This window comes from Amycolatopsis mediterranei (assembly GCF_026017845.1).
GTDB lineage: Bacteria > Actinomycetota > Actinomycetes > Mycobacteriales > Pseudonocardiaceae > Amycolatopsis > Amycolatopsis mediterranei.
Genome location: NZ_CP100416.1, coordinates 1,776,398 through 1,832,953, shown reverse-complemented (window position 1 = coordinate 1,832,953; position 56,556 = coordinate 1,776,398). Strand labels below are relative to the sequence as shown.

57 protein-coding genes (2 of these 57 only partly in view) are annotated in these 56,556 nt (G+C 71.5%); 31 read left to right on the top strand and 26 right to left on the bottom strand.

The genetic code is table 11. The annotated features are described in order from the left end of the window. Positions 1-374, bottom strand: partial view of an MBL fold metallo-hydrolase gene (locus ISP_RS08755; RefSeq protein WP_013223525.1) — the 5' portion only. The gene continues 448 nt to the left of window position 1, outside the view; the window shows 374 of its 822 coding nt (coding positions 1-374); it begins with the start codon at positions 372-374; the stop codon falls past the left edge of the window. 322 nt (positions 375-696) lie between these two features. Between ISP_RS08755 and ISP_RS08750 the strand changes: the two genes are divergently transcribed. The 4 genes from ISP_RS08750 to ISP_RS08735 are packed head-to-tail and all read left to right on the top strand — an operon-like array spanning position 697 to position 4,019. After that, on the top strand, positions 697-1,467 hold the full coding sequence (locus ISP_RS08750; RefSeq protein WP_013223524.1) for a maleylpyruvate isomerase family mycothiol-dependent enzyme: 771 nt from the start codon (positions 697-699) through the stop codon (positions 1,465-1,467). A gap of 52 nt (positions 1,468-1,519) precedes the next feature. After that, a complete protein-coding gene (locus ISP_RS08745; protein WP_013223523.1) occupies positions 1,520-1,948 on the top strand; it encodes a MarR family winged helix-turn-helix transcriptional regulator in 429 nt (142 codons plus the stop codon). A 41-nt stretch (positions 1,949-1,989) separates the two neighbouring features. Further along, complete coding sequence (locus ISP_RS08740; RefSeq protein WP_013223522.1) at positions 1,990-2,565, top strand: PadR family transcriptional regulator; 576 nt, start codon at positions 1,990-1,992, stop codon at positions 2,563-2,565. Between the two features lie 8 nt (positions 2,566-2,573). Beyond that, positions 2,574-4,019: an FAD-dependent monooxygenase gene (locus ISP_RS08735; RefSeq protein WP_013223521.1), complete on the top strand. Its 1,446-nt coding sequence runs from the start codon at positions 2,574-2,576 to the stop codon at positions 4,017-4,019. Positions 4,020-4,178: 159 nt separating this feature from the next. Here ISP_RS08735 and ISP_RS08730 read toward each other — a convergent pair whose 3' ends face one another. Both ISP_RS08730 and ISP_RS08725 read right to left on the bottom strand, forming a co-directional pair. Then, positions 4,179-4,700 (bottom strand): GNAT family N-acetyltransferase, encoded by a 522-nt coding sequence (locus ISP_RS08730; protein ID WP_013223520.1) that lies wholly within the window; start codon positions 4,698-4,700, stop codon positions 4,179-4,181. A gap of 10 nt (positions 4,701-4,710) precedes the next feature. Further along, positions 4,711-5,598, bottom strand: coding sequence for a TetR/AcrR family transcriptional regulator C-terminal domain-containing protein (locus ISP_RS08725; RefSeq protein WP_013223519.1), 888 nt, complete (start codon positions 5,596-5,598; stop codon positions 4,711-4,713). 137 nt (positions 5,599-5,735) lie between these two features. On the opposite strand from ISP_RS08725, the gene ISP_RS08720 reads away from it, so the two are divergent. After that, positions 5,736-6,431, top strand: a complete 696-nt coding sequence (locus ISP_RS08720) for a DUF2306 domain-containing protein (protein ID WP_013223518.1) — start codon at positions 5,736-5,738, stop codon at positions 6,429-6,431. 111 nt (positions 6,432-6,542) lie between these two features. Further along, entirely contained in the window at positions 6,543-7,499 is a 957-nt protein-coding gene (locus ISP_RS08715) for a chitinase (RefSeq protein WP_013223517.1), read from the top strand. Between the two features lies 1 nt (position 7,500). Here the strand turns inward: ISP_RS08715 and ISP_RS08710 are convergent, their stop codons facing one another. The 6 genes from ISP_RS08710 to ISP_RS08685 form a co-directional block, all read right to left on the bottom strand. Further along, positions 7,501-8,331 carry a LysR family transcriptional regulator gene (locus ISP_RS08710; RefSeq protein WP_080582918.1) on the bottom strand — a complete coding sequence of 277 codons (831 nt, stop codon included), beginning with the start codon at positions 8,329-8,331 and terminating at the stop codon, positions 7,501-7,503. A 16-nt stretch (positions 8,332-8,347) separates the two neighbouring features. Further along, positions 8,348-8,725: a DUF427 domain-containing protein gene (locus tag ISP_RS08705; RefSeq protein ID WP_013223515.1), complete on the bottom strand. Its 378-nt coding sequence runs from the start codon at positions 8,723-8,725 to the stop codon at positions 8,348-8,350. Positions 8,726-8,811: 86 nt separating this feature from the next. Beyond that, positions 8,812-9,972: a class I SAM-dependent methyltransferase gene (locus ISP_RS08700; protein WP_013223514.1), complete on the bottom strand. Its 1,161-nt coding sequence runs from the start codon at positions 9,970-9,972 to the stop codon at positions 8,812-8,814. A 1-nt stretch (position 9,973) separates the two neighbouring features. Then, positions 9,974-10,939 carry a class I SAM-dependent methyltransferase gene (locus tag ISP_RS08695; protein ID WP_013223513.1) on the bottom strand — a complete coding sequence of 322 codons (966 nt, stop codon included), beginning with the start codon at positions 10,937-10,939 and terminating at the stop codon, positions 9,974-9,976. 4 nt (positions 10,940-10,943) lie between these two features. Further along, positions 10,944-11,723: an enoyl-CoA hydratase/isomerase family protein gene (locus ISP_RS08690; protein WP_013223512.1), complete on the bottom strand. Its 780-nt coding sequence runs from the start codon at positions 11,721-11,723 to the stop codon at positions 10,944-10,946. 95 nt (positions 11,724-11,818) lie between these two features. Next, positions 11,819-12,640 (bottom strand): ABC transporter ATP-binding protein, encoded by an 822-nt coding sequence (locus ISP_RS08685; RefSeq protein ID WP_034284427.1) that lies wholly within the window; start codon positions 12,638-12,640, stop codon positions 11,819-11,821. 327 nt (positions 12,641-12,967) lie between these two features. On the opposite strand from ISP_RS08685, the gene ISP_RS08680 reads away from it, so the two are divergent. Together ISP_RS08680 and ISP_RS08675 are read left to right on the top strand one after the other, a co-directional pair. After that, complete coding sequence (locus ISP_RS08680) at positions 12,968-13,513, top strand: cysteine dioxygenase (protein WP_013223510.1); 546 nt, start codon at positions 12,968-12,970, stop codon at positions 13,511-13,513. Then, positions 13,510-13,905 carry a rhodanese-like domain-containing protein gene (locus tag ISP_RS08675; RefSeq protein WP_013223509.1) on the top strand — a complete coding sequence of 132 codons (396 nt, stop codon included), beginning with the start codon at positions 13,510-13,512 and terminating at the stop codon, positions 13,903-13,905. The genes ISP_RS08680 and ISP_RS08675 overlap by 4 nt, the downstream gene beginning before the upstream one ends. 56 nt (positions 13,906-13,961) lie before the next feature. Here ISP_RS08675 and ISP_RS08670 read toward each other — a convergent pair whose 3' ends face one another. The 4 genes from ISP_RS08670 to ISP_RS08655 all read right to left on the bottom strand — a co-directional run bounded on the left by ISP_RS08670 (position 13,962) and on the right by ISP_RS08655 (position 16,755). Next, the gene (locus tag ISP_RS08670) at positions 13,962-14,951 is read right to left on the bottom strand and encodes an LLM class F420-dependent oxidoreductase (protein ID WP_013223508.1); all 990 of its coding nucleotides are present in this window, start codon (positions 14,949-14,951) and stop codon (positions 13,962-13,964) included. A 64-nt stretch (positions 14,952-15,015) separates the two neighbouring features. Continuing rightward, entirely contained in the window at positions 15,016-15,612 is a 597-nt protein-coding gene (locus tag ISP_RS08665) for a putative T7SS-secreted protein (protein WP_013223507.1), read from the bottom strand. A gap of 13 nt (positions 15,613-15,625) precedes the next feature. Then, entirely contained in the window at positions 15,626-15,949 is a 324-nt protein-coding gene (locus tag ISP_RS08660) for a hypothetical protein (protein WP_013223506.1), read from the bottom strand. A gap of 20 nt (positions 15,950-15,969) precedes the next feature. After that, a complete protein-coding gene (locus tag ISP_RS08655; RefSeq protein WP_013223505.1) occupies positions 15,970-16,755 on the bottom strand; it encodes a hypothetical protein in 786 nt (261 codons plus the stop codon). Between the two features lie 371 nt (positions 16,756-17,126). On the opposite strand from ISP_RS08655, the gene ISP_RS08650 reads away from it, so the two are divergent. Then, complete coding sequence (locus ISP_RS08650; protein ID WP_013223504.1) at positions 17,127-17,321, top strand: hypothetical protein; 195 nt, start codon at positions 17,127-17,129, stop codon at positions 17,319-17,321. Between the two features lie 2 nt (positions 17,322-17,323). Here the strand turns inward: ISP_RS08650 and glgP are convergent, their stop codons facing one another. Next, positions 17,324-19,852, bottom strand: coding sequence for an alpha-glucan family phosphorylase (glgP, locus tag ISP_RS08645; RefSeq protein ID WP_013223503.1), 2,529 nt, complete (start codon positions 19,850-19,852; stop codon positions 17,324-17,326). Between the two features lie 131 nt (positions 19,853-19,983). On the opposite strand from glgP, the gene ISP_RS08640 reads away from it, so the two are divergent. Next, on the top strand, positions 19,984-21,411 hold the full coding sequence (locus tag ISP_RS08640) for a neutral zinc metallopeptidase (RefSeq protein ID WP_034284439.1): 1,428 nt from the start codon (positions 19,984-19,986) through the stop codon (positions 21,409-21,411). A 53-nt stretch (positions 21,412-21,464) separates the two neighbouring features. Here ISP_RS08640 and ISP_RS08635 read toward each other — a convergent pair whose 3' ends face one another. Further along, complete coding sequence (locus ISP_RS08635) at positions 21,465-22,436, bottom strand: tetratricopeptide repeat protein (RefSeq protein WP_013223501.1); 972 nt, start codon at positions 22,434-22,436, stop codon at positions 21,465-21,467. 92 nt (positions 22,437-22,528) lie between these two features. On the opposite strand from ISP_RS08635, the gene ISP_RS08630 reads away from it, so the two are divergent. Continuing rightward, positions 22,529-22,936 carry a hypothetical protein gene (locus tag ISP_RS08630; protein ID WP_013223500.1) on the top strand — a complete coding sequence of 136 codons (408 nt, stop codon included), beginning with the start codon at positions 22,529-22,531 and terminating at the stop codon, positions 22,934-22,936. A gap of 96 nt (positions 22,937-23,032) precedes the next feature. On the opposite strand, the gene ISP_RS08625 is transcribed toward ISP_RS08630, so the two are convergent. Beyond that, on the bottom strand, positions 23,033-23,335 hold the full coding sequence (locus ISP_RS08625) for a thiamine-binding protein (RefSeq protein ID WP_013223499.1): 303 nt from the start codon (positions 23,333-23,335) through the stop codon (positions 23,033-23,035). Between the two features lie 79 nt (positions 23,336-23,414). On the opposite strand from ISP_RS08625, the gene ISP_RS08620 reads away from it, so the two are divergent. After that, positions 23,415-23,915 carry a MarR family winged helix-turn-helix transcriptional regulator gene (locus ISP_RS08620; RefSeq protein WP_013223498.1) on the top strand — a complete coding sequence of 167 codons (501 nt, stop codon included), beginning with the start codon at positions 23,415-23,417 and terminating at the stop codon, positions 23,913-23,915. 83 nt (positions 23,916-23,998) lie between these two features. Here the strand turns inward: ISP_RS08620 and ISP_RS08615 are convergent, their stop codons facing one another. The 3 genes from ISP_RS08615 to ISP_RS08605 all read right to left on the bottom strand — a co-directional run bounded on the left by ISP_RS08615 (position 23,999) and on the right by ISP_RS08605 (position 30,276). After that, the gene (locus ISP_RS08615) at positions 23,999-24,364 is read right to left on the bottom strand and encodes a DUF3817 domain-containing protein (protein WP_013223497.1); all 366 of its coding nucleotides are present in this window, start codon (positions 24,362-24,364) and stop codon (positions 23,999-24,001) included. A 231-nt stretch (positions 24,365-24,595) separates the two neighbouring features. Continuing rightward, positions 24,596-26,983, bottom strand: a complete 2,388-nt coding sequence (locus ISP_RS08610; protein WP_013223496.1) for a GH92 family glycosyl hydrolase — start codon at positions 26,981-26,983, stop codon at positions 24,596-24,598. Positions 26,984-27,042: 59 nt separating this feature from the next. Continuing rightward, positions 27,043-30,276, bottom strand: a complete 3,234-nt coding sequence (locus tag ISP_RS08605) for a GH92 family glycosyl hydrolase (protein WP_080582917.1) — start codon at positions 30,274-30,276, stop codon at positions 27,043-27,045. Between the two features lie 315 nt (positions 30,277-30,591). On the opposite strand from ISP_RS08605, the gene ISP_RS08600 reads away from it, so the two are divergent. From ISP_RS08600 to ISP_RS08545, 12 genes are all read left to right on the top strand, one after another. After that, entirely contained in the window at positions 30,592-31,575 is a 984-nt protein-coding gene (locus ISP_RS08600) for a LacI family DNA-binding transcriptional regulator (RefSeq protein WP_013223494.1), read from the top strand. Next, positions 31,572-32,609 carry a class I mannose-6-phosphate isomerase gene (locus ISP_RS08595; protein WP_013223493.1) on the top strand — a complete coding sequence of 346 codons (1,038 nt, stop codon included), beginning with the start codon at positions 31,572-31,574 and terminating at the stop codon, positions 32,607-32,609. Before ISP_RS08600 ends, ISP_RS08595 begins: the two co-directional genes overlap by 4 nt. Beyond that, on the top strand, positions 32,606-33,370 hold the full coding sequence (locus ISP_RS08590) for an ATP-binding cassette domain-containing protein (protein WP_013223492.1): 765 nt from the start codon (positions 32,606-32,608) through the stop codon (positions 33,368-33,370). The genes ISP_RS08595 and ISP_RS08590 overlap by 4 nt, the downstream gene beginning before the upstream one ends. Beyond that, a complete protein-coding gene (locus ISP_RS08585; protein WP_013223491.1) occupies positions 33,367-34,416 on the top strand; it encodes an ABC transporter permease in 1,050 nt (349 codons plus the stop codon). Before ISP_RS08590 ends, ISP_RS08585 begins: the two co-directional genes overlap by 4 nt. A 41-nt stretch (positions 34,417-34,457) precedes the next feature. Then, on the top strand, positions 34,458-35,453 hold the full coding sequence (locus tag ISP_RS08580) for an ABC transporter substrate-binding protein (RefSeq protein WP_013223490.1): 996 nt from the start codon (positions 34,458-34,460) through the stop codon (positions 35,451-35,453). Between the two features lie 204 nt (positions 35,454-35,657). Beyond that, a complete protein-coding gene (locus ISP_RS08575) occupies positions 35,658-36,353 on the top strand; it encodes a hypothetical protein (protein WP_013223489.1) in 696 nt (231 codons plus the stop codon). 48 nt (positions 36,354-36,401) lie between these two features. Continuing rightward, a complete protein-coding gene (locus tag ISP_RS08570; protein ID WP_013223488.1) occupies positions 36,402-37,448 on the top strand; it encodes a sensor histidine kinase in 1,047 nt (348 codons plus the stop codon). Then, the gene (locus ISP_RS08565) at positions 37,445-38,200 is read left to right on the top strand and encodes a LytR/AlgR family response regulator transcription factor (RefSeq protein ID WP_013223487.1); all 756 of its coding nucleotides are present in this window, start codon (positions 37,445-37,447) and stop codon (positions 38,198-38,200) included. Before ISP_RS08570 ends, ISP_RS08565 begins: the two co-directional genes overlap by 4 nt. A gap of 25 nt (positions 38,201-38,225) precedes the next feature. Next, positions 38,226-38,573 (top strand): hypothetical protein, encoded by a 348-nt coding sequence (locus ISP_RS08560; protein ID WP_013223486.1) that lies wholly within the window; start codon positions 38,226-38,228, stop codon positions 38,571-38,573. After that, positions 38,573-40,297, top strand: a complete 1,725-nt coding sequence (locus ISP_RS08555) for a sodium/solute symporter (RefSeq protein WP_013223485.1) — start codon at positions 38,573-38,575, stop codon at positions 40,295-40,297. The genes ISP_RS08560 and ISP_RS08555 overlap by 1 nt, the downstream gene beginning before the upstream one ends. A gap of 70 nt (positions 40,298-40,367) precedes the next feature. Beyond that, the gene (locus ISP_RS08550) at positions 40,368-40,730 is read left to right on the top strand and encodes a DUF485 domain-containing protein (protein WP_013223484.1); all 363 of its coding nucleotides are present in this window, start codon (positions 40,368-40,370) and stop codon (positions 40,728-40,730) included. Further along, on the top strand, positions 40,727-42,334 hold the full coding sequence (locus ISP_RS08545) for a solute symporter family protein (protein WP_013223483.1): 1,608 nt from the start codon (positions 40,727-40,729) through the stop codon (positions 42,332-42,334). The genes ISP_RS08550 and ISP_RS08545 overlap by 4 nt, the downstream gene beginning before the upstream one ends. 66 nt (positions 42,335-42,400) lie before the next feature. On the opposite strand, the gene ISP_RS08540 is transcribed toward ISP_RS08545, so the two are convergent. Further along, positions 42,401-43,138, bottom strand: a complete 738-nt coding sequence (locus ISP_RS08540; protein WP_013223482.1) for an isocitrate lyase/PEP mutase family protein — start codon at positions 43,136-43,138, stop codon at positions 42,401-42,403. After that, entirely contained in the window at positions 43,135-43,596 is a 462-nt protein-coding gene (locus tag ISP_RS08535) for a carboxymuconolactone decarboxylase family protein (RefSeq protein WP_014466685.1), read from the bottom strand. Before ISP_RS08535 ends, ISP_RS08540 begins: the two co-directional genes overlap by 4 nt. Before the next feature lie 46 nt (positions 43,597-43,642). Between ISP_RS08535 and pdxR the strand changes: the two genes are divergently transcribed. Then, complete coding sequence (gene pdxR, locus ISP_RS08530; protein ID WP_013223480.1) at positions 43,643-45,025, top strand: MocR-like pyridoxine biosynthesis transcription factor PdxR; 1,383 nt, start codon at positions 43,643-43,645, stop codon at positions 45,023-45,025. A gap of 272 nt (positions 45,026-45,297) precedes the next feature. On the opposite strand, the gene ISP_RS08525 is transcribed toward pdxR, so the two are convergent. From ISP_RS08525 to ISP_RS08515, 3 genes are all read right to left on the bottom strand, one after another. Beyond that, a complete protein-coding gene (locus tag ISP_RS08525) occupies positions 45,298-46,023 on the bottom strand; it encodes a peptidylprolyl isomerase (protein ID WP_013223479.1) in 726 nt (241 codons plus the stop codon). A gap of 273 nt (positions 46,024-46,296) precedes the next feature. Continuing rightward, positions 46,297-47,262: a methylmalonyl Co-A mutase-associated GTPase MeaB gene (gene meaB, locus ISP_RS08520; RefSeq protein WP_013223478.1), complete on the bottom strand. Its 966-nt coding sequence runs from the start codon at positions 47,260-47,262 to the stop codon at positions 46,297-46,299. Then, positions 47,263-48,450 carry an acetyl-CoA C-acetyltransferase gene (locus ISP_RS08515; RefSeq protein ID WP_013223477.1) on the bottom strand — a complete coding sequence of 396 codons (1,188 nt, stop codon included), beginning with the start codon at positions 48,448-48,450 and terminating at the stop codon, positions 47,263-47,265. A gap of 137 nt (positions 48,451-48,587) precedes the next feature. On the opposite strand from ISP_RS08515, the gene mce reads away from it, so the two are divergent. Continuing rightward, positions 48,588-49,043: a methylmalonyl-CoA epimerase gene (gene mce, locus ISP_RS08510; protein ID WP_013223476.1), complete on the top strand. Its 456-nt coding sequence runs from the start codon at positions 48,588-48,590 to the stop codon at positions 49,041-49,043. A 258-nt stretch (positions 49,044-49,301) separates the two neighbouring features. Here mce and ISP_RS08505 read toward each other — a convergent pair whose 3' ends face one another. Both ISP_RS08505 and ISP_RS08500 read right to left on the bottom strand, forming a co-directional pair. Then, the gene (locus ISP_RS08505) at positions 49,302-49,874 is read right to left on the bottom strand and encodes a TetR/AcrR family transcriptional regulator (RefSeq protein WP_013223475.1); all 573 of its coding nucleotides are present in this window, start codon (positions 49,872-49,874) and stop codon (positions 49,302-49,304) included. A 19-nt stretch (positions 49,875-49,893) separates the two neighbouring features. After that, positions 49,894-50,262, bottom strand: a complete 369-nt coding sequence (locus ISP_RS08500) for an SPW repeat domain-containing protein (RefSeq protein WP_071831581.1) — start codon at positions 50,260-50,262, stop codon at positions 49,894-49,896. Between the two features lie 199 nt (positions 50,263-50,461). Between ISP_RS08500 and ccrA the strand changes: the two genes are divergently transcribed. The 5 genes from ccrA to ISP_RS08475 form a co-directional block, all read left to right on the top strand. Beyond that, a complete protein-coding gene (ccrA, locus tag ISP_RS08495; protein ID WP_013223473.1) occupies positions 50,462-51,802 on the top strand; it encodes a crotonyl-CoA carboxylase/reductase in 1,341 nt (446 codons plus the stop codon). A gap of 184 nt (positions 51,803-51,986) precedes the next feature. Next, the gene (locus ISP_RS08490; RefSeq protein WP_013223472.1) at positions 51,987-53,195 is read left to right on the top strand and encodes a coiled-coil domain-containing protein; all 1,209 of its coding nucleotides are present in this window, start codon (positions 51,987-51,989) and stop codon (positions 53,193-53,195) included. Between the two features lie 93 nt (positions 53,196-53,288). Then, entirely contained in the window at positions 53,289-53,741 is a 453-nt protein-coding gene (locus ISP_RS08485) for a universal stress protein (RefSeq protein ID WP_034284441.1), read from the top strand. Between the two features lies 1 nt (position 53,742). Further along, the gene (locus ISP_RS08480; RefSeq protein WP_013223470.1) at positions 53,743-54,882 is read left to right on the top strand and encodes an adenylate/guanylate cyclase domain-containing protein; all 1,140 of its coding nucleotides are present in this window, start codon (positions 53,743-53,745) and stop codon (positions 54,880-54,882) included. Positions 54,883-55,458: 576 nt separating this feature from the next. Then, positions 55,459-56,556, top strand: the 5' portion of a protein-coding gene (locus ISP_RS08475; protein WP_013223469.1) for a helix-turn-helix domain-containing protein. It continues 72 nt past the right edge of the window; only the first 1,098 of its 1,170 coding nucleotides appear in the window; its start codon is at positions 55,459-55,461; its stop codon lies off the right edge, out of view.

Below are 56,556 nucleotides of genomic sequence, written 5' to 3'. Positions count from 1 at the left end.
ACCTGGGAGCCGTACATGTGCGGGTGACTGGCGACGATCACCGCGGCCCCGCCGAGCTCCTCGATCTTCGCGGCCAGCGTCGGGTCGAGGTGGTTCGGCGGGTCCCACAGCAGGTTGCCGCCGGGCGTCCGGACCAGGTGCGTCCACTGGCCGATCCCGAACTGCGGTTCGCGGTTGAACCCGTGCAGGCCCGGTTCGAGTTCCCGGTGCACCACTTCGCGGCTGCCGGCCGCGAGCTCGTCGAGGGTCGTCCACACCTGCCCCGAGGTGGGCACCCACTGCCGGTCGTCGGCGCAGATGGCGCAGTCGCCGGCCGGGGGCCGGTCGGTGTCGGGGTGTTCGACCCCGCAGGTTCCGCAGATCCAGATCGTCATGGCGCCAGTCTCGGAACTCGACCTAGGTGGAGGTCAAGGCGCAGGGTTCCTGGAGGCGTGCCGCACCGATGTCCGGCACGTGCTGAGCTTCAGCCGCGGAGGCGGCGGATCGTGGTGCGGAGCTTTTCGATCTCTTCCGCCATGCGCCGCACACCGCGAACACGACGGAAACCCCGAGCCGTGCGCGTTTCAGCTCCCCAGTCGCCCGGCCACCCTACGGATCTTGGACCGGCGCGAAGCCACTGTCCAGGTCCGTGGAGGCCGGCTTGGGGGCAGCCCATTCCGGCCCCACGGCCGCCGCCGCAGGGCCTACGGTGGTGGGGTGAAGTCGTTGAGCCACGAGCGGCTGGCCGCCGCCCTCGGCACCGAAGCGGAGCGGTTCGGGATGGCGATCGCTGGCGCCGCGCCGGACTTGCGCGTCCCGACGTGTCCGGAGTGGACACTGCGGGACCTGACCTGCCACGTCGGGATCGCCTATTACAAGTCCGCCGCCATCATCGCGAGCCGGTCCACGGGTTACGTGCCGTTCGAGGCCGTCACGATCGACGAGCCGCCCGCGTTCGAGGCCCTCGGCGGCTGGCTGCGCGATGGCGCACAGCGGCTCGTCGCCACGGTGGCCGAGGTCGGCCCCGAGACCCCGACGTCGACGTGGAGCCCCGATCGGCGCGCCGGGTTCTGGACGCGGCGGCTGACCCACGAAACGGTCGTCCACCGCGCGGACGCCGCCTTCGCGACGGGCACGCCGTACGACGTCGACGCGGATCTCGCCGCGGACGGGATCTCCGAGGGACTGGGGCTGGCGGCCGCCTTCTCGCGCCTGCAGCACCCGGCGCTGGACCGGACGTCGTTGCGAGGCACCGGCGAGACGCTGCTGTTCCACGCCACCGAACCCGACGTCCACTGGCTCGTCCGGCGGACCCCGTCGGGGGTCGAGGTGGCCCAGGAAGCCGCCGAGGCCGACGTCGTCGTCGAGGGTCGTGCCGCCGACCTGCTCCTCGCGCTGACCGAGCGGCTCGCCGCGGACGACGCCCGGCTCACCGTGTCCGGCGACGCGGCCCTGTTCCACCACTGGCGGGAAAACACGCGCTTCTAGCCGTGGCCGGTGCCGGGTTCCGAACGCGGTCAGCCTGTGTAAGGTCCCTGTCATGAGTTCCGCCCCGACCGGCGACCGGCCCGGCTACCTGCTCAAACGCGCCCAGCAGGCACTGAACCAGGCCTGCACCGACCGGCTGCGCCCCCTGGAGCTGTCGATGTCGCAGTACGCCGTGCTGCGCGCGCTCTACGACCACCCCGGCGCGTCGTCGGCGGAACTCGCGCGGATCACGTTCGTCACGCGGCAGTCGCTGCGGGACGTCCTGGGCGGCCTGCGGTCCGCCGGACTGGTCACCGTCGCCGAGCAGGCGAGCACCGGCCGGGCGCGGCCGGTGGCGCTCACGCCGGCAGGTCAAGCCCGGCTGGACGCAGCCGAAGAGCTGGTCGCGCAGGTCGAGGCGCAGATGCTCGACACGTTGCCGGCCGACCGGCGGCGCGACCTGGCCGAGCTGCTGCGCATCTGCGTCGGCAACCTGACTTGACGGCGGTCGTATAGTCGGTTCCGAACAATAGGGAGCGACTAATGCCGTCACGCAAGATCCGCAACACGCTCGCCCTGGCCCTGCTCGGCCTGCTGCTGGAACGCCCGATGCACCCGTACGAAATGGCGTCCACGCTGCGCGAGCGGCACAAGGGCTCGACGTTCAAGATCAATCCGGGCTCGCTCTACGACACCGTGGAGTCCCTGGCGAAGCAGCGCTGGATCGAGCCTGTCGAGACGGTCCGGGAAGGCAACCGGCCGGAGCGGACCGTCTACGCGCACACCGAGCTCGGCCGCCAGGAGTTCGTCGCCTGGCTCGACGAACTGGTCCGCGAGCCGGTCGCGGAGTACCCGAAGTTCGTCGCGGCGGTGAGCTACCTCGGCGCGCTCGGCCCGGACCGTGCCGCCGACGCACTGGAGGAACGCGCCCGGCACCTCGCCGAACGCATCGACGGCGCCGACACGGCGCTGGCCGAGACCGTCGGCAAGGGAGCGCCGCGGCTGTTCATGATCGAGGTCGAGTTCGTCCGGGACGCGTGGCGTGCGGAGCTCGACTGGGCGCGCCGGACGGCCGCCGAAATCCGGTCCGGGTCCCTGCCCTGGCCCGAAAACTTCTGAGGGGAATCATGTCCGATCTCGAAACCGACGTCCTCGTCGCCGGCGCCGGCCCGGCGGGCCTGCTGCTCGCCGCGGAGCTCGCGCTGGCCGGTGTCCGCACCACGATCGTCGAGCGCCTGCCGGAGCGTCCGCCGTATTGCCGCGGCTTCAACCTGAACGCACGGGCGCTGGACCTGCTCGCCCGCCGTGGGCTGGCCGAGGGTCTGGTGGCCGAGGGGCACCAGGTGCCGCACGCACCGGCGACCGGCCTGCCCGGCCCGCTCCTGCTCGACGGCACGGCGACCGATCACCCGTTCTCGCTGGGCATCCCGCAGACCCGCGTCGAAGAGGTCCTGGAGGCGCGGGCCCTCGAACTTGGCGCCGAAATCCTGCGCGGCCACGATCTGCGCTCGTTCACCCAGTCCGCGGACGAGGTCACCGCGGTGGTCCACAATGGACGGTTCGGCCGGACGATCCGCGCGCGCTTCCTCGCCGGCTGCGACGGCGGCCGCAGCACCGTCCGCAAACAGGCGGGAATCGGTTTCCCCGGCGTCGACGCGCGCTGGTACGCGCTGCTCGGCGACGTCGAATGCGACCTGCCGTACGGGCCTTCGGCGGGCCCGGACGGGCGGAGCGTGTTCGTCATCCCGCGGCCCGGGTACGTCCGGATCGTGGTCCGGGAGGACGACCCGCCATCGGACAAGGACACGCCGGTCACGCTGGAGCGGTTGCAGGCGCAGGTGGACGCGGTCCTCGGCCGCCGCGCCGAGTTGCGCGCACCCCGCTGGCTGAGCCGCTTCGGCGACGCGGCCCGCCTGGCCTCGAGGTATCGCGAAGGCCGGGTGCTGCTGGCGGGCGACGCGGCCCACATCCACCCGCCGGCGGGCGCGATCGGCGTGAACGTCGCGCTCGACGACGCGTTCAACCTGGGCTGGAAACTGGCGGCGACGGTGCGGGGAACAGCACCGGATGGGCTCTTGGACACCTACCACGCCGAGCGGCACGCGGCGGGTGCGCGGATCCTGGCGAACACACGGGCGCAGGTGGCGCTGGACGAAGCCGGGGACGAACCGTGGGCGGATCTGATGCGGCGCGTGGCGGCGCACCCGGCGGGGAACCGCGCGCTGGCGGAGATCATCACGGGGCTGGACGCGTGTTATGAGCCGGGCGGGCACGCGTGGCTGGGGCGGTTGGCGCCGGACGTGCCGCTGCGGGTGTCGGGAGCGGAGACGCACTTGGCGGCGCTGCTGCACGCCGGGCGGCCGGTGTTGGTGGATTTGACTTCATCGGGATCGTTCGCCGCTTGGCCGACGGTTGTGGCCGCTTCGAGTCCGTCCATTTTGGACGTTGATGCGGCGCTGCTGCGGCCGGACGGGCACGTCGCCTGGGTGGGCACGCCGGGCAACGGTGAGGCGGGGCTGGCGGAGGCGATGCATCGGTGGGTCGGCGATGCTCCGGTCCCGGCGTCCGCCTGACTGGAGTGGCAGGGGCGGGGCCGCAAACTCCCCCCGCCCTTCCCTGGGGGGCGTCCCCAAGTCCAGTCTATCGGTGGGGTGCGACAAACTCCCGAAAATGGCCGGCGAGCGACCCGGTTCTCCACAACGCGGCCAGGCTGTGGACAACCAGCTTCGCGCTCAGGAGTGCGGGCGTTCCAGGACTGCCCGCTGCTCCACCCGGCCGTCCAGCACGAACTTGCTGTGCACCGTGAACCCGAGCTTCTCCACCACCCGAGCCGACGGCTTGTTCGCCGGCTCGTACACCGCCAGCAACCGGTCCGCCCAGGCCGAGGCGAACGCGCGGTCGCGGACCGCCGTCGTCGCTTCCGTTGCGTAGCCGCGGCCCCAGGCCGAGGGCGCTATCCACCAGCCCATCTCCACCGCCGGCCGGCCGAGGCCCGACTCCATCGCAGTGCGGCGGACCAAGGAGACCACTCCGTCGAACGAACCCGGCGTCGCCGATACCGCGAACCAGCCGAAGCCGTGTTCGGTCCAGTGGGCGAGCGTTGCCCGGTGCTTGGCCAGCGTGTACGCGCGGCTCCACCGCACACCCGTTCCCACATAACGGACCGTCTCGGGCAGCTGGGCCAACGCGAACAAACCGGCGAAACACGCTTCGGACCACGCGTGCAGCGTGAGCCTTTCCGTGGTGATCAGCACCGCTGCCAGTCTAGTGTTCGCCCAGCAGCACGGCGATCCCGTCGAGCTGGCGGCGCAACCCGAACTCGAACGCCTCGTCGAGGTCGACGTCCTCGACACCGGTCATCACCTCGGCCAGCGCCGGGAACCGGCCCGATTCGAGAAACTGCGTCAGCAGCGCCATGTCGGCCTCCAGGCGCTGGTCGCCCGTGATGCCCGTGTCCTGCTCCGCCTGGACCTCGAACGCGTTGCTCACGGCCAGGCCGCCGACCCAGCCGTTGAGCGTCATGATCACCTGCAGCTTCACCCGGCGCTTCAAACCGGTGCCGGCCAGCGCCCGCAGCGACCAGTCGACCAGCCGGAAACCCGCCGCCAGCACCGGCGGGCGGACCAGGGAATTGAGCAGGATCGGCGCCAGCCACGGGTGACGGCGGTACGCCCGCCACTGCGCGAGGGCCGCCAGTTCGAGACGCGGCCGCCACCGCGCCGGGCCCGGCTCCGGCAGCTCCGCCTCCCCGAGCGCGACGTCGGCCATCAGCCTGAGCAGCTCGTCCTTGTCCGGCACGTGCCGGTACAGCGCCATCGGGCCGACACCCAGCTCGGCCGCCAGCCGCCGCATCGACAGCGCGGCGAGGCCTTCGGCGTCGGCCAACGCGATGGCCGCGCGCACCAGCGCGGCACGGCCCAGCGGCGGCTTGGCCGGCGTCCGGTCGGCGACGACCGTGCCGCTGCCCGGCACCGCGCGCACCCAGCCCTGCTCGCCCAGCACGGAGAGGGCCTTCGCCGCGGTCGCCATCGCGACACCCCACTCGCGGACCAGCGCCCGGGTCGACGGGACGCGGTCGCCCGGCCGCAGCTCACCCGCGCCGATCCGGCGGCGCAGGTCCGCCGCGATCCGCAGGTAGGGCGCCTCGGCCACCGAGAACTCCGTACTAGAACACTTACCGACCAAACCTAGAACGGTTTCAGGGTACTCCCCCAGCTTCGGCAGCAAGGATTGTCGTTCGAACACCGTGGAAATACGGTTCGAATACACCGTACGAAACAGGGGGAACCATGACGACGACCGAAGTCCGCCGCCCGAAGCCGTGGCTGCGCCGCCCGTGGGTGTTCCCGCTGGGGCTGCTCGTCACCGCCTTCCTGGTGTTCTCACTGCCGCCCTACCTCGGGCTCGATCCCGCGCGGTCGCGAATCCCGGCCCCGACCGGCTGGTACTACCCGGTGCTCGTCACGCACATCGGCTTCGCGACCCTCGCCATGGTGACCTGCGCACTGCAGATCTGGCCCTGGCTGCGGCAGAAGCACCCGGCGGTGCACCGCCGCACCGGGCGTGTGTACGTCTTCGCCGGGGCGATCCCGGCGTCGGTCGCCGGTTTCGCCATCGCGCTCGCGGCGCCGTTCGGCCCGGTCGGGGCCGTGTCGAACGTCCTGCTCGCGACGCTCTGGTTCGGCTGCACCGTGCAGGGCTACCGGATGGCGCGGGCGCGCCGGTTCGGCGAGCACCGCCGGTGGATGGTCCGCAGCTTCGCGCTGTGCATGTCGATCATCAGCAACCGGATCTGGGGCGTGGTCTGGGCGATGGTGCTGACGCCGCAGCTGGACACGACGTTCGGCGGCAGCGAACTGGCGCTGGGCCAGGCGATCGCCGGGATCACCACGTGGACCGGCTGGGTGCTCCCGCTGCTGGCCGCCGAATTCTGGCTCGGCCGAGGGCGAGGCCGAGGCCGGGCCGCCGCCGCGCGGGGAGCCTGAGCCACGCACCGTGACCGGGGTAGCCCGTTCGGCCGATGGTCCACACCACCGTAAATGGTCTATACCAATAGGGACAGGTCCGCCGCCGCGCTTCGAGTCGTGGAGGTTCCCATGCGTCTCCGTTCCCTGCTGGCCGTCGTGGTCGGCGCCACCTTGCTGAGCACCGGGGTCGCCGATGCCGCGGCCGGCTCGCCGATCCCGGTCGGTCCCTATGTCGACATGGGTGCCTGGCCGACGCCCAGCCTGTCGGCGATGTCGGCCGCGAGCGGCGTCAAGGGCTTCACGCTCGCGTTCGTCAACTCGTACGGCTGCAAGGCCAGCTGGTTCGGCGCCTACGACCCGCGCACGGCGTGGCAGAAGGAGGAGATCGCCAAGATCCGCAACGCCGGCGGGGACGTCAAGATCTCCTTCGGCGGCGCGTCCGGCATCGAGCTGGCGCAGGCGTGCAGCACGTCCGCGCAGGTCGCGGCCGAATACGACGCCGTCGTCAAGGCCTACGGCCTGAAGTACGCCGACTTCGACATCGAAGGCGCGGCGGTCGCGGACCCGGCGTCGATCGCACGCCGATCCCAGGCCCTGAAGACGCTGCAGAACGCCAACCCCGGGCTGAAGATTTCGCTGACCCTGCCGGTGCTGCCCACCGGCCTCGACGCCAACGGGCTCAACGTCGTCAAGGCCGCCAAGAGCGCCGGGGTGAACCTGGATCTGGTCAACATCATGGCGATGGACTACTACCAGGGCGCCGGTGACCAGGGCGCGAAGGCGATCTCGGCGGCCAAGGCGACCCAGGCGCAGCTCAAGTCGCTCTACGGGCTGAGCGACGCGGCGGCGTGGAAGAAGGTCGGCGTCACCCCGATGATCGGCGTCAACGACTCGCAGAACGAGATCTTCTACCAGAAGGACGCCAAGGCGCTGGTGGCCTTCGCCAAGACCGTCCACCTGGGCATGCTGTCGTTCTGGGAAGCCGGCCGCGACGCCAACGCGTGCACCGGCGCGCTCTACAAGTGCACCAACGTGCCGCAGGCGAAGTACGAGTTCGCGAAGATCTTCGCCGGCTACACCGGCTGAGTCACCACCGGGCGGCGTCCGCGAGCAGTGCGTCCCGCACCGCCGCGGGCCCCGGCCGGCAGGGCTCCGTTCGGGTGACCGCGAACAGCGTGTTGATCGGTGGCTCCGCCGGCTCGAGGAGCGCGATCAGCTCCCCCGACGCCAGTTCCGCCGCGCAGAGGTACCGCGGCAGCACGCTGACGCCGAAGCCCGCCAGCACACCGGCCAGGACTCCGCGCAGGTCCGGGACGACGACCGCGGGCCCGGCGGACGGACGCGTGCCCAGGACCGAACGCCAGTAACGGCGGATGATCGGCAGGTCCTCGGCGTAGGCCACCAGCGGCGCCGTCCGGGGATCACCGGTGAAGCCGCGGGGGCCGACCAGGACGAACTCCTCGTCGGTCAGCGGGGTGGCCGTGAAGCCGCGGCCGCGGGGCCGGATCGTCGAGACGACCAGGTCGAAACGCCGCTGGGCGAGCCCCGCCAGCAGGTCGTCGGCCAGGCCGAACGTCACCCGCAGCTCGAGCCCGCACGCCACCAGGCCGGCCAGCGCGGGCAGGACCCGGGCCGTGGTCAGCTCGGCGGGCCCGGCCAGGTGCACCGGAGCCGCGAACGGCTCGGGCTGCGCCGCGACGACGCCGGTGAGCGCGTCGATGTGCGGGGCGATCCGGGCGGCCAGCTCGTCGGCCACCGACGTCGGGGTCACGCCGCGGGCGCGCCGGACGAACAACTGCTGGCCGAGCTGGTCCTCCAAGGCCCTGACCTGCGCGGTCACCGTCGGCTGGGACAGTCCCAGCGACGGTGCCGCGCCGGTCAGCGAGCCGGCCCGGTGGACGGCCAGGAACGTGCGCAGCAGGTCGAGGTCCAGCTCAGTCCTCGATCAGCTCGATCGAGTCCACGACGTTCGGGTAGAACGCGACGTGGTCCTTGATCGGCGCGACCGCGTCGTACGGCTTCTCGTACGTCCAGACCGAGTTCTCGCCCTTGACGTCGCCCACGCTCAGCGAGTAGTAGCCGGCCTCGCCCTTGTACGGGCAGTACGTCTCGTGGTCGGTCCGCTCCAGCACCCCGGAGTCGACGTCCGCCAGCGGGATGTACTGGACCGCCGGGTAGGTGGATTCCTGCAGGGTGAGCGCGTTGCGGCTGTCCGCGATCACGCGGCCACCCGCCTTGACCACCACGCGCGCCTTCGTCGGCTCGACGGTGATCGGGTGGTCCGGGCCGGGCTGCAGAACCTGCTTCGCCATTTCAGCTCCCTAAGAGTCCTTTGTACAGACAGCAGCACACCGGAAGCGGTGGTTATTCCGCGATCAGGGCCGGTAGCACCTCGGGTTCACCTCTCGGCACGGCAGAGGAAGGCGACGGGTGACCGCCCGATCCGCGTGAGCACCACCGACGCCTCCGCGCCGCCACGGGGTTTCAGGCGCCGCCGCAGCGCGTCCGGGTCGACGTCGAGGCCTCGCACCAGGATTTCCAGCCGCCCGATGTCGTGCCGCTTGAGAACGGCCTTCAACGCCTTCTCGGTGTACGGCCCGTGCTCCAGGACGCGGAACGCCCGCACCCCCGGTGGCGGGGTGTCACCGGTCAGGTACGCGATGCGTTCGTCCAGCTGCCACAGGCCGTGGCGCGCGGCGTAGTGGCGGACCAGCCCGGCCCGGACGACGGCGCCGTCGGGGTCGACGATCCACTCCCCCGGCTCGTGCGCGGGCAGTTCGTCCGGTTCGGCGTCGGTGACCGTCCACTGTGTCCCGTCCGAGCGCAGCACGGTCGCCCGGCGGGTGACGCCGGTGCCCAGGCCGCGCCAGAGGCAGGATTCACGCACCTGGCCGTCCAGGGACACCAGTTCGACCTCCTCCGCCCACGGCGTGAGCGCGAAGTCGAGGCCGGGAGCGCACTTGATCGCCAGCGGACGCCCCGGGTAGGCCTCGATCAGCCCGTCCAGGGGCGGGGCGAAGTCGGCGGGTTTCCACGCCCGGCGCCCGGCGGAGTCGCGCCGCGCCGGATCGGCGACGACGACTCCGGACCGGCTGACCGGACGCAAGGCGTCGGCGCGCGCGAGTCCGAACGCGACACCCGCGGTGGTTCCGTTGTGCCGGGCCATCTCCAGCCGCACCGGGTCCAGATCGGACCCCAGCGCGTGCCGCGCCACCCGGGCGATTTCGACGAGGTCGGCTCCCACCGAGCAGGTGACGTCGTGGACGTCGAGCCCGGCCAGCCGTGCCGCCCGGTGCCGCGCGACCGGCGTGGCGCTCGCCTGCTGGAGCGCGTCCGAGGTGAACAGCCAGCCGTCCGAATCCACTTTGGACACGGCCTTGCGGCGCAGCAGCACGGTTTCCAGCACCGCGCTCGCGCGTTCCTCGCCGACCAGGCGGCGCACCGCGGCGACGGACGCGATCCGGTCGGTCAGCGGCAGCACCGAGACCTCGGCGAGCGCCGCCACTCCCGCGCCGGAACGCAGGTAGGCGACGTCGCCGAGGCTGAACGAATATCCCAATTCAGGACGGCCGCTTGGTCCCGGTGATCATGACGTTGTAGAACAGCTCGCGCGGCAGGATCTTCGCCAGCACCTTCTTGTCCACGGCGGACAGCCGCAGCCACAGGTGGTAGGCGAACAGCCGCCAGCGCACGGTGAGCTTCTCGGCAGGCACCGCGGCCTCGAACGTCCGGATCGGCCAGCCCGCGAGCGCGGCGGCGAACTCCTCGGTGACCGCGCGGACGTCCTGGGCGCCGGCCCCGCGGGCCCACGCCTCCAGCTCCGACGGGTCGAAGGTGTGGATGTCGACCACGGCTTCGAGCGCGGCGGCGCGCGACGACTCGTCCAGTTCGGACTGCGGACGCCGCCAGCCGCTCAGCACCGGCAGCTTCGTCACCCGGGTCGTCAGGAACCAGGTGAACTGGCCGAGCTTGCGGGCGTAGAAATCGCCGATCTTGGTCGGCTCGCCGGCGAAGACGAACCGGCCGCCCGGCTTGAGCACGCGCAGCACCTCGCGGAACGCCGCCTGGACGTCCGGGATGTGGTGCAGCACCGCGTGCCCGACCACCAGGTCGAAGGTGTTGTCGTCGTAGGGGATGCGCTCGGCGTCGGCGACCCGGCCGTCGACGTCGAGGCCGAGCTTCTCGGCGTTGCGCAGCGCGACCTGGACCATGCCGGGCGAGAGGTCGGTGACCGAGCCCTTCTTGGCAACGCCGCCCTGCATCAGGTTCAGCAGGAAGAAGCCGGTGCCGCTGCCCAGCTCCATCGCGTGCTGGTAGGGCTGGCCGTCCTCGCCCGCGACGGCGTTGAACACGTCGGTGGCGTAGGAGATGCAGCGCTCGTCGTACGAGATCGACCACTTCTCGTCGTAGGTGCCGGCTTCCCAGTCGTGGTAGAGCACGTTCGCGAGCTTGGGGTCGGCGTAGGCGGCCTGGACCTCTTCGGCGGTCGCGTGCGGGTTCGGCGCCGGGTCGTTCACGTCGGTCAAGGCGTCATTTCCCTTCGAAAGTGGCCTTGCCGGGCCCGTTTTCGATGAACGACTTCATGCCGTTCTGCTGGTCTTCGGTCGCCCACAGGGCGGCGAACAGGTGCGACTCGAGCTTGAGCCCGTTCGCCAGGTCGGTGTCGAGGCCGCCGTCGATGGCCGCCTTCGCCGCGCGCAGCGCCACGGCCGGGCCGTTGGCGAACTGGGACGCCCACTTGTGCGCGGCCGCGTAGACGTCGTCCGGGGCGACGACCTGGTCGACGATCCCCAGCTGCAGAGCCTCTTCGGCCTTGACGAACCGTCCGGTGTAGACGATGTCCTTGGTCTTGCTCGGCCCGATCAGCCGGGCCAGGCGCTGGGTGCCGCCCGCGCCGGGGATGACGCCGAGCTGGATCTCGGGCTGGCCGACCTTGACGTTGTCGCCGGCGATCCGGCGGTCCGCGGTCAGCGCCAGTTCGAGGCCGCCACCGAGGGCGTAGCCGGTGATGGCCGCGACGACCGGCTTCGGGATGTTCGCGATGGCCGCGAGGGTGCCGGTGAGGGTCGCGCCGAACTTCGCGATCTCCGGGTACGTGCGGGTGGCCATCTCCTTGATGTCCGCGCCGCCGGCGAAGGTCTTCTCGCCGCCGTAGAGGATCACCGCGCGGACGTCGTCACGCTCGGAGACCTCCTTCGCCAGCTCGGCGAGCTCGGCGGTGACCTGGGCGTTCAGGGCGTTGACCGGCGGGCGGTCGAGCCGGATGGTGCCGACCCCGTCCTTGACCTCGAGGGTTACGAACTCTCCCACGCCACTCCTCCTCGGGTGAACAGCTGCCTTCGCCTCGAACCACTCTTTACCGGTGAGAGGCCATTAAATCGAGCCTACCGGTCGGTAAGGACAGCCTAGCGACGGCGGGCGAAGAAGCGATCGCCGGAACGCTCCAGGACGAGGTCCTGGTCGAACGTCTTGGAGAGGTTTTCGCTGGTGATGACGTCGTCGACCAGGCCGGAGACCACGGCGTGGCCGTCGCGGAGAAGCAGCGCGTGGGTGAACCCCGGCGGGATCTCCTCGACGTGGTGGGTGACCAGCACGAGCGCCGGGGCGTCCGGGTCGAGCGCCAGCTCGGACAGCCGGGCGACCAGGTCCTCGCGGCCACCGAGGTCGAGGCCGGCGGCGGGCTCGTCGAGCAGCAGCATCTCCGGGTCGGTCATCAGCGACCGGGCGATCAGCGCGCGCTTGCGCTCGCCTTCGGACAGCGTGCCGAAGGTGCGGTCCGCCAGGTGCCCGATGCCCATCGCGTCCAGCAGTTCGGTCGCGCGGGCGGTGTCGAGGGTGTCGTATTCCTCGCGCCAGCGGCCGAGCACCGCGTACCCGGCGCTGACCACGACGTCCTTGACCAGCTCGTCGCCCGGCACGCGCTGGGCGATGGCCGCCGAGGTGAAGCCGATGCGGGGGCGCAGGTCGAAGATGTTGACCCGGCCGATCCGCTCCCCGAGCAGGTCGACCTCGCCGGTGGTCGGGTGCAGTTCGGCCGCGGCGAGGCGCAGCAGGGTGGTCTTGCCCGCGCCGTTCGGCCCGAGCACCACCCAGCGCTCGTCCAGTTCCACGGTCCAGTCGAGGCCGGCGAGGAGGTCGTTGGTCCCCCGGCGGACGCCGACACCGGCCATCCGGACCACGAGGTCGTCAAGTTCGCTGGGCTGGATCGGCTCGCTCACGAGGCCCATTCTGTCTGCCGTCGCGCGCGCGTGCGCACCCGCCCGGGTGAGACACCGAACCGGCAGGTCGGAGCGCGTTCCAAGACGTGGAACGCCGCACCGCGGGAGAGCAGGCCCCGGCGCCGTTGTGGCAGGATCGCGGCATGTCGACCGACGCGCCCGTGACCCCGGTGACCCGGGGCTCGTTCTGGCGCCGTCGCACCATCGACCTGCTCCTCGTCGCTTCGGCCGGGTGTACGCGGGCGCGGTTCCGCTGATCCCTCGCGTCCGCTGACGCGTGCGGTACCGCGCTGCCCCGGCGTCCCGAATTCCGACACGTTGCGAGGAGCACCCGCGTTGACCACTTCGATCACCCCTGTCTCCGTCGAGATCCACCCGCAGCTGACCGACCCGCTGCTGCCCGAGCTGCTGCACCCCTCGCGGCTGCTCTGGACGCCGCGCGAGCTGACCGAGCTGACCACCACCGTCACCACCGAGCTGACCGCGGGCCTGCGGGGCATCCTGCGGTTCGACGAGGACCGCCGCTGGTGGGCGCGGCTGGCGCTGACCGACGGCGTCGAGCTGTGGCTGCTGTCGTGGCTGCCCGGCCAGTACACGAAGCCGCACGACCACGGCGGCGCGTCCGGCTCGTTCACCGTCCTGCAGGGTGAACTCGGCGAGGAGTACCGCTACCCGGGCGGCCCGATCCGGCGCCGGACGCACGTCGCCGGCCAAGGCCTCGGCTTCGGCGCCGGCCGCGCCCACCAGGTCACCGGCCTCGGCGACCGGCCCTCGGCGAGCGTCCACGCGTATTCGCCGCCGCTGGTGGCGACGCGGGAGTACGCCACGCTCGCGGACGTTCCGCCGGAAATCCCGCCGCTGCCCGCTATCGTCCGGTCATGAGCGCTGTCGATTCGCTGCTGGCTTCCGCCCGGTCCGGCTTGGCCCGGGTGACGCCCGCCCGGGCCCGCGAACTGCAGGAGGCGGGGGCGCTGCTGGTCGACATCCGGCCGCTGGCGAACCGCCGGGCGGAGGGCGAGATCCCGGGGGCGGTGATCGTCGAGCGGATCCACCTGGAGTGGCGGCTGGCGCCGGACAGCGAGTGGCGGCTGCCTTCGGTGACCCCCGTTGCGACGGTGATCGTGGTGTGCAACGAGGGCTATTCGTCGAGCCTGGCGGCGGCCGACCTGCAGCGGCTCGGCCTGCCCGGCGCGACCGACCTCGAGGGCGGGTTCCGCGCGTGGGCTGCCGCCGGCCTGCCCGTGCAGGCGGGCGGCAGCCCGGCGGTGCCTTAGCAGCCCGCGTTTTCCACGCTGCCGAAGGGGACCGACCGTTTTTCGGCCGACACAGTTCAGCCCGCGAGCGCCGGGGCGATGTGCTTCGTGAACAGGTCGATGCCCGAGCGGTCGTACGCGGCTTCCGGGAAGTTCAGGATCACGTAGGACATGCCGCGCTTGCCCAGGGCGGCGAGGTGCTCGGCGACCTGCTCCGGCGTGCCGACCGTCGGGCCGCTCGCGAAGGTGGCGACCGCGCGCGCGGCCGCCTCCGCCGGCACGTACTTCTCGTAGTGCGCCTTCAGCCAGGCCACCTTCTCCTGGACGTCCTGCTCGGTCTCGCCGAGGACGACGCTGACGTTGCCCGAGCGGACGATCGCGTCGAAGTCGGTGCCGACGTCCTTGCAGTGCGCCGCCAGGATCTCCGACTTGCGGGTGAACATCTCCGGCTCGGGGAAGAAGTTCGTGTACTTCGCGTACTTCGCGGCGATCCGGAGCGTCTTCTTCTCGCCGCCGCCGGCGATCCACAGCGGGAGGCCGCCCTCCTGCAGCGGCAGCGGGCGAAGGATCGCGCCGTCGGTCCGATAGTGCTTGCCGTCCAATGTGGACTTACCGGTGGTCCAGAGGTCGCGCATGATCTGCACGCCCTCCTCGAGCTGGCCGAGCCGCTCACCGGCCGAGGGGAAGCCGTAGCCGTAGGCGCGCCACTCGTGCTCGTACCAGCCGGCACCGATGCCCATCTCCACCCGGCCGCCGGAGATGAGGTCGGCGGTCGCGGCGACCTTCGCCAGGTAGGCGGGGTTGCGGTAGCCCATGCACGTGCACATCTGCCCGAGCCGGATGGTCTCCGTCGCGGCGGCGAACGCCGAGATCAGCGACCACGCCTCGTGCGTGGCCTCCTCGGTGGGGACGGGCACGGTGTGGAAGTGGTCGTAGACCCAGATCGATTCGAAGGGGCCCGCCTCCGCGTGTTTCGCGAGGCCGAGCATGGTCTTCCAGTGGTCCGCGGGGTCGATGCCGGCCAGGTCCAGCCGCCAGCCCTGCGGGACGAACATTCCGAAGCGCATGCCTACAACTTAGCTTTGCTCAGGGTCGGGCGCGCCGTGATTTCCCGGCCGGAGCAGCCGCGCATCAGCCGCCGGCGAGGTGGTCGAGCACCGCGTCGCAGAGATCCTGCAGGTGGCCGCGGTACCCCACGCGATCGACGTCACCGAGCCGCGGGTCGACCGGCTCCCCGGGCTCCGGCCCCGGGGCCGTCCCGCCGCCCCGGACCGGTGGCGGCGTCAGCAGCGGGGGCCCGCCGGCGGCCGGGACCGGCGCGGCCGCCGCCTCGGCGTGCCCGGGCAGCACCGGCCGCAGTGCGGCGAGTTCGGCGGACGCCTCCCGGCAGGCGGCTTCCGCCACCCCGGCCGCTTCGACCCGCTGGACCTCCAGCCGGGCCAAGCCGTCCGACAGCGGCTCGTGCCGGCGTCGTTCGCCCAGCTCCGCCAGGGTCTCGGCGTAGTCGTCCAGCGCCCGGGACGCCTGGTGGTGGGCGTCCGCGGCCGAGCGCAGCTGCCTCGCCACGCGTCCCCGCGTTTCGGTGAACGCCTCGTGCGCGGCCCCCGCCCAGCCTTCCGGGAGGAGCAGCCGCAGCTCGGTGTCCAGCTCGTCGAACATCCGTGCCAGCGCGCCGAGCCGGGCCGCCTCGCCCCGGAGCAGGTTGACCGTGCCGGGATCCCAGGTCACGTCGACCGCCCGCTCAGCCGAGCCCGGCCGGGCCGGACGGCTCCGGCGCACCGATCAGGCCGACCGCGTCGTGGACGTCGGCGTCGTGTGCGGCATAGAGCCGCGCGGCCTGCTCGAGGCGCGCACCGAGCTCGCGCGCGTCGCCGAGCAGCAGCCCGGCGGCGCGCGTGGAGGCGTCCTGGAGTTCGCCGAGGGCGCCGGCGAGCAGCACGTCACCGGCGTGCTCGGCCTTGGCCGCGTACCGCAGCTCGGGGCACGCCGCGGACTCGGCCGCCAGTGCGCCGAACCGGCGACCGGCGGCGCCGAGCAGCACGGGATCGGCTTCGAAGCCGTTCATCGGGGGACCGTCCTCCTGGGTCAGTTCGGGAAGCCGCGCACCAGCTCGGCGAGCAGCGACAGCGGGAGTGAAAAGGCGCGCTCGGCCCCGGTTCCCCGGCTGCTGCTGGGGTTGACGAGCAGCCCGGCGGCCGCGCGGTGGGCCGTCCTGGCCAGCTCCCGCCCGGTGCCGCTGCGGGACAGGGGCCACGGGCATCCGACGGTGCCGCGGTACTCCTCCAGCGCACCCTGGTCGCCGAAGACGCACAGCCAAGCGCCCCGCGCGCCGAGGTCGACGACGATGGGCTCGTGACCGGCGTCGGCCGGCGCGCACCAGAGCCGGTCCAGGAACCACCGGACGACCGCGGCCGAGTCCAGGTGGAAGCTCTCGATGGGGCTGCCGGGGACGGTCCGGACGCCACCCGCGAACCGGCTCTCCGCCTCCCGGATGTCGGGCTCGGCGAGCGGTCGCTTGGCGGTCCGGAGGCTGACGAACAGCTCGTCCCGGAACGGCCGGAGATCGCGCTGGAAGCTGCGGGCCGAACGGCCGAGCAAGTTCTCCAGGCGGGCCGCCAGGTTCCGGTCCAGCGGCACCGGCTCGATGTTGTAGGCCACGTGCACGAGCCGCTCCAGCTTCGGCTCGGGCTCGACCATCGACCGGAGCACTTCCATCAAGCGCAGGTAGACGACGGCACAGACGCGCTGCGCGGGATCGGTGTCCCGGACACCCCAGAATTCCCGCAGTTCGGGACCGAGCGCTTCGCGGAGGCCGGGAACCCGGACACCCGCATTCTTGTGCAGCTTGCCCACCGCATTCTCGACGCGCACGCGAGCAGCGGGTTCGATTCCCCCCGCCGGCCGGACCTGCCCGGTCATCGTCCTCCCCTGCCGCCACCAGAATGGAGCAGCATCATAAAGGACAGCCGATCGGGCAAGGCAAGGTCATTGCTTTCGCGTGTCACCTGCGCAAGTCGTTCCCCACCAGCGCTTTTGCCAGATTGTGGACAGATTTGTGACACTTTCCCGCCCGCTTCCCGCCACGAAGTCGACAAAGGCGTTCACCGGTCCGCAAACCGTACGGTCGTCCTTGACTTTTTTATGGCGAAATCGCAGATCAGCGCACCGCGAATCGATCAACACCCGTACGTTGATTTCGACGGCTCATTCCCGACGGGCCGGTCGACAACGGGAGGACCACAGTGGAACCGATCTTGATCGCGATTTTGGCCTTCCTGGTCGGCAGCCTGACGACGGCGCGCCTGACGGCGTGGCTGCCGCGGCAGAAGGAAGCCGGCCACCGGATCGCCGAGCTCGATGCCCGGCTGCGGGCCGTCGAGTACGCCTGCCACACCCGGCCGGTGCTGCCGCCACCGCCGCGCGGACGTGGCTGGTGACCTCAGGCCAGGACGACCCGCGCCAGCTCGGCCGGGGTCGCCAGCAGGCCGTGCCTCGGCAGCACCCGGACGGTGTACCCGATCGAGCCCGGCCGCGGCAGCTTCACGCGGGCCGCGAACGCCCCGACTCCGTCGCCGGTCATCGGGACCGTCACCGGGTCGCGCAGCTCGTCGTCGTCGCCCACCCGGCCGACCACCGCCTGGATGTCCACTTCGGACGGATCGAGGCCGGCCAGGTCGATGCGGGCCCGGATCGTCACCTCGGTGCCCACCACCAGGGGCTCGGTCGCCTCGACCAGCAGCTCCGAGTCGAAGATGCGCAGCCGCGGCCACGACACCTCGAGCTTCGTGCGGTAGTCCGCCAGCGACAGCGCGCCGCGGTAGCCGTCACCGGTGGCCGCGGCGACCGTGCGGGCGGCCGGCAGGTAACCGTTGTCGACGTACTCACGGACCATCCGGGACGCCTGCACCCGCGGGCCGAGCGTTTCCAGCGTGTGCCACACCATCGACAGCCAGCCCGTGGGCACGCCGTCGGGCGAGCGGTCGTAGAACAGCGGCGCGATCTGCTGGCCGAGCAGCTCGTACAGCGCCGCGGCCTCGAGGTCGTCGCGGCGCAGCGGGTCGGCAACGCCGTCGGCGGTGGGGATCGCCCAGCCGTTGCTGCCGTCGTAGCACTCGTCCCACCAGCCGTCGCGGATGGACAGGTTCAAGCCGCCGTTCAACGCCGACTTCATCCCCGACGTCCCGCACGCCTCCAGCGGCCGCACGGGGTTGTTCAGCCAGACGTCGCAGCCGCGGTAGAGGTAGCGGGCCATCGACATGTCGTAGTCGGGCAGGAAGACGATCCGGTGCCGCACGTCCGCGCCGTCGACGAACCGGACGATCTGCTGGATCAGCTGCTTGCCGTTCTCGTCGGCCGGGTGCGACTTGCCGGCGACGACGACCTGGATCGGCCGCTGTTCGTGCAGCAGCAGCGTCCGCAGCCGGTCGGGGTCGCGCAGCATCAGCGTCAGCCGCTTGTACGTCGGGACGCGGCGGGCGAACCCGACGGTCAGCACGTCGGGGTCGAAGACCGAGTCGACCCAGCCCAGCTCCAGCGGGGAAGCGCCGCGCTGCAGCCACGCCGCGCGCACCCGGCGCCGCACCTCGTGCACCAGCTTTTCGCGCAGCTCGCGCCGCAGCTCCCACAGCTGGGCGTCGGAGACGCCGTCGCGCAGCGGCCCCTCGCCGACGTCGAGGCCCCATTCGCGGCCGAGCAGCGTGCTCAGCTCGCGCGCCACCCACGTCGGGCCGTGCACGCCGTTCGTCACCGACGAGATGGGCACCTCGTCGTGGTCGAACCCGGGCCACAGCCGGGAGAACATCTTGCGCGTGACGCGTCCGTGCAGCTGAGAGACGCCGTTCGCGCGCTGGGCCAGCCGCAGGCCCATGTGCGCCATGTTGAACAGGCCGGGGTTGTCTTCGGCGCCGAGCGCGAGCACGCGCCGCGGGTCGATGTCGGGCACCAGGCGGCCGTCGGCGAAGTAGCGCTGCACCAGGTCCACCGGGAACCGGTCGATGCCCGCGCTGACCGGCGTGTGCGTGGTGAACAGCGTCCCGGCGCGGACCGCGGGCATGGCCTCGTCGAACGCGAGGCCGTCGGCCTGGACGATCTCTCGCGCGCGCTCCAGCCCCAGGAAGCCCGCGTGCCCCTCGTTCGTGTGGAACACCATCGGCTGCGGGTGCCCGGTGATCTCGCAGTACTTCCGCACCGCGCGGAACCCGCCGATGCCGGCCAGGATCTCCTGCCGCAGCCGGTGGTCGGCGTCGCCGCCGTAGAGCCGGTCGGTGACGCCGCGCAGGTCTTCGTCGTTGGCCTCGGTGTCGGTGTCGAGCAGCAGCAGGGGCACGCGCCCGACGCGGGCCTGCCAGATCTGCGCGCACAGCTCGCGCCCGCCCGGCATCGCGACGCCGATCAGCACCGGCCGCCCGCCCACCGTCAGCAGCTCCAGCGGGAAGGCGTTCGGGTCGATCACCGGGTAGTGCTCGACCTGCCAGCCGTCGAGCGACAGCGACTGCCGGAAGTAGCCGTTGCGGTAGAGCAGCCCGACGCCGACCATCGGCACGCCCAGGTCGGACGCGGCCTTGAGGTGGTCGCCGGCCAGCACGCCCAGGCCGCCGGAGTAGTTCGGCAGCGCTTCGGTGACTCCGAACTCCATCGAGAAGTAGGCGACCGCGGACGGCAGGCCGTCGTCTTCCCGGCGCTGGTACCAGCGCGGCTCCGACAGGTACTTCTCCAGGTCCTCGGCCGCGGCACGGGCGCGCGCGAGGAAGCTGTCGTCGACGGCGAGCTCGTCGAGCCGCGCCGGCGGCAGCGCGGTGAGCATCCGCAGCGGGTCGCGCACGGCGTTGAAGAGCTCGGCGTCCATCGACGCGAACAGGTCGCGCGTCGGCGGGTGCCACGTCCAGCGCAGGTTGGTGGCCAGCGCGCCCAGGCCGGACAGGGAATCCGGGAGGCTGGCGCGGACGGTGAACCGGCGGACTGCACGCATGGGAAGCGACGATATCGGGCCGCGGGCTCCCCTGCGCAGGGAGGACTTCGGGGATAACGTGCGCGGCCCGCGAATGCCCTGGGTAGGGTCCTGCGCATCCGTACGGGTGGGCACGAGAGCGAGTGGAACAGATGATCCCAGGGGGAGGACGGCGCGCGCTGGTCGCGCTGCTCGCGGTCGCGGCGGTCGCCGTGAGCGGGTGCGCCGGCAAGGGCGGTTCGGGGCCGATCGAGGACACCGGCGCGGGCGCCGTCGCCGGGCTGCCGGTGACGCACTTCGAGAGCGGCCTCAAGCCGGACGCGCCGACGCCGAGCCTGAACGTCCGCAACGCCCGAGGCGGCGAAGACGACAAGCTCGCCACCGCCGCGATCGACGACGTCCAGACCTATTGGGGCGAGATGCTGCCGTCGAACTTCGGCAAGCAGTTCGAGCCGGTCAAGTCCCTGCTGTCCTACGACGCGCAGACCGACACCGAGAAGACCGGCTGCGGCAGCGTGAAGAAGCTCGTGAACGCGTTCTACTGCCCGGTCGACGACTCGGTGGCGTGGGACCGCGGCGTGCTGCTGCCGATGCTGCGCCAGCGGTTCGGCCCGATGTCGGTGGTCGTGGTGCTCGCGCACGAGTTCGGCCACGCCGTCCAGTACCGGCTCGGCGACAAGGCGGGGATCGCCGAGAACACCCCGACCGTGGTCAAGGAGCAGCAGGCCGACTGCTTCGCCGGCGGCTACTTCCGCTGGGTTGCCGAGGACAAGAGCAAGTACTACCGCGTCTCGACGTCCGAAGGCCTGAACCAGGTGATGGCGTCGATGTTCCTGATCCGCGACCAGGCCGGCACCAGCGCCGCCGACAAGGGCGCGCACGGCACGGCGTTCGACCGCACGTTCGCCTTCCAGGCCGGGTTCGAGAAGGGCCCCAAGGAATGCGCGGCGATGACGGCCGCCAACGTCAAGGCCCGGCTCACCGAGCGCCCGTTCGACAAGGGCGATCAGGGCAAGGGCGACGCGAAGTTCACCGCGCAGACCGTCGCGCTGCTGAAGAAGAGCCTCGACGAGGCGTTCAAGGGCGCCGGGGTGGCCGCGCCGGAGATCTCCGACGGCGGCAGCTGCCAGACCACGCCGCCGGCGTCGTACTGCCCGGCCGACAACACCGTGAGCATCGACCTGGCCAAGCTGGCCCAGCTCGCCCAGCCGATCGACCGCGACGCCGAGATGAAGGGCGAGGACCCGGGCGGGATGGGTGACTTCGCGGCGTTCTCGGAGGTCGCGGCCCGCTACGCGCTGGGCATCCAGAAGGGCGTCGGCGCGTCGATCGACAACGCGAACGCGGGCCTGCGCACGGCCTGCCTGGTCGGCGCCTGGGCCGCGTTCACCAACCGCCCGGGCGACCTGCGGCTGTCGGCGGGCGACCTCGACGAGGCCATCGCGGACCTGCTGCAGCCGGAGAGCCTGGTGTCCGCGGACGTCAACGGCAAGCGCCCGGACAGCGGTTTCGACCGGGTCGAGGCACTGCGTCGCGGGTACCTCGAAGGCTCGCCGGTCTGCTCGAAGCAGTACGCCTGAGCACTCCGTGAAAAGGGCCCCCACCGCGCGGTGGGGGCCCTTTTTCGTGGCGGCTAGAACAGAGCGCTCGCCAAGTCGCGGCGGGCCTTCATCACCCGGTCGTCGGCCGGGTCGAACAGGTCGAACAGGGCCACCAGGTGCTCGCGGACCCGGTTGCGGTCCTCGCCCGCCGTGCGGCGGACCGCGTCGATCAGGCGCTTGAAGCCCGCCTCGACGTCGTTCTCGGCGATGTCCAGGTCGGCCGCGTCGAGCTGGGCCGCCAGGTCCGACGGGTCCGCGTCCGCTTTGGCGCGCGCGTCCGGGTCGGCGCTTTCGGCGCGGGCGGTGAACTTGACCTGGGCCAGGGCGTTCTTCGCCAGCTCGTTCGCCGGTTCGACGTCGAGGATGCGCTCGTACGCGGCCTGCGCGGCCGCGAAGTCGCCCCGCTCGAAGGCCTCTTCCGCCTCGGTGAAGCGCGGGTCCTCCGGCTCCTCGACCGGGCCGCCGGCCGCCTCCGCGTCGCGGATGCCCGGCAGCTTGTCGCGCAAGGCGTCCAGGAGCGCGTTGATCCACTTGCGGATCTCGGGCTCGGGAAGCGCGCCGGAGAAGGCGTCAACCGGCTGGCCGCCGGCGATCGCGACGATCGTCGGGATGGACTGCGCGCCAAACAACTGCGCGATCCGCGGGTTGGCGTCGACGTCGACCTTCGCCACGACCCACGCGCCACCGGACTCGGCGGCCATCCGCTCCAGGACCGGGGACAGCTGCTTGCACGGGCCGCACCACTCGGCCCACAGGTCGACGACCACGAGCTGGTGCAGGGACCGTTCCACGACCTCGGCCTGGAAGGTGGCCTCGGTGACATCGATCACGGCATCGCCCGAGGCGGGCCGCGGCGGCCCGTCGCCACCGGCCGGGCCGGCGGGCGGGGCCGGCTGCCGTTGCGCCGCTTCGGCGCGGGCCTTGAGCGCGGACAGGTCGACCGCGCCGGAGAGGGCGGCGGACAGGGCCGCTGACTTCGCTGCAGATCCGCGTGGTTGTGTCACGCTTCCATCCTGGCACGCGCGCCGGAGAAGTTTCACGGGTCCCCGGGCCCGTCCGCTTGGCAGGACGGCACCGCTGGGGCAGGCTCGGCCGGGTGCACATCCGGCGAGACGTGAAGGTGGGCCTGTCGGTCGCGGCCGCCCTCGTCTGGATCGGCGCGGTGACGCTGCTCATCGTGCACCAGCCGGACCCGGGCGCGGCCACCCCCGCCGAGCTGCGCGACCGGCTCGCCTCGGCGCTCTCCGGCCACGACGCGGACGCCTTCGCCGACCTCCTCGACTACCCGGGCTCGGGCGGCGGCGACTTCGCGAAGGACTACGTCTCGGTGCTGGCCGACCGCGGGGTCCACGCCGTGCACGTGGACCTGGGCCCGGACGCGGCCGCCCCGACCCGCGCGACGGTCTCCGGCGCCCTCGGCGACGGTCAGCCGTTCAGCTACCCGCTGACGGTGACGAGCGAGGACGGCCGCTGGACGATCGCCTTCACCCCGCCCCTCCCCTGAACAGCCGGCACGCTTACCCGGAGAGTCGGACGGTGAGCCGACCGTTCCGGTGCGCGAGCCGACCGGTGGGATACGCGAGCAGGCCGTTCCGGTACGTCAGGACTCGCGGAGGTGGGCTTCGACGCGGTCCACCTTGGCCTCGAGCTGGCCTTCGAAGCCGGGCCGGATGTCCGCTTTCAGGACCAGGCCGACGCGCGCCGAGCCCGCCCCCGCGGCCTCGACCGCGCGCTTGACGACGTCCATCACCTCGTCCCACTCGCCCTCGATGTTGGTGAACATCGCGTTGGTCGAGTTGGGCAGCCCGGACTCGCGGACGACCTTCACCGCGCGGGCCACGGCCTCGCTCACCCCGCCGTCGGGGTCCCCGCCGGACGGGCTCACGCTGAACGCGACGATCATGCTCGGAAGTCCCTTCTTCGGTGGTCATTTCCGCCAGTCGTGCGACACCCGCCGGTACCCGCTGGTAACTTCGCGTGTCATGAACCGTCCGCTGCCGTTCGACCCGATCGCCCGCGCGGCCCGGATCTGGGAGGACCGGATCGGGCCCTCCGGGACCATGGCCGCGGTGACCGGGGTGATGCGGGTCCAGCAGATCATCCAGTCCGCGGTGGACGGCGCGCTCAAGCCGCACGGCTTGACCTTCGCCCGGTACGAAGCACTGGTGCTGCTCACCTTCGCCCGCAGCGCCAGCCTGCCGATGCGGGTGATGGGCGAGCGGCTCCAGCTGCACCCCACCAGTGTCACCAACATAGTGGACCGCCTGGAGCGCGACGGGCTCGTCAAGCGGGTCCCGCACCCGACGGACCGCCGCACCACGCTGGTGGAGATCACCACCGAGGGCCGGGCGCGCCGCGAGGCCGCGACCGAGGCCGTCACCGCGATCGACTTCGGGCTGAGCGGGCTGACCGAGCGGCAGACCGAGCAGCTGACGGACCTGCTGACCAAGGTGCGCCGCGCCGCCGGGGACTTCAGCGAGTAAGTGTCCGGACGCGGACCGTCCACACGCGAACGCAAGAGAAAAGGCCCGCGCCGGAAGCGCGGGCCTTTCTCACGTTCTGGGAATCAGGCGGCGACGGGTTCCTTCACCTGGAACAGGCCGACACCGCCGTGGGACAGCCGCTGCGGGCCGTCGAGCTTGCCGTTGCGCAGCGCCCACTTCTCGAACAGCCACGTGAACAGCGGCGGGATGCTCGCGAGCAGCGCCAGGACCAGCGTCTTCGGGCGCCAGCCGAGCGGCTTCGCGACGGACAGGGAGACGACCACGTAGAGGACGAAGATCACGCCGTGCACCATGCCGAGGACGGGCACGCCGCCCTCGTGAGAGGAGTGGACGACGTACTTGAGGAACATCCCGACAAGCAGCGCCGCCCAGGAAAGGGCTTCGGCGACTGCGGCCACGCGGAAAACTAGAGCGGCCTTGCTGGACACTTCTTCCTCCTGTGGGGTCTCACCACGTTGTTCATGGCATCAAGCTGTGCGCACAAAAAAGCCGTCCGACACACCGTCCAAGGCGGACTGCCTGTGGACGTCAACGGCGCTGTCGGACGTGCTGATACCCAGTGTGAGGCGTGACGGCGCTCACCGGAACACCGGGGCCCGTGACCCTGCTCACGGCCGTGGTCCACAGTGGTCTGGACCACGGCCGTGAGCGTCGGACGGCTACCCCGCGCAGGGCGAAGCCGGGGCGGACGAAGGTGACGTCCCCCACTTCGCCGTCGCGTCCGTGGTGAGCCCGAAGTCCAGCGTCGTCCCGCGCTTCAGCTGGTCCACGTTGACGTACACGCGGTCACTCGGCGTCGAGCCGACCTTCAGCCCCGAGACGTACTGCAGCTTCGAGCCGTCCGCACCGGGCGCCTTGATCGTGACGTCGCGCCCGTTCTCCAGGTGCAGCACGGACTTCGCGAACCGCGGCGCGTTCAGCACGAAATTCCCGGTACCTGGGACGGCGGGGTAGAGCCCGAGCGCGCTGAAGACGTACCAGGCCGACATGGTGCCCAGGTCGTCGTTCCCGGTGACGCCGTTGGGCGCGTTCGTGAACAACGTGTGCGCCGCCCGCACGACCGTCGACGTCTTCGACGGCTGCCCGGCGAGCGCGTACATCCACGGCGAGTGCAGGTCCGGCTCGTTGTTGGGGTTGTAGCGGAACTGGTCGTAGTAGTCGTACGGGCCGACGACCCAGTTCTCGCGCACCGCCGTCGCCGGGTCCTTCACCAGTTCGTCGTAGGCGAAGAAGTCGTCGAGGCGCTTGCCGGTGGCCGCCGGGCCGCCCATCCGCTGCACCAGGCCCGGCACGTCCTGCTGCACGAGCCACTGGTACTGCCAGGCCGTGCCCTCGTGGAAGCCGTCCTGGCTCTGCGGGCTGTACGGCTTGTCGGCCGGCGAGAACCACGCACCGCCGAGGACCTTCGGCCGGAAGAAGCCGGTGAAGCCCCGGTCGGCTTGGGTGGCATCCCACAGCGTCCGGTAGGTCCGGCCCTTCGCGGCCAGCGCCGCCGCGTCGTCCTTCTTGCCGAGCGCGGCCGCCATGACCGAGAGCGAACAGTCACCGAGCGCGTACTCCAGGGTGGCCGAAGCGCCGTGGTTCGGGTCGGTGTCCTGGCCCTTCTTCGGGAAGTCCGGGTCGTACTGGACGAACCCGTCCTTCTGGTAGCTCGCGTTGCCCGAGCGGCCCTGGAACGGCGACGCGGCGGGCGGGATCTCGCGCGAGTTCTGCAGCAGGGCCTGGTAGGCGTGCATCTCCTCGCCCGACAAGGCGCCGAAGCGCCAGAGGTCGACGAGGAAGGGCGTGACCGGGTCGCCGGTCATCGTGTTCGTCTCCTGGCTCGCGTACGCCCACCGCGGCAGCCAGCCGCCCTGGTCGTGGATGGCCAGGATGCTCTTCGCGATGTCCCTCGCCCGGCTCGGCCGCAGCAGCGCCAGGAGCTGGTTCTGCGAGCGGTAGGTGTCCCACAGCGAGAAGAAGTCGTAGTAGGTCCAGCCGACCGCGCGGTGGATCTTCTTGTCGAAGCCGTAGTAGCGGCCGTCGGCGTCGTTCGCCGTCAGCGGCTGCAGCAACGCGTGGTAGAGCGAGGTGTAGAACACCGTGCGGTCGTCCGGCGTGCCGCCCTTGATGTCCACAGTGGACAGCTCGCGGCGCCAGGCGCGCTGCACGTCGGCCTTGGCCGCGTCGAACGACCGGATGTGCTCCGAGGCCAGGTTGCCCCGCGCGCCGGCCGCGTCCACCTGGGAGATCGCGGTGGTCGCGGTGACCTGCCCGCCGCCGGCGAAGGTCAGCCACGCGCCGCGCAGGCCCGCACCGCCTTCGGAGGCGCGGGAGCCGGGCGTGCCGCCGGTCGGCGACCACGTGCCGAACGCCGTGAACGGCTTGTCGAACTTCGTGGTGAAGTACGTCGTGTACGCCTTGCCGCCGCAGAACGCCTGCGACTCCACGGTGCCCTCGACGGTCCGGTCGTCGACGACGCGGATGCTGCTGCCCGTCACCGGTTCCTTGTCATTCGCCTGCCCGACGTTGACGAAGACGTTGGCATCACCCGGCTTCGCGAACGTGTACCGCTCGACACCGGCCCTCGTCGCCGCGGTCGTCTCGACGTCGACGCCGCCGTAGCCGGTCAGGTGCACCTTGTAGTAGCCGGGCTTCCCCACTTCGCCGTCGTGGGTGAACGGCGAGGCGTACTGCTTCTGGTCGAAAGTGGCCGCTTTCGCCGTGTCGAACGCCTTGCCCGGCCCCACCTCCCCGGTCGTCGGCAGCGTAGAGACCAGGCCGCCCTGCTCCCAGCAGCCCGCGCCGGAGAGGAAGAAGTGCCCGAACCCGCGGATCGCGGTGTCGGTGTAGCGGTAGCCCGCGTAGTGCGAGGTGATCGGGCTGACCTGCGTCATCCCGAACGGCGCCGAGGCGCCCGGGAACGTGTTGCCCTCGTCCTGCGTGCCGATGAACGTGTTGACGGCGTCGAGGGCGTCCCCGCCGGACGCCGAGGCGACGGCCGGACTCACCCCCGTCGCCACCACGGCGAGCGCCAGCGCGCCCGCCAGTACCTTGCTCTTCACCAAACCAGCCTCCGGAAAAAGGGAAAGGCCGCCCACGCGGGCGGCCTTTCCGGGATGGATCGTCACGCGCCGACGGCGATCGCGAAGACGTGCAGGGCACCGCCGCTGACGTTCGACGGCAGCGTCACGCTCGCCACCGTCTTGCCCGCGTCGAGGGTGATCGGGTTGGTGCCGAACACCATCGTGCGGATCTGCTGCGGGTCGCCGCCCGAAGCGTTGCGGTACGGGGTGGACAGCACGATCCGGTTGCCGAACGACGGCTGCGCGCCGCCGCCGCCGAGGGTCCAGTCGGAGAACCCGATGGTGGCGGTGGACTTGCTGCCGTCGGTGTAGGTGACGGTCAGCGTGCCCGACGCGTTGCCGTTCGACGCCGAGCCGAGCAGCGCCAGGCGTCCGGAACCGCTCACGTTCACCGTCTGGCCCGAAGCGATCACGTTGTCCGGGTCCCCGGCCGGGAACGACGGCCAGGTGAACTTGAGCCCGTCACTGGTGACCGTCGCGCCCGGGGCGGCCCCGGCCGCGGCCAGCGCGTCGGCCGAGTAGCTCCAGCCGCCGCCGTCGAAGTTCGCCGCGGCGGGCTTCGCGTCCGGCGAGATGCCGGCGTTGTTCACCGTGGCCAGCCAGCTGTTCGGCTGGGCCACGAGCACGGTCAGCACGGCCTGCGAAGAGGCCACGCCGGGCGCGGAGAACGTCACCGGGATGCGCCGGGCGCCGTCGGCCAGCCCGGCCGGGACGCTGACCGTGAGCTCGGCCTGGGCCTTGCCCGCAGCGGGCACCGCGATGCTGCCGGCCGCCGGGGCCAGCGTGATCCCGTCGACGCTGCCCGCGGAGTACGTCCAGCTCCGGGCGGTGCCGGAGAGGTCCTGGACCCCCACCGAGACCTTGGACGTCGACCCCGCCGGCGTCACCGCGCGCGCCGGGTTGACGAACGACAGGCTCGGCTTCTCCTGGTCGCGGAAGGACGGCGGGGCGTCGGCCGGTGCGCTGCCCCACGCGGTCGGCGTCGCCGACAGCGTGTAGTCCAGGTTCCCGCCGGTCGAGACGAGTGCCTCCGGCATCCACGCCTTCGCCGCGTCGCCGCCGTTGACCTTCAGGCCCGCGATGTAGTCACCGGTGCCCGACGTCGTGACGGTGATCTTCTTGCCCGCGCCGGTGGTCAGCACCGCCTTCGGGAACAGCGGCGTGTTGAGCACGAACTCGGCGCGGCCCGGGATCTCCGGGTAGATGCCGAGCGCGGCCCAGACGTACCAGGACGACATCTGGCCGAGGTCGTCGTTGCCGATCAGGCCTTCCGGACGCGGGTTGTACAGCTCGTTCATCGAACGCCGGACGATCGACTGCGTCTTGGCCGGCGCGCCCGCGTAGGAGTACACCCACGGGGCGTTCGAGTTCGGCTCGTTGCCCATGAACGCGTACGGCAGCTGCGTGCCCGCGTTGAGCTGCGTGAAGAAGGTGTCCAGCCGCGACTGGACGGCGGTGTTGCCGCCGAACGCCGTCACGAGGCCGCCGAGGTCGTAGGGCACCATCCAGTCGTACTGGGCGCCGTTGCCCTCGACCCAGCCCTGCGAGCTGGCCGGGTCGTAGGTGCCGGCGAAGGAGCCGTCGGCGTTGCGCGGCTGGAGGTGGCCGGTGCCCGGGTTGTAGAGGTTCTGCCAGTTCTGGGCCCGCTTCATGAACGTCGTGTACGTCGCGGAGTCGCCGATCCGCTTGGCGAACTGGGCGATGGCGAAGTCCGCGCTGGTGTACTCCAGCGTGTCGGCGCCGGCGCCCGGGACGTACCCGAGGTTCTGGTAGTCCTCGAGACCCGGCCGCTCGGTGTAGCCCTGAGTCGGCTGGGTGGCGCCCTTGATCATGAGCAGCAACGCCTTCTGGGCGTCGAAGTCCCGCGCGCCGAACGCATACGCGCTGGACACGATGATGTGGTACGGGTCGCCGTTCATGACGCCCGTGTAGTCGTTGGCGACCGTCCAGCGGTCCCACGAGCCGCCCTGCTCGGCGTAGGCCATCATCGACCGGACGATGTCCGAGGTCTCCTTCGGCGCGATCGTCGCGAGCAGCGGGGTCTCCGAGCGGTAGATGTCCCAGCCGGAGAAGTTCGTGTACATGGCATGGCCGGATCGAGCACCGTCGGCGGTGTGGATCCGGCCGTCGAAGCCCGGGTACTGGCCGTTGACGTCGGAGAACACGTTCGGCTGGATCAGCGAGTGGTACAGCGAGGTGTAGAACGTGGTCTGGTCGGCGTCCGAGCCGCCGGAGACGGCGATCTTGCCGAGCTGGGCGTTCCACGCCTTGCGCGCGCCCGCCGCCACGGTGTCGAACGACTTCCCGGTGTTCTCCGCCTTGAGGTTGGCCTTCGCACCGTCGACGGACACAAAGGACAGTCCGACCTGGACGTTCACCTGCGCGCCGTTGAGGTTGGCGAAGGTGACGTACCCGCCGCTGCCCGGGCCGCTGACGGTGGTGTTCTGCGGCGCGGCCTTGGCCGGGCGCGCGATCGAGGCGTTCACGCCGTTGGGCTGCGCGACCTTCGCCTTGGCCCCGCCCGTTTCGGCCGCCTTGTTCGGCGTGACGGCGCCGTTCTTCCACGTGCCGATGGACGCGAACGGCGTGTCGAACTTGGCCGAGAAGTAGACGCGGTAGCTGTTGCGCGCACCGCAGAAGCGGCCGCTCGTGGCCCAGCCGCTGATGCTGTCCTTGCCGATGGTGATGGACGCGTCGTCGGTGCCGTTGACCGAGCCGGAGGTGTTGACCAGCAGGGTCGAGGACGCCCCGGCCGGGTAGGTCAGCCGCGCCGAGCCGGTGCGCTGGGTCGCGCTGAGCTCGACCTTCGCGCCGCTGTCGAGGGTGACGTCGTAGGCGCCCGCGGTCGCGTGCTCGTTCGCGTGCGAGAACTTCGACGTGTAGTGGGCCGGGTCGGTCGCCGGGGAGGTCGTCACTTCACCGACGTACGGGATGAACGGGATGTCCTGGTAGGTCGAACAGCCCGCGCCGGACAGGTGCGTCAGGCTGAACCCGGTCAGGGCGTTGTCGTCGTAGAAGTAGCCGCCGGGCTGGGACTTCACCGTGTCCGGGCTCCACTGGACCATGCCGAACGGCGCGACCGCGCCCGGGAACGTGTTGCCCGCACCGCCCCCGGTGCCGTGGTCGGCCCCGCCGGGCCGGGTGCCCACGAAGGGGTTGACCCACTTCGCGTAATCCGTACTCGTAGCCGCCGCGGCGGGCACAGCGGGAGCCACCGCTGCGGTCACCGCCAGGGTCAGGAAAGTTAAACCGGCTCTGAAGCGCGCTCGCGCCATTGCCATCGCCTCTCCACCTCATCAGCGCGACGCGGAAACGGTGCCATGACAACCTTGTCGCGCAGTCGGTCGAACCGGGCCACCTTGGGCAGCGGCTCACCAGACAGTCAAGGGACACGTCAAGACCTGTCCACTTCCGGACAGGGTGATCAGCCGTCTGTCCTACGCCGTCGGTAGCCGAATCGGCACAATCAGCGCGTCAGGCGTTGACAAGCACCGGGGGCGTGGCGTTCAATCCCCGTCACTATGACAACGTTGTCTCCTCTCGGCCGGGATCGGGACGGCAGCACGCGCACCGCGAGCAGGCGAGCCACGATGAGCGACGTGGCCCGGCTGGCGGGCGTGAGCATCAAGACCGTCTCGCGCGTGGTCAACGACGAACCGGCGGTGCACCCCGACACCGCCGAGCGGGTCATGGCGGCCATCGAGCAGCTGGGGTTCCGGCGCAACCTGGGCGCCCGGAACCTGCGCCGCGGGTCCACGACCGGCACCATCGGGCTGATCGTCGAGGACGTCGGCAACCCCTTCTACTCCGAGCTGAACCGCGCGGTCGAGCGCATCGCGACGTCGTTCGGGCGCCAGGTGCTCACCGGCTCGTCCGAGGAGAACTCCGACCGCGAGCGCGAGCTCGTCCTGGAGTTCTGCGCGCGGCGGGTCGACGGCATCCTCGTGGTCCCGGCCGGTCTCCAGCACGGCTACCTGGTGCCGGAGATGCGGGCGGGCACGCCGGTGGTGTTCATCGACCGGCCGGCCGGCGACATCGTGGCCGACACCGTGCTGGTGGACAACCTCGGCGGCACCATCGAAGCCGTCACCCACCTGGCGCAGCACGGCCACCGGCGGATCGCGTTCCTCGGCGACAGCCCGGACATCTTCACCGCGGCCGAGCGCCTGCGCGGGTTCCGCGAGGGCTGCGTGCGCAACGGGATCTCCTACGACGAGTCGCTGGTTTCGATGGGGACACCGACACCGGACGCCGTCGGCAACGCCGTCAAGCGGCTGCTCGACGGCCCGGAGGCGGCCACGGCGGTGATCGCGGGCAACAACCGGATCGCCGTGCACCTGCTGCGCGCCCTCGCGCACGCCGAGCGCCGCCCGGCGATGGTCGGGTTCGACGACTTCGAGCTGGCGGACCTGCTGAACCCGCCGGTCACCGTGGTCGCGCACGACGTCAGCGCACTGGGCCACGCCGCGGCCGAGCTGCTCTTCGCCCGCGTCCAAGGAGATCAGTCCCCGCCGAGAAAGGTAGTCCTGCCCGTGCATCTCGTCGCCCGTGGTTCCGGTGAGGTCGCCCCGTGACCCTCGAACCGATCCGGCTCCCCGCCAACCAGCCGCCGCAGTTCTACCGCGGCGGCGACGCCATCGCGGCGCTGCGCGGCGCGTCGCCGGACAAGAAGTTCGGCCCGGAGGACTGGGTCGCCTCGGCGACCACGATGTTCGGCCAGGAGACCAACGGCCTCACCCGTCTCCCCGGCGGTGCCTGGCTGCGCGACGCCGTCGAGGCGAACGCGAACGGCTGGCTCGGCGCGAAGCACGTCGAGGCGCTCGGGACGTCGACCGGGCTGCTGGTCAAGCTCCTCGACGCGGGCCAGCGGCTGCCCGTGCACTTCCACCCGGACGACACGTTCGCGAAGCGCCACTTCGATTCCCACTTCGGCAAGACCGAGGCGTGGATCGTCGTCGGCACGTACGGCGACGACCCGCGCGTCTACCCGGGCTTCAAGGAGACGCTGTCGAAGGCGACGGTGTCCGAGTGGACGCGCGAGCAGGACGTGCCGTCCATGCTGGGCGCGCTGAACAGCATCCCGGTGTCCGCAGGCGACACGGTCTACATCCCGGCCGGGCTGCCGCACGCGATCGGCGAGGGCGTGTTCGTCGTCGAACTGCAGCAGCCGACGGACTTCTCGCTCACCATCGAGTGGCGCGACTTCCTCGCGTCACCGGAAAAGGGCCACCTCGGCCTCGGCTTCGACACCGCCATCGAGGCACTGGACACCTCGGGCTGGGACGCCGAACGGCTGGACACGATCATCAAGCGCACGGCGGGCGACAGCTCGTCCACCGTGGACCTCCTGGCCGGTGGCTCGGAACGGTTCTTCCGCGCCGAACAGCTGCGCACCGACGAGCTGACAACGTTGTCACTCGACCCGTCGTTCGCGGTCCTCGTCGTCCTCGACGGCGAAGGCACGTTGCGGACCGAGCACGGCGGCGAGCACGCGCTGGCGAAGGGCGACACCTACGTCGTCCCGTTCGACGCCGGCCAGACCGAGCTGTCCGGCACGGCGACGGTGATCCGCTGCCGGCCGCCGGCGCCGGAAGAGAGGCACGGATGAGCGAAATCCTGCTGGACGCGATCGACCTCACCAAGCACTACGGGTCCGTCGAAGCCCTGCGCGGCGCGTCGTTCCAGGCCCGCGCGGGCGAGGTGACGGCGCTGATCGGCGACAACGGCGCCGGCAAGTCGACGCTGGTCAAGTGCCTCTCCGGCGCCGAGCAGCCGACGTCGGGGAAGATCGTCCTGGACGGGAAGGACGTCCACTTCGACTCGCCGACCACCGCGCGGCGGCTGGGCATCGAGACCGTCTACCAGGACCTCGCGGTCGCACCCGAGCTCGATCCGGCGGCGAATCTCTTCCTGGGCCGCGAGATCCACCGCAAGGGCATCCTCGGCAAGCTCGGCATGCTCGACAAGGCGGAGATGCGGCGGCAGGCCGTCGAGGAGTTCCAGCGCCTCGGCGTGACGCTGCAGAGCACCGACGTCCCGATCGGTTCGCTGTCCGGCGGGCAGCGCCAGAGCGTCGCCGTGGCGCGCTCGGTCGTGTGGGCGTCGAAGGTCGTGTTCATGGACGAGCCGACGGCCGCGCTGGGGGTCGTGCAGCGCGAGCGCGTCCTCGACGTCATCAAGAAGGTGCGCGACAAGGGCATCGCCGTGGTGCTGATCAGCCACAACATGCCCGAGGTGCTGTCGGTGGCCGACCGCGTCGAGGTGCTGCGGCTCGGCAAGCGCGTCGCCCGGTTCACCGGCTCGGACACGAAGCTCGAAGACCTCGTCGCCGCGATGACCGGCGCGCTCGTCCAAGAGGAGGCCGCGTGACCGTGTCCAGTCCCCCGAAGGACATCCAGGAGTCACCCGAAGCGGGCTTCGGCAAGCGGCCGCTGGGCAAACGCCTGATCGAGGCCAACACGTTCTGGATCGGGCTGGTCCTGCTGGCGCTGGTCATCATGTTCAGCGTGATCGCGCCGGACAGCTTCCCGACGCTGTTCACCTTCCAGACGCTGTTCATCGAGTCCTCGGTGCTGCTGATCCTGTCGGTCGGCATGACGTTCGTGATCATCACCTCGGGCATCGACCTCTCGGTCGGTTCGGTGCTGATCCTCGCGGGCATGGTCGCGGGCAAGGTGATGGAGGCGCTGTCCGGCGGCGACGCGTCGAAAGCGGGCTGGGGCGTGATCCTCGTCGGGCTGGTCGTCGCCGTGGTCACCGGCACGATCTGGGGCGTGATCAACGGCGTCCTGGTCGCGGTGGCCAAGATCCCGGCGCTGATCGTCACGCTCGGCACGATGGGGGCCGCGCTGGCCACCGCGTACCTGCTGAACGGCGGCTCGGACCTGCGCACCGTGCCGGCGGAACTCACCAAGACCCTGGGCTACGGCACGTCCTTCGGCGTCGTGCCCAACCTCGTGATCGTGGCCGTCGTGATCACCGTGATCGGCGCGTGGCTGCTGCGGACGACGAAGTTCGGCCGGTACACGTTCGCGGTCGGCTCCAACGCCGAGGGCGCGCGGCGCGCGGGCATCGGCGTCACCGCGCACCTGCTGAAGGTGTACACGCTGACCGGCTTCCTCGCCGGGATCGCCGGGTTCCTTTCGCTGGCCTACTACAACTCGACCACCATCTCCGGGCACACCACCGACAACCTCAACGCCATCGCCGCGGTCGTGATGGGCGGGACGAGCCTCTTCGGCGGCGTCGGCACGATCCTCGGCACGGTGATCGGGGTCTTCATCCCCGCGGTGCTGCGCAAGGGCTTCAACATCATCCACGTCCAGGACTTCTGGCAGATGTTCATCGTCAGCTGGGTCCTGGTCGCCGCGGTCTGGTTCGACCAGCGCCGCCGCCGTCGCCGCAACTCCCGCTGAGTTCCCCCAGGTACAGTCCCCCCAAGTACAACGAGGTGCTTATGAAACTGACCAAGACTCTCACCGCCATGGGTGCCGTGGTCTCCGCCGCCGCCCTGCTCACCGCGTGCGGCTCCGGCACGGTCGGGCAGAGCGGGTCCGGCAACTCGGCCCAGCCGGTCGGCGGCAAGAAGCTCGCGCTGATCCCGGGCGTGCAGGCCGAGCCGTTCTACATCTCGCTGCAGTGCGGCGCCGAAGCGGAAGCGAAGAAGCTCGGCTACGAGCTGACCACGCAGGCACCGCAGAAGTTCGACGCTCCCCTGCAGACCCAGCTGGTCAACGCCCTCGGCGCGAACCCGCCGGCGGCGCTGCTGATCGCCCCGACCGACGACACCGCGATGCTGGCCCCGATCCAGCAGGTCAAGGCGCGCGGCACGAAGATCGTCGAGGTCGACACCGCGCTGAAGGACACCGGCGTCGCCGTGTCGTCCGTTTCCTCCGACAACGCCGCGGGCGGCAAGCTCGCCGCGCAGACGATGGCGAAGCTCGCGGCCGGCAAGAGCGGCTCGGTCCTGGTGCTCGACACGATCGCGGGCACGTCCACGACCGCCGCGCGCGCCAAGGGCTTCGAGGACGAGCTCAAGAACACGCCGAACCTGAAGTCGATCGGCGTCCAGTTCACCCAGAACGAGCCGGAGCAGGCCGCGGCCAAGGTGACGGCGGCGCTCTCGTCGACCCCGGACCTCATCGGCGTCTTCGCGACCAACCTGAACACCGGCGAGGGCGCGGCGACCGGCCTGCGCAACGCGGGCAAGGTCGGCGCGGTCAACCTGATCGGTTTCGACGCGAGCCCGTCCGAGGTCGAGGGCCTCAAGAACGGCCAGTACCAGGCCCTGATCGCCCAGGACCCGGCCTCGATCGGTACCCAGGGCGTCCAGCAGGCGGTCGCGGCCATCGAGGGCAAGCCGGCGACGCGGAACCTCACCGCGCAGCTGCACTCGATCACCAAGGACGACATGGACGGCAACTCGCAGTACTTCTACAAGCAGAGCTGCTGAACCGTCCGTCAGAGCCCTGCGAGTGGCGTGTGCCGCTCGCAGGGCCTTGACCAGCGGTGTTCACCGCCAGTGAACACTCCCTACCGGTCACCGCGGTGGGAGAACCGCTCACCGCACCGCCCGTTTCCCCGCAGCAGTGTTCCGCGTCACACTCATCTGCACATGCATCTGCACTACCAGATGCATGATCGCAGGGAGGGTGCGATGAAGTACGAACGGCCGGCTTTGCACCGGACGATCTTCGCCGTGGACGTCGAGGACTACGGCGACCAGCGCAGGACCACGCCACACCGGCTGGCGTTGCGCGACGGGCTGTACCGCGCGCTCTGCCGGGCGTTCGACGACGCCGGCGTCCCGTGGGCAGCCTGCCGGCGCGAAGACTGCGGCGACGGCGTCTTCGTCCTCGTCCCGCCGGAGATCCCGAAGGGGCTCTTCGTCGAGTTCCTGCCCGCCGCGCTCGCCGTCGCGCTGCACCGGCACAACCGCACGCACGACCCCGGCGCCCGGATCCGGCTCCGGATGGCGCTGCACGCGGGCGAGGTCGCCTACGACGACCACGGCGTCACCGCACCGGCGATCAACCAGACGTTCCGGCTGCTGGCGGCGCAGCCGCTGAAGGAGGCGCTCAAGACCTCGCGCGGCGTGCTGGCGCTGATCACGTCGGCGTGGTTCTTCGACGAGGTCGTCCGGCACAGCGACGGTCTCGACCCGACGACGTTCCGGCCCGTGCCGGTCGCGGTCAAGGAAACGCGCACGACCGGGTGGATCTCGCTGCCGGACCGGCCGTACCCGGCGAACTCCAGCCTGCTGGGCAACGTGACGTCGATCGACCACTACCGGACCTGGCGCCGCTTCCGCCGCCACGCCCAGGTCCTGGCCGACCGCGACGGGCCCCCGTAGCCGTAGGATCTACTGCCCTGGACACCGCCGCCGAGGGGAGGCTCGACCGTGCACCTGCGCCCGGCGTCCCGCGCCGACCCGCTGCCGGTGCTCGCCGCCGCCCGCCGCGTCACCGACGACCTGCGCGACGGCCTGACCGGGATGCCCGCCCGCCGCGCCGCGCACCGCCTGCGCCGGCTCTTCGGCTTCCCGGGGCTCGGCCTCGCCGACCTGTCCGGTTCCCTGATGTGGTCGGGACGGCCGGGGCCGGACGCGGTCGTCGCGACGGTGCTCGACGGCGTGCTCCACAGCGAAGAACCCGGCTCGGCGCCCGACGTCCTGGTGCTGCCGCTGCACGTCCGCGACGAACTGGCCGGCGCGCTGCTGGTCGTCGGGGACGTCCGGGACGCGGTCGCGGCCCAGGCCGCCGACCTCGTCGTGCAGGCCCTGGAACGCGGGCGGCTCGAAGCCTCGGCGGAACAAGCGGCGCAGGCCGAACTGCGGGCGCTGCGGGCGGAGATGTCGCCGCACTTCGTCTACAACGCCCTGACCGTGATCGCGTCGCTGGTGCGTTCGGACCCCGACCGCGCCCGCGACCTCATGCTCGACTTCGCCGACTACACGCGCTACAGCCTGGCTCGCCACGGCGAGTACACCGTCGTCGCCGAGGAGTTCCGCGCGATCGAGACGTACCTGGCGCTGCAGAAGGCGGTGCTCGGCGAACGGCTGCGCGTCCAGGTTCGGGTCGCGCCGGAGATCCTCGCCGTCGCCGTGCCGTACCTCGTGCTGGAGCCGCTGGTGGAGAACGCGATCCGGCACGGCATCGAGCCGCGGTCGGGCACCGGGCAGGTCCAGGTGCACGGCCAGGCGGAAGGGAACGACTGCGTGATCTTCGTCGAAGACGACGGGGTCGGCATGGACCCGAAGCGGGCCGCGGACCTCCTCGCCGGCCGCATCGGCGAGGACGACCCGGCCGGTCTCGGACTGGCCAATGTGGACAGACGGCTGCGGGACGTCTACGGCGCCTGGTACGGCCTCACCGTCGAAACCGAGGTCGGCGCGGGCACCCGGGTGATCGTGCGGGTGCCGCGGTTCCAGCCGGGGGTGCTGCCGTGAGCGGGCTCCGGGTGCTGGCCGTCGACGACCTGCCGCCCGCGCTGGACGAGTTGTGCCGCATGCTGGGCGAAGCGCCCGAAGTCGGCGAAGTCGTCGGCGCGGCAGACGCGCTGAAGGCGTTGCGGCTGCTGCAGGCGGATCGCTTCGACGCGGTGTTCCTCGACATCTCGATGCCGGGCCTCGACGGCTTGGAGCTGGCGTCGCTGCTGGCGAAGCTGAGCGAGCCACCGGTGATCGTGTTCGTCACCGCGCACGACGGGCACGCGGTCGCGGCGTACGGCATCGGCGCGGTCGACTACCTGCTCAAGCCGGTCCGCACCGAGCGGCTGTCCGCGGCGCTGGCGAAGGTGCTGCGCATGGCGACTCCGGCGTCCCGGCCGACCCCGGACGCGATGGCGGCGCTCCCGGTCGAGTCGGGCGGGCGGACGCGCTACGTCCGCCGTGACGACGTCCTGTTCGTCGAGGCCCACGGCGACTACGTCCGCCTGCACACCCGCGGCGGGGTCCACCTGGTGCGGATGCCGATCTCGCGGCTGGAGGAGTACTGGGAGGGGACCGGGTTCAGCCGGGTCCACCGGGGTTTCCTGGTGGCCGTGGGAGCGGTGCTGGAGCTGCGCAGCGATTCGGCGGGTGGGTTGCTGGCCCACACGGAAGCGGGCGACGTCCCGGTCAGCCGCCGCCACGCGCGAGACCTGCGCGACCGGCTGCTCGAAGCGGCGCAACGCGGCCAGCTCGGCTCGGATTCGCGATGAACGACCACCTCCGGCCGGGGTCGCGATGAGCAAGATCCGCCGGGTCGCCGTCACCAGCCCGCAGACCCGCCTCGCCCACGCGCGCCGCCGGTCGCGCGGCCGCTGGCGCCAGCCCCGCCTCCCCGCGGGCGACACCCAGCGCGCCACCGCCCTCTACACCGCCCAGCGCCGTCGCGGCATCCCCGCGCTGGTCCTCATGTTCGCGCTGCTGCTCGGCCTCCCCGGCGTCTTCACGGTCTTCCCGGCCCTGGACACCGTGCGGCTGCTGGGAATTCCGCTGTCCTGGCTGCTGCTCGCGGTCTTCCCCTATCCGGCGATGGCGCTGCTGGCCCGCTGGCAGCTGCGCCGCGCCGAGCGCCTCGAGGACGAGTAGTGGGCGTCGCGCTCGCCGTCGCGCCGGTCGTGCTCGTGACGCTGCTGATCGGCGTCCGCGGGGTCGCCGCCATGCGCACGACGTCGGACTTCCTCGTCGCGTCCCGCCGGATCTCGCCGCTGGTGAACTCGGCCGCCGTTTCGGGCGAGTACCTGAGCGCGGCCTCCTTCCTCGGCATCGCCGGGCTCGTCGTCAAGGACGGCATCGGCGCACTCTGGTACCCGGTGGGCTTCACCGCCGGCTACATCGCGATGCTCGTGCTCGTCGCCGCCCCGATGCGGCGCTCGGGCGCGCTGACCGTCCCCGACTTCGCCGAAGCCCGGCTCAACTCCCCCGCGCTGCGCCGCCTGGCCGCCGTGGTCGTCCTGGTGATCGGCACGATCTACGTCGTCCCGCAGTTCCGCACCGCCGGCCTGGTGCTCGCCGCGGTCGGCGGCACCCCGTACTGGGTCGGCGTGGTGCTGGCCGGCGCCGCGGTCAGCGTCACCCTGGCACTGGGCGGGATGCGGGCGGCGACGTACGTGCAGGCGTTCCAGTTCGTCCTGAAGCTGCTGCTGTTCCTCATCCCGGCGATCTGGCTGGTGCTGCAGGCCGGCGCGGTCAACCGGACCGACGCGCTCAACCCCGTCGAGTTCACCCACTTCGCCCGCGAGACGCCGGTGCGGTTCGAAGTCGACGTCACCATGGAGATCCGCGAACCGACCCCGGTCCGCCGCAACGGAGTCGTCGAAACCCTGCCACCGGGCGAGTTCACCGCGCACAGCCAGGACGAGGTCGTGTTCGGCACGGGCGCGGCCGTGCCGGCGGTCCGCGGCGGCGCCGCACTGGGCGGTCCCGACTGGCGGCGCCCGCTGCTCGACCTCGGCGACCAGGGCTACCCGCTGCTCGGCACCTGGGCCGTGCTCATCGCGACCATGCTGGGCACGATGGGCCTCCCCCACGTCTTGATGCGCTTCCACACCAGCCCGGACGGCCGCGCCGCGCGCCGCACCGCCGCGATCACCGTCGCGCTGCTCGGCGTCTTCTACCTCTTCCCCGGCGTTTACGGCGTGCTCGGCCGGGTGCTCGTCCCGGGGCTGTACCTCTCGGGCGCGACCGACACCGTGGTCGTCGCCCTGCCGTACCAAGTGGACAGTGGCTGGACGGGCGGGCTGTTCACGGCGCTGCTGACCGCGGGCGCGTTCGCCGCGTTCCTGGCGACGTCGCTCGGCCTGCTGCTGGTGATGTCCGGCGCGCTCGCGCACGACCTCGTCCCCGGCGGGCTGCGGCGGCTGCGGATCGCGGTGTTCGGCGTCGCCGGGGTGATGGTGCTGCTGGCGCTGCGCTCGGCCGAGCTCGACGCCGGCGTCCTGGTCACCTGGGGCTTCACCGTGGCCGCGTCGACGTTCTGCCCGCTGCTGGTGCTCGGCATCTGGTGGCCGCGGCTGACCGCGACCGGCGGGATCGCCGGCGTGCTGACCGGGCTGGTGGCCTCGTCCGGCTCGATTCTGTTCGCCCTCGCCGGGCCGCCGCTGCACGGCTGGGTGGCGATCCTGGTCCAGCAACCGGCACCCTGGTCGGTACCGTTGGCGTTCGGCGCAATGGCGCTGGTCTCCCTGCGGGGCAGACCCCCCGGCTGGTCGACCGCGGCCATGCTGCGCCTCCACCTGGACGAACCCCGTTTGACGGGGCCGCGCGACCGTTCGTCAACCGTTCGTCGTCTGGCGCGGCTGTTGAACCGCTGAATCTTCACACGAGACTCACACGTCCCTACGGTGTCGCACGTCACTTTCCGCAACGTCGCAGGGAGCAGCGATGAGCACGACGGACACCGGCGGCGGGCCCCCGGACACGTCAGAGACCATCTGGGAACGCGCCCACGAGAGCACCGAGTTCCGCGAGCTGCGCAGCCGCCTGCGCCGGTTCGTCTTCCCGATGACGGCGGTGTTCCTCCTCTGGTACCTGCTCTACGTGCTCCTCGCGGACTACGCGCACGGCTTCATGAGCACGAAGGTGTTCGGCAACATCAACGTCGGCCTGATCTTCGGCCTGCTGCAGTTCGTCTCGACGTTCGTGATCACCGGCCTCTACGTCCGGTACGCGAACCGGAAGCTGGACCCGGTCGCCGAGAAGATCCGTGAGGACATCGAAGGCGACTCTGCGAAGGAGCAGGCATGACGAACATCGCCGCGGGCGTGGAAGGCAGCAACCCGCTCCTCAACATCCTCATCTTCGCCGCCTTCGTGCTCATCACCCTGGTGATCGTGTTCCGGGCCAGCCGCAACACGAAGACGGCCTCGGACTACTACGCCGCCGGCCGCGCGTTCACCGGCCCGCAGAACGGCATCGCCATTTCGGGTGACTACCTGTCGGCGGCGTCGTTCCTCGGCATCGCCGGCGCGATCGCCATCAACGGCTACGACGGCTTCCTCTACTCCATCGGCTTCCTGGTGGCGTGGCTCGTCGCGCTGCTGCTGGTCGCGGAACTGCTGCGCAACACCGGCAAGTTCACGATGGGCGACGTCCTGGCGTTCCGGATGAAGCAGCGCCCGGTGCGGGCCGCGGCCGCGACGTCGACGCTGATCGTGTCGTTCTTCTACCTGCTCGCGCAGATGGCGGGCGCGGGTGGTCTCGTCGCGCTGCTGCTCGGCGTCGAAGGCAAGGGCGCGCAGGCACTGGTGATCGCCGTCGTCGGCGTGATCATGATCGCCTACGTGCTGATCGGCGGCATGAAGGGCACCACCTGGGTGCAGATCATCAAGGCCGCGCTGCTCATCGTCGGCGCGCTCGTGATCACGCTCTGGGTGCTCGGCAAGTACGGCTTCAACTTCTCCCAGCTGCTGCAGGCCGCGGTCGACAAGGCGGGCAAGGCCGGGCAGACGTTGCTCGGCCCGGGCAAGCAGTACGGCGCCACCGGAACGTCCAAGCTCGACTTCCTCTCCCTCGGCATCGCGCTGGTGCTGGGCACGGCGGGCCTGCCGCACGTCCTGATGCGCTTCTACACCGTGCCGACCGCCCGCGACGCCCGTCGCTCGGTGGTCTGGGCGATCGTGCTGATCGGCGTGTTCTACCTGTTCACGCTGGTGCTGGGCTACGGCGCCGGTGCGCTGGTCGGGCCGGACACGATCAAGAAGGCACCGGGCGGGGTCAACTCCGCGGCTCCGCTGCTCGCGCTCGAACTGGGCGGGCCGGTGCTGCTGGGCCTGATCTCCGCGGTCGCCTTCGCGACGATCCTCGCGGTGGTCGCCGGCCTGACGATCACGGCCTCGGCGTCCTTCGCCCACGACGTCTACGCGAACGTCGTCAAGCGGGGCAAGACGTCGCCGGACTCGGAGGTCAAGGTCGCCCGGATCACCGCGGTGGTGATCGGCGCCCTCGCCATCGGCGGCGGCATCCTGGCCAACGGGCAGAACGTGGCGTTCCTGGTCGCGCTGGCCTTCGCGGTCGCGGCGTCGGCGAACCTGCCGACGATCCTCTACTCGCTGTTCTGGAAGCGGTTCAACACCCAGGGCGCGCTGTGGTCGATCTACGGCGGCCTGGCCATCACGATCGTGCTGATCGTCTTCTCGCCGGCGGTGTCCGGCAAGAGCACGTCGATGATCAAGAGCGTGGACTTCGCCTGGTTCCCGCTGAGCAACCCGGGCCTCGTTTCGATCCCGGCCGCGTTCATCCTGGGCTGGCTGGGCACGGTCCTGTCCAAGGAGCACAACGAGAAGAAGTACGCCGAAATGGAGGTCCGCTCCCTGACCGGCGCGGGCGCCGAGAAGGCCGTGGTCCACTAACTCCACCGACCCCGAAGGCCGTCGCGAGGGTGTTCCCGATCCCCTCGCGGCGGCCTTCGGCCATGTTCAGTACGGCAGCTTGCCCTGAGCGACCCCGGTGACGGCCGCCTCGAACTGCTTCCGCACGTACTGCCACAGCCCGCCGCCCAAGGAAATCCTCGCCACCCCCAGATCCGCGAGGCCTTCAAGGCCGGGGCTGCCCGGCCAGGCGGCCGTGTTGACCGCACCGCCGGTCCCCCGCACGAACTCCGCGATCAGCTCCGGCGTGCGCAGGTGGATCGGGTAGACGCAGTCGGCGCCCGCTTCGAGGTAGGCCTTCGCCCGGGCGACGCCGGCATCGAGCGCTTCTTCCGGGTCCACGCCGCGGAAGGAGTCGATCCGGGCGTTGATCACCAGGCCGTCGCCGGCCGCCGCGCGCAGGGCGGCGATCCGGGCCGCCTGCGCCTCGACCGGCCGGACGTCGCCGGTGGCGTGGTCGGTGTCCTCGAAGTTGCAGCCGACCGCACCGGCGCCGAGGAGCCGGCCCGCCAGTTCGACGCCCGACAGGCCGTAGCCCGACTCGGCGTCGACGGTGACCGGGACCCCGACCGCCTTCGCGATCCGCGCGGCGGCGGCGAACATCTCGTCCGCGGGTGCCTGTTCGCCGTCGGGGAAGCCGAGCGCGGCCGCCACGGCGACCGAGCTGGTCGCGATGGCGGGGAACCCGGCGGCCTCGACGAGCTTCGCCGTGTCGGCGTCCCAGACGTTCGCCAGCACCAGGGGCTTGCCCGGGACGTGCAGCGCCCTGAGCGCGGCGGCGGTCACGCGTCCCGCTTCGGCAGCGGCGTGTGGCTGGTGATGGTCATCCGGTTCCAGCTGTTGATGGCGATGATCTCCCACGCGACGGCCTGGTACTGCTCTTCGGTGAACACCTTCACCGCCTGCTCGTAGACGTCGTCGGACACGGTCTGGGTCGCAGACAGCTTGGTCATCGCCTCGGTGAGGGCGAGGGCGGCCTGCTCCTGCTCGGTGAACAGGTCGGTCTCGCGCCAGCCGTCGAGCACGAACAGCCGCCGCGGCGACTCGCCCAGCTCGAGCGCGTCGCGGGAGTGCATGTCGAGGCAGTAGGCACAGCCGTTGATCTGCGACGCGCGGGTCTTCACCAGTTCCAGCAGCTTGGGGTCGAGCCCCGCGTTGGCGCCGGCCTTGTTCACCTCGGCCTGCAGGTTCGCCATCGCCTGGTAGAGCCCGGGGGCGCCCCCGAGCCCGATTCGCTTGGTCATGCCGTCCACGCTAGTGCGAACTGGTCCACGGGTATGGTCCAGTCACATGACGGAATCGTGGTCCAGTTCCGGGCTCGACGTCCACCTCGGCTGGCAGCCGTCGACGGGCCGCAGCGGGCTCGCGGCGGCGATCCGCGCGGCCATCCGGGACGGCCGGTGGCAGGCCGGCGCGGCGGTGCCCTCGACCCGCTCGCTGGCCCACGACCTCGGTGTCGCCCGCGGAACGGTCACGCGCGTGTACGCCGATCTCGCCGCGGAGGGGTACCTGCGCACGGCCCAAGGCGCGCCGACCCGGGTGGCGACGGCGGGCTCGCTGCCCCAGTCGGCGCCGCGGCAGGCACCGCGCGACCCGGCGCCGCGCTGGGACCTGCGGCCGGGCCGCCCGGACTTGACGGCCTTCCCGCGGCAGGCGTGGCTCACCGCCACCCGCCGCGCCCTGCTGCGGACCCCGGCGTCGGCCTTCGGCTACGAGTCGGAGCTGGGCGCGCCCGAGCTGCGGGACACCCTCGCCGGCTACCTCGCCCGGGCCCGCGGGGTGGTCGCCGACCCGGCGCGGATCGTGGTGTGCCACGGGTTTTCGCACGCCATCGCGGTGGTGGCCCGGGCCCTTTCCGGCCTGGGCGTCGGCGAAATGGCGTTCGAAAACCCGTCGCTGGAGATGTACCGGTCGATCGCGGCGGCGCAGGGCCCGCGGATCGTCGGCGTGGACGTCGACGGGCACGGCATCGACGTGTCCGCTTTGGACAGTCCGGCGGTGGTCGTGACCCCGGCGCACCAGTACCCCACCGGCGTCACGCTGGCCCCGCCGCGCCGGGCGGCGCTGGCCCGCTGGGCGAGCGAATCGGGGGCGTTCGTGCTCGAGGACGACTACGACGGCGAGTTCCGCTTCGACCGCCAGCAGGTCGGGGCGTTGCAGGCGCTCGCGCCGGAGCGGGTGGTGTACGCGGGAACGGCCAGCAAGACGCTCGCCCCGGCCCTCCGGCTCGCGTGGCTCGTGCTGCCGCGCTCGCTGGTGGAGCCGGTCCGCGCGGCGATGGCCGACAGCGGTTCGCGGCCGGCGTTGCTGAACCAGCTGGCACTGGCCGAGCTGATCGATTCGGGTGCCTACGACCGGCACGTCCGCCGCAGCCGCGCGGAGTACCGTTCCCGCCGCACCCGGCTGCTGGCGGCGCTGCCGGATTCCGTGCGCCCGCACGGCATCGCGGCGGGCCTGCACCTGCTGCTGATGCTCCCCCCGGACGGCCCATCGGAGGCCACGGCCCTGGCGGCCTGCCGCCGCCGCGCGATCGGCATCGAGGGCCTCACCGGCCACTGGATGACCCCCGACGGCCCCGGCGGCCTGATCGTCGGCTACGCAGCCACCCCCAAGCACGCCTTCGCCGGCGCAACCCAAAACCTGGTAGACGCCCTAGCAGAAATCACCCCCTAACCCCACCCCCAATCACGTCGATCCCGACTTCCATCACAAGAACCGACCCGCCAGGCACGCGAACCGACCGCGCGAGTACGCGAGTCGACCCTCCAGACACGCGAGTCGACCTCCCAATCACGCGAGTCGACCCTCCAATCACGGGTGATGCCCCTCCAATCACACGCGATGCCCCTCCAATCACGCATGAAGCCCGCCCGATCACGCGAAATACCCCGCCAAGCACACACGATTCCCGCGGGCCGCCCCATCGGAGCGGCCCGCGACCACCGTCAGAACCAGCAGTCGGGCCGAACCCGAAGCAGTTCCGTCCGCAGCACCGGCGTGCCGTCGACCGGCGCCGGGTCCTCCGCGGTCGGCTGGATCCCGCCGGCCGCGACCTTGTCGAGAGTCCGCAGCCCTTCCGCACCGACCGTGCCGAACACCGTGTAGTTCGGCCGCAGCGCGGAATCGCCGTACACGACGAAGAACTGCGAGCCGTTCGTGTCCGGCCCCGCGTTGGCCATGGCGAGCAGGCCGCGCGCGTACACCCGGCGCGCCCCGGTCGGGTCGGTCGGCGCCGGCGGCAGGTCCACCGGCAGCTCGTCCTTGTACTTGTAGCCCGGGCCGCCTTCGCCGGTCGCGGTCGGGTCGCCGCACTGCAGCACCTTCAACGTCGGGTACGCGGTGAGCCGGTGGCACACCGTGTGGTCGTAGAACCGGTGCCGGGCCAGGTGCAGGAAGCTCTGCACGGTGCACGGCGCCTTCGTGCGGTCCAGCCGCAGCGGCAGCGCGCCCTGGCTGGTCGGGACGGCGACGTCGACCTTGCCGTGGCTCGGCGTGTGCCGCGGGTCGGGCGGCAGCGGCACCGGCCGCGCGGGCGGTTCGTCCGGGGTTTCGGTGTACTGGCAGGGCCCGTGGGTCGTCTTCGGCGGTGGCGCGTCGGCCGCCGCGGCGACGCCGTTCCCGGCCACGAACAACGCGCCTGCCGCCAGCGCGGTGACGAGTGTTTTCTTCATCCTGCACGCCCTCCCAGTGATCGCCCGGTTCCGGAGCGCCCCGCAGTCTAGGGCCCGGCACCGACAGCCAGAACCCGCGAAAGTCGCCCCTGTCAGCCCATCGGGTGAACCTCGGCACCGGTACCCCGGAAATTGTCGGACCCCCGGCGCACGATGGTCAGCACGCGGCAAAGCGCCGCACTCGATGGGACGGGCGTCATGAGATATCCGCGAAGAACCGTTGCCGTGGCGGGGTTTCTGCTCGCCCGGCTCACTTCGGCGGCCCGGCGGGCACTAACCCCGCAGGTCCGCGATCAGCTCGTCGGCGGCGGCGAACGGATCGAGTTCCCGCGCCACGACCCGCTCGGCGACCCCGGCGAGCCGTCCCCCGCCGCGCAGGTCCACGAGCTCGGCCCGCAACCGCCGGAGGGCGATGGCCTCGACCTCGTCGCGCGCCCGGGCCACCCGGCGCCGGGCCAGCTCGTCGTGCTCGACCAGCCAGTCGTGGTGCGCGGCCAGCGCTTGCACGACCTCGTCGACGCCCTCGCCCTTCGCCGCGACGGTCCGCACGATCGGCTGGCGCCAGCTCGGACCCCGGATCTCCCGGCGGGCCAGCGAAATCATCTGCTTGAGGTCGTGCACCGTGGCGTCGGCGCCTTCGCGGTCCGCCTTGTTGACGACGAAGACGTCGGCGATCTCCAGCACGCCGGCCTTCGCGGCCTGGATGCCGTCGCCCATCCCGGGTGCGAGCAGCACCACCGTGGTGTCGGCCAGTTTCACGACGTCCACTTCGGACTGTCCGACGCCGACGGTCTCGATCAGCACGACGTCGAAGCCGGCCGCGTCCAGCACGCGCACCGCCTGCGGGGTCGCCCACGAGAGCCCGCCGAGGTGCCCGCGGGTGGCCATCGAGCGGATGAACACGCCGGGGTCGGTGGCGTGCTCGGTCATCCGGATCCGGTCGCCGAGCAGCGCCCCGCCCGAAAACGGCGAAGACGGGTCGACGGCCAGGACCCCGACCCGCTTGCCCTCCGCGCGCAACGCGGTGAGCAGCGCCGATGTGGAAGTCGACTTGCCGACGCCGGGTGGTCCGGTGAGCCCGACGACCCGGGCCCGCCCGGTGTGCGGGGTCAGCGCCCGCGCGATGTCCGCGACGCGGGGGTGGGCGTCCTCGACGAGCGAAAGCAACCGCGCGACGGCACGGGGTTGTCCGTCCCGCGCGCGGCCGACGAGGTCGTCGAGGTCGAGGGGGCCGGCCACCTACGCGGACGGCACCCGCAGCAGCAGGGCGTCGCCCTGGCCGCCGCCACCGCACAGCGCGGCCGCGCCGAGGCCGCCGCCGCGGCGGCGCAGCTCGTGGATCAGGTGCACGGCGAGCCGGGCACCGGAGGCGCCGATCGGGTGGCCGAGGGCGATCGCGCCGCCGTTGACGTTGACCTTCTCCGGGTCGAGGCCGAGCTTCTCGGTGGAGACGAGCCCGACCGCGGCGAAGGCTTCGTTGATCTCGACGAGGTCGAGCGCGTCGGCGGTGAGGTTCGCCTTCGCCAGCGCGGCGAGGATGGCGTTCGACGGCTGCTCGTGCAGGCTCGCGTCGGGCCCGGCGACGACACCGTGCGCGCCGATCTCGGCGAGCGGCGTGATGCCGAGCTCCTCGGCCTTCGCCTTGCTGGCCACGATGACCGCGGCGGCGCCGTCGGAGATCTGCGAGGCCGAGCCCGCGGTGATGGTGCCGTCGGAGGCGAAGGCGGGGCGCAGCTTGGCGAGGCCTTCGGCGGTGGTGTCGGCGCGGACGCCCTCGTCGGTGTCGAAGACGACCGGGTCGCCCTTGCGCTGCGGGATGGCGACCGGCGCGATCTCGTCGGCGAAGTAGCCGTTCTTGATCGCTTCGGCGGCGCGCTGGTGGGAGCGGGCGGAGAACTCGTCCTGCTGCTCGCGGGTGAGGCCGTAGCGGGAGTTGTACTTCTCCGTCGAGGCGCCCATGGCGACCTGGTCGAAGGCGCAGAAGAGGCCGTCGTGGGCCATGTGGTCGACGAGGGTGGTGTCGCCGTACTTGAAGCCGGAGCGCGACTTGGGCAGCAGGTGCGGCGCCTGGGTCATCGACTCCTGGCCGCCGGCGACGACGAGGTCGAACTCGCCGGCGCGGATGAGCTGGTCGGCGAGCGCGATGGCGTCGAGGCCGGAGAGGCAGACCTTGTTGATCGTCAGCGCGGGCACGCTCATCGGGATGCCCGCGGCGACCGCGGCCTGGCGGGCCGGGATCTGGCCGGCGCCGGCGGTCAGCACCTGGCCCATGATCGTGTACTGCACCGCGTCCGGGGAGACCCCGGCGCGTTCGAGGGCCGCCTTGATCGCGACCCCGCCGAGCTGGGCGCCCGTGAAGTCCTTGAGGGAGCCCAGCAGGCGCCCGATCGGCGTACGGGCGGCACCCAGGATCACGGAACCGGACACAGCGTCCTCCAAGCATCGGCGCATGGGCAGTTTTGCCGACCATACCCGGGAGCAGGCCTTCTTGATGGAGCCAGTGTGAGGCGGGGCACGCGACGATTCCGCCTCGCCGCGGCGCGCGGGCCCCCTATCCTGCCTCCATGGATGACGCCCTGCGGCCGTTCGTGACGGCCATCGACCACGTCGGCATCGCGGTCCCGGACCTGGACGCGGCCATCGAGTTCCACCGCGCGCACTTCGGCCTGGAGGTCGCGCACGAGGAGGTCAACGAGGAGCAGGGGGTACGCGAGGCGATGCTGCGCGCCCCGGGCACGGCGGGCACGGAGACGCAGATCCAGCTGCTGGCCCCGCTGCGCGAAGATTCGGCGATCGGCAAGTTCCTGACGAAGAGCGGCCCGGGGCTGCAGCAGCTGGCCTACCGCGTGTCCGATGTGGACGCCGCGGCGGCGGCCCTGCGCGAACAGGGCCTGCGCATGCTGTACGAGGAGGCTAAGCGAGGCACATCCAACAGCCGGGTGAACTTCGTCCACCCGAAGGACGCGGGCGGAGTGCTCGTGGAGCTGGTGGAGCCGGCGAAGGACGCCACGGCGCACTGAGCCTGACGGACCCGTTCGGGCCGCAAGGATTCCGGCGGCGGTTCGGCGCGAAGCCGCACGCCCGCGACAAGAAACGAGCGGGCGGGCGGCACACCGGCGACAGCCCGGCGGGCGTACGGGAACAGCCGGCCGGGCGGCACACCGGCGACAGCCGGGCGGGCGTACGGGAACAGCCAAGCGGGCAGCACACCGGCGACAGCCGGGCGGGCGGCAAGACGGGCGCGGCCGGCACCCTGGCGAGGCCGCACTTCGGGTCGGCTACGCAGGCGCCGCTTTGGCGGCCAGGGCGTCGGCGATGAACGTCAACTCGCCGTCGAACTCTGCCGGCAGGTCGTCTTCCGAATGGCGGGCCGTCGCGTGGCGGTGGCTGACCGCGCGGGCCAGCAAGCCCGAGGCGCGATCCACGTCGGCCTGTGGCAAGCCGCCGCCCGTTGCCGCCACGATCACCGCTCGGACCTGGCGGACCAGGACCTGGAAACGCTCGTGCAGGGCGTCGCGGACCACGTGGTGCGTGTCGGCCTCGCGCCACAACAGGTGCGACAGCCCCAGTGACCTGCTGAACCGGTGGTCCAGCTCGCGGACCAGGCGCCGCAGGCTGCCCGCCAGGTCGCCCGGGACCACCACCACCGCCGGCTCGATGCGCTCGTCGGGCAGCCGCGCGACGAGCGCCGTGAGCAGGTCGGACTTGTGGCGGAAGTAGTAGTGCACCAGCCCCTTCGGCACGCCGGCCCGCTCCGCGATGCGCGAGGTCGGGGTGGCGTCGAAGCCGGACTCGGCGAAGAGCGCCTCGGCGGCGCAGAGGATGCGCTCCTTCGCCGAATCCTCGGTCATTCCCGTGCCTCCCGAATCGTCAGTGCTGGCCCGCCGTGCGGTGCGCGGCGTTCGCGACCGGCATCGCTGCCGCGCCGGCGATGACCGTCAGCACCCCGGCGATCCAGGACGTCCAGGACGCGCCGTTGAACTCCGTGTACCCCATCACCCACGGCGCGATGAAGAGCAGCACGCCGAGCGCGATCTGGATGCCTTCGCCGTAGACCATGCCCGGCATCGCCAGCGAAACCAGGCCGTCGAGTGCGATCAGCGCGCCCAGGACGACCATCGTCCACATCGCGGTCGTGTCCGTGCTCAGCCAAAGGGGTGAAAGAGCGGCGACCACCCCGATGACGACCTCGGCCCAGTCATGGGGCCGGGTCCACGCACGCGTAGAGACTTCACTCATTCGTGCTCACCTCCGTCGGTGAAACTGCTGGTCGGGTGGGTGTACCCGCCGTCCATGATCCGCCTGACTGGCCGGCCGGTCAAGGCCGGGCCGTCACGGTTCGGCGTGTAATCGTGCTGTCCGTCTCGTACAGTTGTGGTCGCGTGTTACCGGCGAGTAATTTCTGCCGCCAACGCCCCCCATCTCCGCGGAGGAACCGATGACGCAGCTCGGCGAGATCCAGCAGGCCATCCTGACCGGCGAGTCCGCCGCGGTCGGCTCGTTGCCCGTGCCCGAGAGCTACCGCGGGGTGACCGTGCACGCCGACGAGGTCGACATGTTCGAGGGCCTCGAAAGCCGCGACAAGGACCCCCGCAAGTCCCTGCACGTCGACGACGTCCCGGTGCCGGAGCTCGGGCCCGGCGAAGCGCTGGTCGCGGTGATGGCGAGCGCCATCAACTACAACACCGTGTGGACGTCGATCTTCGAACCGATTCCGACGTTCAAGTTCCTGAAGAAGTACGGGAAGCTCTCGCCGCTGGCGAAGCGGCACGACCTGCCGTACCACGTCGTGGGCTCGGACCTGTCCGGCGTCGTGCTGCGGACCGGCGTCGGCGTGCACAACTGGAAGCCGGGCGATGAGGTCGTCGCGCACTGCCTCAACGTCGAGCTCGAAAGCCCGGACGGGCACAACGACACCATGCTCGACACCGAGCAGCGGATCTGGGGCTTCGAGACCAACTTCGGCGGCCTCGCCGAGATCGCGCTGGTCAAGGCCAACCAGCTGATGCCGAAGCCGGACCACCTGACCTGGGAGGAGGCCGCCTCCCCCGGCCTGGTCAACTCGACCGCCTACCGCCAGCTCGTCTCGCGCAACGGCGCGGACATGAAGCAGGGTGACGTCGTCCTGATCTGGGGCGCTTCGGGCGGCCTCGGCTCCTACGCGACGCAGTACGCGCTGAACGGCGGCGCCATCCCGGTGTGCGTCGTGTCCAGCCCCGAGAAGGCGGCGATCTGCCGGAAGCTCGGCGCCGAGCTGATCATCGACCGCAGCGCCGAGGGCTACAAGTTCTGGAAGAACGACACCGAGCAGGACCCGAAGGAGTGGCAGCGCTTCGGGGCGAGGATCCGCGAGCTGACCGGCGGCGAGGACCCGGACATCGTCTTCGAGCACCCGGGCCGGGAGACCTTCGGCGCGTCCGTCTACGCCGCGCGCAAGGGCGGCACGATCGTCACGTGCGCTTCGACGTCGGGGTACATGCACCAGTACGACAACCGCTACCTGTGGATGAACCTGAAGCGGATCATCGGCTCCCACTTCGCGAACTACCGCGAGTCGTGGGAGGCGAACCGGCTGATCGCGAAGGGTCTGATCCACCCGACGCTGTCGAAGACGTACTCGCTCGACGAGACCGGGCAGGCCGCGCTGGACGTGCACCGCAACGCCCACCAGGGCAAGGTCGGCGTGCTCGCGCTCGCCCCGCAGGAGGGCCTCGGCGTCCGGGACGAAGAGAAGCGCGCGAAGCACCTCGAGGGCATCAACGCGTTCCGCGGCGCCTGAACCACGTCCACGCCGGGAGCGGTCTCGCTCCCGGCGTCGGGAACCCCCGGAAAACGGCCCGATTCCGCCGGTTCCTTTCGCCGCGGCAGACGACGCGTTCGGCGCACCGCCCGGGTGCTCACCCTTCCGTGACCCGGCTGCGGCTACGGTAGGCCCCATGAGCCTTGGCGATGAACGGGAGCTTGTGCCGCTGGGAGCCGGCTTCGACGTGGCGAAGCGCGGGTACAGCCGAGCGCAGGTCGACGAGCACCTCGAACGGCTGGACGCCGATCTGAAGATGCTCACCGCGGATCGGGACGCCGCCATCGCGCAGGCGGGCGACCTCGCCCGCCAGCTGGAGATCGCGCGCGGCGAGATCGCGGACCTGCGCGGGCAGGTCGACCGGCTGGCCCAGCCGCCGACGAGCGTCGAAGGCCTGTCCGAACGGCTGCAGCGCATGTTGCGCCTGGCGCAGGACGAATCCGCCGACACCCGCGCCCGCGCCGAAGCCGAGGCCGGGCACATCCGGGCGAAGGCCGAGACGGACGCGAGCGCCATGCGGGCCCGCTACGAGCAGCTGCTGACCGAGCTCGACCTGCGGCGCAAGGAGATGGAGGCGGAGCACCGCAAGGTGCTCGAAGACGCCCGCGCGGAGGCCAAGAAGATCACCGACGAGGCCGAGGCGGAGCGCAAGCGCCTCGACACCGAGTCTTCGGACCGCCGCACCAAGGTCGAAGAGGACTTCGAGATCGCGATGGCCTCGCGCCGCACCGAGGCGATGCGGGTGCTGGCCGAGCAGGAGGCCGCGAGCAAGGCCGAGGCCGCGCGGCGCGTCCAGGAGGCCACGCAGGACGCCGCCGACATCCGCGCGAAGGTCCTCGAAGAGGAGAAGGCCGCGAAGGCGGACATCGACCGCCGTCAGCGGGAGTCCGTCGCGGAGGCGAACAAGCGCCGCCAGGACTCGATCACCGAGGCCAACGCCCGGCTCGCGGAGGCCGCCGACGAGGCGCGGCGCCGCGTGACGTCGGCCACGGAGGAATCGAACCGGCGGATCACCCAGGCGAACGAGCGGGTCGACGCGCTGCGGAAGGTGCGCGGCGGGCTGGCCGAGCAGGTGCGTGCGGCGCGGGCGGTGCTGGCCGAGGCGCACACCGTCCTCGGCGACGACGTGAAGGTGCCCGCCGACGTCAAGGCCGACCTGGTCACGGACGAGAAGCCGGACCCCGTCGACGAGACCGAGAAGACGGTCCGGGTCTCCGACGTCGAGGAGACGATCCGGATCCGCGTCTCCGACGTGCCGAAGCCGAAGCCCGGGGCCAAGCCCGCGGCCAAACCGGCCCCCAAACCCACCCCCAAACCGGTGGCGAAGCCGGCTCCGCGGGCGAGCGGAGCGCAGAAAGCGACTGGCGAGTAACCTTCCACCCGACACGGGCGCGGACGAGCCCGCGTGGTCACCGACCACCGGCTGTCGTCCCTGCTCACGCGGGATCACCTGGAGGTTTTGCGCATGGGTGCGGCATATCGGACCGTGGTGGTGGGCACGGACGGCTCGGAGTCCTCGTTCGCGGCGGTGGACCGCGCGGCGGCGGTGGCCGGCGACGCGGGCGCCACGCTCGTCATCGCGTGTGCGTACTACCCGGCCAGCAAGTCCGACGTCGACAAGGCCCAGGACGTCCTCGGCGACGAGGCGTACCAGGTCGTCGGCTCGGCGCCGGCCGAAGACACGCTGCAGTCGGCGCGGGACCGGGCGACGCGCGCGGGTGCGGAGAAGATCGACACGGTCGCGGTGAAGGGCGACCCGGTCGACTCGCTGCGCAAGGTCGTGCACGAGCGCGAGGCCGACCTCCTGGTGGTCGGCAACCGCGGGCTGAACACGATCGCCGGCCGGATCCTGGGCTCGGTGCCGTCCGAGGTGGCCCGCAAGTCCGGCGTGGACGTGCTCATCGTCCACACGACCTGACGTGACCGATCCGAGCGAGGAACTCCAGCAGCGGCTCGAACGCGTCCTGCTCGGCGGCAGGCGGAAGTACACCCGGCTCGAGGTGGCGGAGAAGGCCGGCGTGCCCGACGAGCGGTCGCGCCGGCTCTGGCGCGCGCTGGGGTTCGCGACCGTGCGCGACGACGAGGTCGTCTTCACCGACGCGGACGTCGAGGCGATGCGGACCGCCGATCAGCTGGTTCAGTCGGGGCTGATCGACCCGAGCATCGAGGTCTCGGTGACGCGCGCGCTCGGCCAGCACCTGTCGCGGCTGGCCGAGTGGCAGGTCGACATGCTCTGGGAGCTGATCCGGCGGCAGCCGGAGCTGGGCCGCAGCGAACGCCAGGTGACCCGCCTGGTCGACGGGTTGCTGCCGGAGCTGGAGCGGGTGCAGAACTTCGTCTGGCGCCGCCACCTGGCGGCGTACGCGGGCCGGGCGTTCGCGGCCGCGGGCGACAATGTCGAGTCCCGCACCGAGGTGGTCGGGTTCGTCGACATGGTGGGCTACACGCGGCTGACGCGCCAGATCGGCGAGGACGAGCTGAGCCGCGTCCTCGACGCGTTCGAGACCCTGGCGACGGAGGTGATCGCCGAGCACCACGGCCGCGTGGTGAAGATGATCGGCGACGAGGTCCTCTTCGTGGCGGACGCCCCGGTCGACGCGGCGGAGATCGCCCTGACGCTGACCGAGCGCACCTCGGCGGACGAGACGTTGCCGGCGGTCCGCGCGGGCATGGCCTCGGGCCGGATCCTGTCGCGGTTCGGCGACGTGTACGGCTCGGTGGTCAACCTGGCGGCCCGCCTGACTTCGGTGGCGCGCCCGGGCACGATCCTGGTCGACCGCGAACTGGCGGGCGAGCTGGCGGAGGAGAAGGCGTACGAGCTGCGAACGCGCAGGCCGGTGACGGTCCGGGGGTACAACCGCCTCCGTCCGTCCGCACTGCGGCGGGCGAGCGAGGCGCCAACGGGGATGTTCGCGAGCTCGCAGCAGCTGGCGGCGGAGATGCTGGGGCTGGCGGACCCCGCGGCCCGGGAGGCGGTGCCCGAGGAGCCCGGCACCCCAGCCGAGGACCTGGTCACGGAGAGCCCGCGCGCACGCCGCCGGCGGCGCCGGATCCGCTGACCGGCCGGGCAAGCCGCCCGTTTCTCAACGGTGCCCTCAACAGGAAACGCCTTGTTGTGCGGCCCGGCCGGACAAATCCTTGGTGAACAGCGAGACTGCGTTTCGCACCGGTTCCCCGACGCCGTCTGTCAGCTCCGGACGAAGCATCGGGCCGAAGGTCCCTCCGTTGGCGCGGAGGGACCTTCACTGTTTCCGCACCCGTCGGGTGGCATCCCCGTCGCCGGTTTCCCGTTCCGGTGAGCAACCGGAAACGCCTTGTCCCGGGCCACCGCCCGATCGATCCTGGCCGGAGGCGGATGGTGTCCATTCGTCTCCGAGTGCTGCCGTCGGCACTGGCCAAGACCGGGGCGCGCGGTGCATCCTGTAGCGGCCTGAGCGCCCTCGGAGTCCCGGCAGCGCCAACTGCCGGTGAGCACGGCCCACCCGACCAGCCCGGGCACAAGCCTTCGTCCGGAGCTGAGACAGGTGCGGTGGTGTCCGATGATCGACCGGTTCATTACTCCTCGGGGCAGCGCGTGGCCACCACCCGGCCGCGAACGGCGCAAGAAGCCCGCCGATGGACGCCCGTGATCGCTGGTGAGCGACTTCGGAGCGGAGCTGCGGCGCCGCCGCACGTCGGCCGGGATGTCGCTCACCGGTTTGGCCGCGTCGGTGCACTTCACCAAGGGCTACCTCAGCAAGGTCGAGAACGGTAAGGCCCGTGTGAACCGGGACCTCGCGCAAGCGGTCGACCGGGCGCTCGACGCACGCGGGGAGCTGCTCGCCCTCGTGCCTGACCGGGTCAGGCCCGCGGCCCCGCAGGTGAGTGCGTCAGCCGTCGACGACGGTCCGATGGTCATCGGAACGGCGGCGTTGCCGCTCCTGCAGGGACTCCTCGACCAGTACCGGACACTCACGCGCGTCGCGACGCCGCGGCTGGCGATCGACGCCGTCCGCGACGTCGCGACCCGTCTCCAGCAGCACCTGGGCCGCCGAGACGAAGCCGTCACGGTGCTCGCCGCCCAAGCGGCCGAACTCGCCGGCTGGATCGAGCAGGAGACCGGCGACCTGCAGGCGGCACTTCGATGGACTCTGCAGTCCCGAGAACTCGCCACCGCGGCCGACCGGGCCGATCTGGCCGGCTTCGCCCACCTCCGGCTGGCCGATCTGGCGCTGGAAACGAAGGACGTCGACTCCGCACTGGCGCACGTCGTGACCGCCCGGCACTCGTTCGACGCGGCCGACCCCTGGCTGCAGGGCCTGCTGGCGGCGCGCCAAGCCAGGGTGCACGCCCTGCGCGGCGACAAGGCCGAGGTCGTTCACGCGCTGGCGGTCGTCGAGGGCATGCCCGCCGGCAGTTCCGGCGGATACGGCGAAGACAGCAGCCTCGGCGGAGCGGTCCTCCCGGCGGTGACCACGGGATGGGCGCTGTTCGAGCTGGGCGAGGACCTGCCGGCCACTTGCCGCGCTCTCCGGGACGCGTTCGAGGTGGTGCCGCCGGACCACGCGCGCCTGCGCCACCGGGTCCGGGCCCGGCTGGCCTTGGCGCAGGCCGAGGACGGCGACCTCGACGCGGCCGGCGAGCACGTCGTCACGCTGGTCGAGGACGCTCGCGTGCTGGAATCCGCCACCGCCCAATCGGATCTCCGCCGATTGCGGGAGACCCTCGGGAAGTGGGACGGCACGGAGGTCGAC

Bases quoted from the DNA above. Each gene is read 5' to 3' on its own strand.
- mce (WP_013223476.1), top strand. From the start codon at position 48,588: ATGGATGACGCCCTGCGGCCGTTCGTGACGGCCATCGACCACGTCGGC.
- ISP_RS08620 (WP_013223498.1), top strand. From the start codon at position 23,415: ATGAACCGTCCGCTGCCGTTCGACCCGATCGCCCGCGCGGCCCGGATC.
- ISP_RS08685 (WP_034284427.1), bottom strand. From the start codon at position 12,640: ATGGGCCTCGTGAGCGAGCCGATCCAGCCCAGCGAACTTGACGACCTC.
- ISP_RS08600 (WP_013223494.1), top strand. From the start codon at position 30,592: ATGAGCGACGTGGCCCGGCTGGCGGGCGTGAGCATCAAGACCGTCTCG.
- ISP_RS08705 (WP_013223515.1), bottom strand. From the start codon at position 8,725: ATGGCGAAGCAGGTTCTGCAGCCCGGCCCGGACCACCCGATCACCGTC.
- ISP_RS08535 (WP_014466685.1), bottom strand. From the start codon at position 43,596: ATGACCAAGCGAATCGGGCTCGGGGGCGCCCCCGGGCTCTACCAGGCG.
- ISP_RS08735 (WP_013223521.1), top strand. From the start codon at position 2,574: ATGTCCGATCTCGAAACCGACGTCCTCGTCGCCGGCGCCGGCCCGGCG.
- ISP_RS08640 (WP_034284439.1), top strand. From the start codon at position 19,984: ATGATCCCAGGGGGAGGACGGCGCGCGCTGGTCGCGCTGCTCGCGGTC.
- pdxR (WP_013223480.1), top strand. From the start codon at position 43,643: ATGACGGAATCGTGGTCCAGTTCCGGGCTCGACGTCCACCTCGGCTGG.
- ISP_RS08670 (WP_013223508.1), bottom strand. From the start codon at position 14,951: ATGCGCTTCGGAATGTTCGTCCCGCAGGGCTGGCGGCTGGACCTGGCC.
- ISP_RS08500 (WP_071831581.1), bottom strand. From the start codon at position 50,262: ATGAGTGAAGTCTCTACGCGTGCGTGGACCCGGCCCCATGACTGGGCC.
- ISP_RS08550 (WP_013223484.1), top strand. From the start codon at position 40,368: ATGAGCACGACGGACACCGGCGGCGGGCCCCCGGACACGTCAGAGACC.
- ISP_RS08545 (WP_013223483.1), top strand. From the start codon at position 40,727: ATGACGAACATCGCCGCGGGCGTGGAAGGCAGCAACCCGCTCCTCAAC.
- ISP_RS08675 (WP_013223509.1), top strand. From the start codon at position 13,510: ATGAGCGCTGTCGATTCGCTGCTGGCTTCCGCCCGGTCCGGCTTGGCC.
- glgP (WP_013223503.1), bottom strand. From the start codon at position 19,852: ATGCGTGCAGTCCGCCGGTTCACCGTCCGCGCCAGCCTCCCGGATTCC.
- ISP_RS08740 (WP_013223522.1), top strand. From the start codon at position 1,990: ATGCCGTCACGCAAGATCCGCAACACGCTCGCCCTGGCCCTGCTCGGC.
- ISP_RS08605 (WP_080582917.1), bottom strand. From the start codon at position 30,276: ATGGCGCGAGCGCGCTTCAGAGCCGGTTTAACTTTCCTGACCCTGGCG.
- ccrA (WP_013223473.1), top strand. From the start codon at position 50,462: ATGACGCAGCTCGGCGAGATCCAGCAGGCCATCCTGACCGGCGAGTCC.
- ISP_RS08625 (WP_013223499.1), bottom strand. From the start codon at position 23,335: ATGATCGTCGCGTTCAGCGTGAGCCCGTCCGGCGGGGACCCCGACGGC.
- ISP_RS08560 (WP_013223486.1), top strand. From the start codon at position 38,226: ATGAGCAAGATCCGCCGGGTCGCCGTCACCAGCCCGCAGACCCGCCTC.
- ISP_RS08575 (WP_013223489.1), top strand. From the start codon at position 35,658: ATGAAGTACGAACGGCCGGCTTTGCACCGGACGATCTTCGCCGTGGAC.
- ISP_RS08660 (WP_013223506.1), bottom strand. From the start codon at position 15,949: ATGAACGGCTTCGAAGCCGATCCCGTGCTGCTCGGCGCCGCCGGTCGC.
- ISP_RS08505 (WP_013223475.1), bottom strand. From the start codon at position 49,874: ATGACCGAGGATTCGGCGAAGGAGCGCATCCTCTGCGCCGCCGAGGCG.
- ISP_RS08745 (WP_013223523.1), top strand. From the start codon at position 1,520: ATGAGTTCCGCCCCGACCGGCGACCGGCCCGGCTACCTGCTCAAACGC.
- ISP_RS08590 (WP_013223492.1), top strand. From the start codon at position 32,606: ATGAGCGAAATCCTGCTGGACGCGATCGACCTCACCAAGCACTACGGG.
- ISP_RS08485 (WP_034284441.1), top strand. From the start codon at position 53,289: ATGGGTGCGGCATATCGGACCGTGGTGGTGGGCACGGACGGCTCGGAG.
- ISP_RS08720 (WP_013223518.1), top strand. From the start codon at position 5,736: ATGACGACGACCGAAGTCCGCCGCCCGAAGCCGTGGCTGCGCCGCCCG.
- ISP_RS08715 (WP_013223517.1), top strand. From the start codon at position 6,543: ATGCGTCTCCGTTCCCTGCTGGCCGTCGTGGTCGGCGCCACCTTGCTG.
- ISP_RS08580 (WP_013223490.1), top strand. From the start codon at position 34,458: ATGAAACTGACCAAGACTCTCACCGCCATGGGTGCCGTGGTCTCCGCC.
- ISP_RS08525 (WP_013223479.1), bottom strand. From the start codon at position 46,023: ATGAAGAAAACACTCGTCACCGCGCTGGCGGCAGGCGCGTTGTTCGTG.